Raw genomic sequence first — 57,358 nt, 5'->3', positions numbered from 1 at the left:
CACGCCCCCGAGGTCTACGCCGTCGGCGCCGAACCGGTCGTCATCGATCTCGAACGCGCGGCCATCGCCGATCTCACCGCGACCGTTCAGGGCTCCGACGCCGTGGTTTTCGCCGCGGGCGCCGGACCGGGCAGCACCGCCGCACGCAAGTACAGCGTGGACCGCGACGGTTCGGTCCTGCTGGCCGATGCCGCCGAAGCGGCGGGCGTGCGCCGGTTCCTGCAGATCTCCACCATGGGCGCCGGACTGCCGCCCGCCCCCGGCCGGGACGAGGTCTGGGCCGCCTATATCGACGCCAAGACCCAGGCCGAAGACGATCTGCGCGCCCGCGATCTCGACTGGACCATCCTGCGCCCGGGCGTGCTGACCGACACCGCCGCCACCGGCCGCGTCACCCTCGCCCCACCGCGCATCGAGCGCGGCGATATTGCCAGGGCCGACGTCGCCGCGGTGCTCGCGGCCCTGCTGCCCGCCGGCCAGACCGCGGGCATGACCCTGGAGCTGGTCGGCGGCCCTACGCCGGTCGCGGACGCGATCGCTGCCTTGCGACGCTGAGGATTTGCCCGCCAAAACCGAAGAGCGCGCGCACATTAGATCGTGCAGATGTGCTTGCATCTGAAAGGCACATGAACTTAGACTCTGCCCTACAACGCTTTACAGGGGACAACCAAGAAGGCCGCGTGAGCGCGCCGGCGGTTGAGATCACCATCGGTTCGCTGCCGCCTGACGTGAGGGGCGTTCATGCAACAACCATTACCCAGCGGCCGGTTCGCGATTGCCGATCCCGCACCGGCTGCCCGGTCGGCGAACGGTATTGATATGAGTACGATCTCGGCCCGCGGCGGCCAGCGAATCCAGGCTCCCACCAGGGAAAGCGCCGTCGAATTCGTCATCGACGCGATCGAATCCACCGGTGCGGCAACTCGTTACGATTTCGATATCGACCAGATCGTCACCCATGTGCACGCGCTGGCCGATGATTGGGATTTCACCTCGTTGCAGCGCGCGACCTTCTGGCGCGTCGCCTCCAGCTTCATAAAGGAGTAGCCGCACCCCGCGGCTCGACCCGCGATGCCACCTGTCCGTTCGCGGCCGGTGTCATCGCGGCCGGAGAATCATGACGGCCGTGACCGCTTGCCTGACAAGCATTCACGGCCGAAGTGTTTCCAGGGCCGGCCTCACAGGCCCTTCGCGTAATCGCTGATGATCTCGATCGAGCGTTCCGGGCGGGCGGCCTGCACGCTGAGCCGGTCCATCACCGACAGGTACAGCGCCAAGTCCTCGCGCCGGTCCAGGTACAGAGCGCTGGTCAGATGCTCGAGGTAGACGATGTCGGGCAACTCCGGTTCGGCGAAACGCAGGATGCTGAACGAACTGCCCGCCGCGGCGTGCTCACCCGCCGAGTACGGGACCACCTGAATGGTGACATTGGGTAGCTGCGCCAGCTCGATGAGATGGTGCATCTGCGCGCGGTGCACCTCGGCGCCGCCGACCGGACGGTGCAGCGCGGCCTCGTCGATCACCGCCCACACGAAGGGCGGATCGGCGCGGTGCAGGATTTCCTGCCTGCGCTGACGTACCTGGACGCGGCGATCGGTGTCGGCGTCCTCGTAGCCGAGGGTGACCACCGCACGCGTGTATTCCGGGGTTTGCAGCAGGCCGGGCACCAGATGCGCCTCATACGTGCGGATTTTCGTGGCGGCCTGTTCGAGCCCCAGATACGTGCCGAACCAGGACGGCAGCAGGTCGCTGTAGCGGTGCCACCATCCTGGTTCGTTCGCTTTGCGCGCGAGTTCCAGGAAGGACTCGCGCTCCTCGGGATCATGGACGCCGTAGAGGGTCAGCAGATCCCGGATATCCCGTTCCTTGAAGCCGGTGCGCCCGAGTTCGAGCCGGCTGATCTTGGCGTGTGAGCCGCGGATGGCGTCACCCGCGGCCTCGCGAGTGATGCCCTTGCCCTCCCGTAGCTTGCGTAGCTGGCCACCGAGGGCGATCCGTAGCACTGTCGGACCACGTTCCGCGACAACGGATTGCACACGACCATCGTCATCGGGCTCTGCGATCATGGAGTCGTCTCCGATACTCGGGATTTACCCACAGTGTGTCACAACTGAGACCGTGAACACACCGCACCGACGGCCCATGCTACCTCTCAGCTAGCGAGATCGTCGAACTCTCCGGCCTTCGCGCCGCGGATGAAGGCATCGATCTCGGGCCGGGTGTAGAACAGGATGCCGCTGTCTGGCTCGCGCGAATTGCGCACGGCCACCAGGTTGTTGGTCGCCTCCGCCATTTCCACGCAGTTCCCGCTCGGATTGCTGAACGTGCTCTTGCGCCATGCTCCGGCGACGCGGTTGGTGACTGACTCCGCCATTGGACCCACTCCTCGGTTACGACGTTTACCTAGACGCAGTGTTTGCAGATGCACACGCAAATGTTCTTGCATTTGCACACCCATCTGGACGATAGCACGACACGCGCCCACGCGCGCCCGCAGATTTCGCACCCTTCCGCGACCTCGGCGCAATCGGCCCGACCACCGGTTGCGGCGCCGACGAGGCCGCATCCGGTCAGTGTCTCGCGTTGGCACGTCTACGGGATCGAATTGCACACTGCCGCAATGAAATAGCGACCCGTCGGGGATTCGGGTGATGCCGGTCGGGAAAATCCTCACCGCCGGCTGCCGTGCCACAGCACCCGAGCGGCCACCAGTTGGCAGTAGCCAACTTGATCAGACGTCCAGGACGGGGCGCTGCGGGTGCTCACATCGGGCAACGGGCGCCGGATGTGCTAGAGCCTCACCGCCCCAGCGCGCCGACCAGGGCAAACAGGGCGGACTGATCGCCGCGCGGCCTCATCTCGGTCACGAAACGACGACGTGCGCGCAGATCGACGACGGCGGGCTATTCCCCGTGTATGACTTGGTCTCGCGCGGTGCAGGCGATCGGGAATCCGCCTGTGACACAGCATCGATCACCGGCCGCCCGGCTCGCCGGCGGCGAAGTGTTCTCTTCAATGTAAGCTACAAATGTACTTGCATTTGCAAGCGACAGACACTTAAACTCGATCATGAGAGTCGGGGAGGTACGCCGGAGTTCACGCCGGCGTCGCCATTCACACCTCCCCCCACGTTCTGATGCGAGGGGCGGTCGAAATGAGCCAGCCATTCCGAACTCCCCGCCGAGTCGCGATCTCCGGATCCTCCGGCGTCGAGACCCTGCGGCACCTTCCCGATGCCCTGCGCCACTACCCGGCACCGGAAGCAGCCACCGCCGACTGCGGTTCCGAACCACCAGGCCTCACCTATCGGCAGGCCCGCGAAATCCTGCGTGTCCACGAGGTACACGGGCCGCGCTGCAGGCAGTGGCTCGCCGCCGCCGCCTATCTGTCGGCCGGCCTCGACGACGAGTGATCGGCTACTCACCGGCGAAATCTACGGCCGCGCTAGCCGTTCGGCCGATCTGAGACGAACCCCTTTCACGTTGCCCGCCCGCTCGTATAGTGAGGCGAACGAACCGGATGTTGTCGGTTGGCATCCGAGGTGGCAACGGAGCAACTACATGAGCTTTTCCGCGCTCGACCTCTCGGTCGGCGACAACGGCACGGTCCTCGAAATCGGCGGACAGCCGGCCTCGGTGCCACTACAGAACACCGATCGTGTCGCGGCGCGGATGGTCGACTACTTCGCCACCTGCGTCGCGCCGTGCCGCGCGCTGCCCGGGGAACAGATGCGCGGCGATGTCACCGAGGTGACCCGCTACTGTCTGGCCCTCGCCGCCGAAATGTTCGACCGGCGCACCCTTCCCGAGGACGCGGCCTTCACCGAGATCCGCTCCGCCGCCGCGCAGTGGGCCAGGGAAGGAGTACCGCTCGGCACCATCCTGCGCGCGTATCACGAGGGCGTGCGCATCGCCTTCGGACTGGTCACCGCCCGCGCCGCGGCCACCGAGGTCGAGGAGGTCCTCGCCGCCAGCGATCTGATCCTCGAACTGCTCGAAGCCATCTCCGCCGCGGTCGCCGACGCCTACGTCCACGAACAGCAGCTGGTCGCCCGCGAACATCAGACCGCGAGCCAGACCCTTGCCTCGGCCCTGCTCAGCGGACGCTCCCACGCGGCGCTGGCGCTGCAGTCGGGGATACCGGTCGCCGAGCGCTATCAGGTGGTGGCGCTCTACATTCCGCCGCATCCGGACGAACGCAACCTGCGCGTCGACACCCGGGTGGCGGCCCGCCGCAAACTGCGCCGCGTGCAGTCGGAGCTGGCGGTGGTGTTCGAATCCACCGCGCTGGCGCTGCTGAGCCCGCAGGGCGGCACCCTGCTCATCCCCCTCGACGGCGACACCGAGCTGACCGACGACGTACTGGTGCGCCTGTCGGCCGCCGCCGAAGTACCGGTCACCGCCGCGATGGTCATCAGCGACACCGCCGAGGTGCCCGAGGCCGCCGATCAGGCCCATGAGCTGCTCGGGCTGGTGCGGGCCGGCGAACGCGCGCCCGGGCTGTATCAGATGACCGATCTCGCGGTCGAATACCAGCTCACCCGTGGCGGGCCTGCCACCAGGCGGATCGCGACCATCCTGGCACCGCTCGACGATCACCCCGAACTGTTCGCCACCATGCGGGCCTACCTGCGCAACGATATGAACCGCCAGCTCACCGCCAGGCAGCTGTATGTGCACCCGAATACCGTCGACTACCGGCTGCGCCGCATCGCCCAGCTCACCACCATCGACCTGGCCACCTCCGCGGGCATCTCGCAGGCCTCGATCGCGCTGCTGGCACGCGAGCTGGACCGCGGTCCGGCGGCCCGGCCCTAGGTGATGCCGATTCGTGCTGGTCACACGGTCGTCGAGGAGGGATCCTGAGAGGCGGAGTGTCACCCTCTGGATGGTGAAGCATGCGAATCGCGGAAATACTGCGCAGAAAAGGCAGTGAGGTAGCGACCGTCCGGCCCGACTCGACGGTTCGTGCCCTGCTCGCGACGCTCGCCGCGCACAATATCGGCGCGGTGGTCGTCTCCTCCGATGGTGTCGGCATCACCGGCATCGTCTCCGAACGCGATGTGGTGCGCAGTCTGCATCAGCACGGTGCCGAACTGCTCGACGCCCCGGTCTCGCAGATCATGACCACCGACGTGCGCACCTGCGACCCCGACGATCTGGTGGACGGGCTGCGGCGCACCATGACCGACCATCGCATCCGGCATCTGCCGGTGGTGCGCGACGGGCGGCTCATCGGCATCGTCAGCATCGGCGACGTGGTCAAGAGCGCGATCTCGGAGCTGGCGACCGAACGCGAACAACTGGTCGGCTACGTGCAGGGCACCTACTGAGCGCTACAGCTGTGAGGTGTCGCCCATATCCGCCGACAGCCAGTGTTCGGGGCGCATGAACACCACCACCTGCTCCCCGAACTGGCTCGACACGCGCAGATAGCCCTCCACATTCTCGGCGGGCAGGAACCGCGCGGCCATCTCACGGCTGTGCTGCTCGGTCATCGGTTCGATCCGGGTGACGGGGCCTTCCACGCTGACATAGCGCACGGTCGGTTCCAGCCGCTGCGCGACCAGGCTGAAGCGGCCCGCGGCCCGAATGTGTTTCAGCTTCTGCGACTCCGCGCCGGTGATGACCCACAGATCACCACCGGGACGGTACTGGTACCAGATGGGCACCGTCAGCGGTCCACGGCCGTCGAGGCCGGCGACGGCGAGCGAGGCCAGGTGCGGCTGGGCGAGAAACTCTTCGCGTTCCACGGAAGTCAGCGGCATGGTCGCCCACACTACGCCGACCCGCCGACACTTTTCGGTGCTCGCGGCCGTCCGCACGGACTGCGCTGCCATCGGCGGTGGTGAAAGCCGTTGGGTGCGAGAAAAGTTCGAAGCTTTTCCGGTTTGTGCGTATCGTTGAGCGATATTCAGCGCGTCCGGCGGAGGGAGCGGCACGGTGGGGTCACCTACGCGAACGTCGAACCCGGCTCCGGACCAGGACCGCGACCCTCGGCCCGCACCGGCCCGCCGGACGATCGACACCGCGCGCGCTCTGTTCCCGTCGCTGGACGACACCGGCGAGGTGTATCTCGACAGCGCGGCCACCACCCAGAAGCCGTGGCCGGTGATCGACGCGGTCACCGGCTATCACCGCGCGCACACCGCCAACGCCGGGCGCGGAAGCTATCGCTGGTCCACGGTGCTCACCGGACGGATCGCGCAGGTGCGCGAGCGGATGGCCGGTTTCATCGGGGCTGCGCACACCGACGAGGTGGTGTTCACCGCCGGCGCCACCGCCGCACTCAATGCCGTTGCGCTGTCGTGGGGCCTGGCAGCGCTCGACGACGGCGATCAGATCCTGTTCAATCCGCGCGATCACGCCGCCAACGTGCTGCCCTGGAAGCATCTGCGCGCGATCATGGCCCGGTTCGGCAGGCGGATCGAGCTGGTGCCGTACCGGATGACCGCACTCGGTGAGGCCGACGTCGCCGATATCGCGGCCAAGATCGGTCCGCGGACGCGGTTGATCACCACCAGCCACCTGCATCACGTCTACGGCGCGGTGACCACGCTCGAGGAATTGCGCGACCGGATTCCGGAGCGGGTGCTGCTGTGTTTCGACTGCAGCCAGAGCGGCGGGCATCTCCCGGTGGACGTCGCCGAGTTCGGCGCCGACTTCGCGGTGTTCGCCGCCCACAAGATGTTCGGCGCGCCCGGAGCCGGAGTCCTGTACTGCCACCGCCGGGTCCACGACCAGTTGATCCCATTCCTGCCGGGCGGTGGCTCCGGGCCCGGAGGCTCGGCGTCGGCGGGGATGCCCGGCCTGCTCGAGGGCGGAACTCCCGACATCGCGGCCCTGCTCGCACTGGGCGCCGCGCTCGAGGTCCTCGAGTCGTTCGGGATGACGGCGATCGCCGAGCATAATCGCGATCTCACCCTGCGGCTCGTCGACGGCCTGCGCACGGTGCCCGGCGTGCGCTTGCTGCCCGGCCCCGCGCACGCGCCCTGCGCGAAGGGCTACGGGATCGCCTCGTTCACCCTCGAAGGGATCTCCGCACGCGACCTCGGTTTCGTGCTGGCCGAATCCGGTTTCATGGTCCGCACCGGCGCCCACTGCGTGCCCGCCGACCCGTCCGACGGGGCGGCCGAGGCGGAATCGGTGCGGGTCAGCACCCAGATCTACAACACCGGCACCGAGATCGATCGTTTCACCGACTGCGTCCGCCAGATCGCCGAGGAGGTCCTATGACGGAAGCACCGACGGAGACCGGTGCCGTCCCCCCGCCCCGCTACGACCGCAGGGGCGCCTCCCGGGTCCTCGCCGAACTCGCCCAGCCGGGCCTGTTCGCCCCTGCTGCCCCGGCACGGCCGCGGCACATCGAGTACACAAGCACACCGCTGACACCCGAGCCGGGCCATCGCCTGACGGTCTCGCAGCGGATGTATCTGGAGCGGTTCATGCGGCCGTGCCGCCCGGATCAGGTCACGACGGCCACCCATCGGATCACCTGGACCGACAGCCACGGCATCCCCAATACCGGCCACTACCGCGACGACGGTCTCGGCCCGATCATGCCGATCGCCGCCCGCGAGGCCGTGCTGGAGCTGTGGGATCGGCTGGCGGCCAACCATGCGCTGGCCGAACGCATCTCGAGGTTGGATGCCGCGGCGCGGGCGCTGCTCGACGGGACCACGACCGACCACGAACCGATCGAGATCTTCCGGGTCGGCATCGAGGCCACCGGGCGGGCGCTGGCCCAGCACGCGCTGCTCGCCCGGCAGACCCCGTACCGTGACGGCGCCGAGTTCGCACACGGCCTGCTCGGATCCGGCATTTTCGCCGCCGTCGCGACCCGCTGGTACTGGGAGCTGCAAGCTTCCACCTACCGGCGCGGCATGATCCCGGTGATGTTGCGCGCCCAGCCGGATGCGACGGTGCGGTATTCGGCCGACACCGTCGCCGTGCTGCGCGCGATGAAGGACGCCACCATCGCCGACGCGCACACGGTGATGCGGCGCGCCACCGGGCAGGAAGGTCTCACCGTGACCGAGGCGATCGAGAAGTACCACGACGACCTCGATCTCATCTCCCGTCAGTACGCGCTGCTGCCCTCGGGTGCGCGGCCTGCGTGTCTGGCCGCCATGCCGCACAGGATCGGCGACGAGCACTACAGCATCCTGCCGGTGGTGGCCGAGCAGGTCGTGGCCGCTTTCGTCCGGATCCACGCCGACCTCACCATCGGGGCGGTGCCGCACGAGCTGGACCGGCTCGACGGTGACGGACCGATCGCGGCCGACGATCAGGTCTTCTATGTCCCGGATATGACCTGCAAACACTGCGTGCGCACCATCGGGGGCGTGCTGGAATCGATGGATATCCGGGTGTCTGAGATCGATCTGGTCAGCAAGCGGGTGGTGGCCGAGTTCCGCAGTCCCCGTAATCGGGTGCGCGCGTTCGAGGCGTTGCGCGACGGCGGATACAACCCGTCGGTGGTGCCCGCGCAGACCGAGGCCGGTGCGGGTGAACCGGCCGCGGCTGCGGATTCCGGTCGATGACCGCACCCGCCCTGCCCGGCCTGATCGATCCGATGGTGCGGGAGTTCCTCGCCGAACGCGCGAGCCTGGAGGCGGCGCTGGCGCGGTACGGCTCCCCGCTGAACGTCGTGTTTCCTCAGGTTTTCGAGCAGAACCTCGGCCGGCTCCAGGGTGTGCTGAACGACCGGCAGCTCCCCTACCGTATCTGCTACGCGCACAAGGTGAACCAGGCCCACGCCTTCGTCCGGGCCGCCGCCGACGCGGGCATCGGCATCGACGTGGCCTCGGCCGGAGAACTGGCCAGTGCGCGACGCGGCGGGTTCGCGCCGGGGCGAATCGAGGCCACCGGTCCCAAGGGCGCCGGATTTCTCCGGCAGCTGATCGAGGCGGGTGTCACGGTGAATGTGGACAACCAGTGGGAGCTGGAGATGATCACCGAACTCGCGGTGGGCGGCCCGCCGGTTCCGGTGCTGGTGCGGGTGTCCGGGTTCGATCCGGCGCGGGTGAGCCGCTTCGGCATTCCATTGGCGCGTATGGATCGGGCGCTACGGACGCTGGCCGCGCATCGCGACCGAATCGACCTGCGCGGCTTCGCGTTCCATCTCGATTCCGGCGATGTCGGCGAACGGGTGCGTGCCTTCGATGACTGCCTGACGCTGATCGAACGCGCCTACGAGCACGGACTGACACCCTCGGTGCTCGATATCGGTGGCGGACTGCGCCAGGTATTCACCGCTGACGCCACGGATTTCGACCGGTACGTGCGCGCGCTGCGCGACTCGCTCGCCGGTCTGGGCGCGCCGATGAGCTGGGGCAACACCACCTTCGGCTATCAGGTCGACGGCGGCGCGGTGCGCGGGGTGCCGGTGTTCCACAAGTACGCCAATACCATTGCCGCCGACCACATGCTGGCGGAGTTGCTGGATGCGCCCCTGGAGCGGCACGGTGGGCGGACGGTCGCGCAGGTGGCGGCCGACAATCTGCTCGAGCTGTGGCTGGAACCGGGGAAAGCGCTCGTCGACCACGCCGGGATCACGGTGGCGGCGGTCGAGGTGGTGAAGGAAGCCGCGGACGGCTCGGTGCTGGTGGATCTCGACATCAGCCGGGACGCGGTGACCCCGGCCGATCAGGAGGTCATGGTCGATCCGCTGGTGCTGCCCGGTGACGCGCGCGAGGTGCGGGATCCGGTCGCGGTACAGGTGTTTTTCGCGGGGCGGCTGTGTTTGGAGCGAGATCTGATCACCAACCGCCTCGTCTCCCTCCCCTGGCTGCCGCGCCCGGGAGATCGGGTGGTGTTCCCGAATACCGCCGCCTACCACATGGATCTGTCGGCGGCGACGGCGTCGATGCGCCCGCCCGCCGCGAAGGTCGCGGTCACCCGCGACGGCAGCGGGTTCCAGGTGTGCGCCGATGCGGCGTTCCGCGCCGAATCCGCGGCTGGACTCTCGGAGGTGCGGTGATGCCCTACGACCACATCGCCGAACTCATCGGCAACACTCCCCTGCTGCGCCTGGACCCGGCAGTGCACGGGCTCGACGGTGTGCAGCTGTACGCGAAGCTGGAGTCCCACAACCCGTTCGGTTCGGTCAAAGACCGGGTGGCGTGGGCGATGATCCGGGACGAGCTCCCCGGCCTCGCCGAGGAGGGGCGCACGCTCATCGAGGCCTCGAGCGGCAATACCGCCAAGGCCTTGCGGCTACTGGGCGCGGTGCACGGTGTCGGGTTGCGGGCGGTGACGAACCGGATCAAGGTCGAGGAGGTGCGGGATCTGCTTCGCCTGCTCGGCACCGAGATCGTGGAACTGCCCGGCCTGTCCGAATGTCCCGATCCGACCACGCCCAACGACGTGTATTCGGTGATCGAAGCGACGATGGCGGAGCGGCCGGGCGCGTTCCATCATCCGTCCCAGTACACCAACGACAAGAACGTGCAGGCCCACCACGACGGCACCGGCCGCGAGATCCACGAGGACCTCGCCACCGCGGGCATCGACCGCGTCGACTACCTCGTCGGCGGCCTCGGCACCACCGGATCGACCCGCGGCACCGCCACCTACCTGCGCAAACATCATCCGGAGCTGCGCACCATCGCCGTGGTGTCGGAGCGGTCGGACTTCATCCCAGGGATCCGTTCCGAACACGAGATGTGGGATGTGGGGCTGTTCCAGCCCGATTTCTACGACCGCATCGTCACCGTGGATTCCGCCCGCGCGATCGAGGCGACGCTGACCCTGGCCCACGGATACGGAGTGCTCGCGGGCCCGACGAGCGGGGCGGCGTACGCGGCGGCCGTGGACAGCCTCGCCGCCTTGGATCGTTCCGGCGCCGAGCCGATCGTGGCGGTGATCGTCGTCTGCGATCGGATCGAACCGTATCTGTCCTATATCAAGAAACGCAGGCCCGACCTGTTCGGCGGTACGAACCGGCGCTACACCCCGACACCCCAGGAGCTGGCCGCCGTGCCGGTTCTCACGCCCGCCGAACTCGCCGAACTGAATAGCACCGAGCACCCGGTGCTGGTGGACACCAGGGGCGCGATGGCCTACCGGATCGGCCACGTTCCCGGATCGCTGAATATCCCCGACGATCACCTGGCCGACCTGCTCACCCACGCCACCCCGTTCTCCGTGTCCCGGCCGGTGGTGTTCATCTGTCCCACGGGCGACCTGTCCCGCCACTTCGCCGCCACCATCCAGCGCACCGGGCATCGGGCATACAGCCTCGACGGTGGGGTGATCGCCTGGCGGGACGCGGGGTTGCCGCTGGAACGCGGGAGCTGAGGTTCGGGCTGGTCGGGGACACCGCTAGGTATCGGCGCTACGCTCCGCGCTCGCCTTCCACTCGGCAGGGGCGGCGGCCGCCGGGGCCTGTTCAGCCTCCGGGACCGGCGGCAATGTGCGCCGGTAGCGGGCGTAGCCGGTGAGCATGATGGTCAGCCAGAGCAGGCCGATGGTCCAGCCGGCGAGGACGTCAGTGGGCCAGTGCACGCCGAGGTAGACGCGGGACAGGCCGACCAGCACCACGAAGGTCGCGGCGGCCGCGGCCACGGCCGAGCGTGGGCCGGGCCGGTGCAGGGTGGCGATGACGACGGCGGCGATGACGCCGACGACGACCGCCGAACCGAGGGCGTGCCCGGACGGGTACGAGTGGCTGGTGACGGTGACCAGCCGGTCCGCCACCGGTGGGCGTTCGCGGTCGATCACCGATTTGAGCAGCGGAATCAGCAACGCCGACCCTGCCCCGGTGACCGCGACCAGCGTGACCTCGGGCCACTGGCGGCGCTTGGCCAGCACCGCGCACGCGAGGATCGCCGCCGACCACATCGCGATGGTGCCGCCGGAGTGGGTGATCACCTTCGCGGCCGGGGTCAGCGCGTCGACGCGGTGGGCGACGACCCAGTCCATGATCGGCACGTCCACCACTGCCTCGGCATCGCCATGCAGCACGAACCAGGTCAGCGCCACCGCCAGCACCGCAAGCACGACCGCCACCCACACCATCCGCCCACCTTATGCGCAGCCGGCTGCACGGCGCCGGACCCGCCGGTGAGCAGGCATGCCATGGCCCCGCGATGACGCGGCAGTACCCGCCCCGGTTGGTGTCAGCTCGGCAGCGGCACGTTCTGCAACCGCACCTGCCCACGCGCGAGGGTTTTGCCGGTCGCGTCATCGGTGATGACAACTTGCCACAACTGCTGGGTGCGGCCCTGATGGAGGGGTTCGGCCGTCACCGATGCCCGGCATTCGGTCGCCGGTCGCAGGAAATCGGTGGCATTGTGCACACCGACCGCGAATTCGCCGCGGTCGGCCACCGCAGTGCTGGCGCCGACGCTGGCCGCGGTCTCCACGATCGTCGCGTACACCCCGCCGTGCACCACGCCCCACGGGGTGTGGTGATCGACGCCGAGTTCGACGTGGCCGGAGACTCTCGAACCCGACAGATCCTCGATCACGAGTCCGCTCGCTGCGACGAACCGACTGGCGTTGGTGAGGTCCACACCCGCCACTTCCTGCGGCACGGTTGCGGGATCCGGCATGCGATGCTCCTGACGTCGGTCATCTGACTTTCAATATGAAAGCTAGCCATGCTCACCGGCTGACTGTCAAGTCCGAAGGCAGATACGCTGGTCCGATGGAGTGGCTCGAGTACAGCACCGCCAACTGCTCGGTGCAGCGCACGCTGGATGTCATCGGGGATCGGTGGACGATGATCGTGCTGCGCGAGCTGTTCAACGGCGTGCGCCGCTTCGAACAGATCCGGCAGCATTCGGGCATCTCGGAGTCGGTGCTGTCCAACCGGCTGGCCAGACTTCGTGATGCGGGCGTCATCGATGCGGTGCCCTATCGGGAATCGGGCAGCCGAACCCGCCGTGAGTACCGGCTCACCGCCAAGGGCGCAGACCTGTACCCGATCCTGCTCGCGCTACTGCAATGGGGCGACCGATACTGCGCCGACCCCGAAGGACCCGCACTCGTGGTCGGCCATCGCGACTGCGACGAACCGGTCGAGGTGGTGGTCCGGTGCCGGGCCGGACACGATGTCGAAGGGCCGCACCGAGCACGCACCCATGCCGGGCCCGCGGCCAGGCCGGTGTAGGTCAGCGCCGCCCGTTGCCGTCGATCACGCCGGTCTCCGAGGGCCGGAAGACACCGAGCGCACCCGCTTCGCTGGTGATGGTCAGATCCTTCACCCTGTGGTTGACCTCGCCGTCGGTGGCCAGCGAGACATCCGAGCCGACCACCTGCACCCGCATCCGCGCCACCCGCCGGTGCACGTAGGTGTGTGAATGTTCCAGGCTGCCGGTGATGGTCGACCAGATCAGCCGGGTCCGCGACAGCGGCAGATCCGCGCGCAGGTACCGGACGTCGAGGGTGCCGCCGTGCAGTCGCGGGCGTGCGGCCGGGATCTGGTGGCCGGGCACGTAGGTGCCGTTGCCGACGAACAGCATCCAGATCTCGACCCGCTCCCCGTCGATGATCGCGTGCAACGGCTGCGCGCGCGACAGCACACGCAGCAGCGCGACGGCCGCGGCGGGCCATTTCCCGAGCCGCGATTCCAGCTTTTCGCGCAGTCGCACGAAATCCGGGTAGCCGCCGAGGCTCGCGGTGTTGACGAATGTGCGTTCACCGTCTCCGCCGAAGCGAACCCGGGCGATATCGGTCCGCATCACCTCACCCGATTCCAGCGCCGCCACCGTCGCGGCCGGATCGTCGACGCCGAGATCGCGCGCGAAATGGTTGAGGGTTCCCCCGGCGAACACCGCCAGCGGCAGATCGTGGCGAACGGCGGCTTCGGCGACACCGGAGACGGTGCCGTCGCCGCCGAGCGCGCCGAGTGCGACCACTCCACCCGCGCGGACCTGCTCGGCGATCTGCGTGCCGAGGTCGGCGCTCGGGTCGAGTTCGAGGATCTGAGCTCCGGGGAGTTTGTCGCGGAGGGGGTCGAGCTGGTCGCCGTTGCCCGGGCCGGAGGAGCGGTTGACCACCAGCAGCAACCCCTTGCCGTCGGGCAGCGGTGTGGTGGACTCGGTGGGCCCCATGGTGGCCGGTTCCCCGGCGCGCACCGCCCACCAGCGCCGGGTGGCCAGCGCCAGCGCCGAGCCGAGCATCGCGCCAGCGACCACATCGGAGGGCCAGTGCACCCCGATGTGCACGCGGGAGTAGCCGACGGCCACCGCGACCGGCGCCACCGCGACGGCGGCGCGGCGGTCTTCGAGCGCGACGCCGGTGACGAACGCGGCCGCCGACGCCGAATGCCCGGACGGGAACGACGACGAGTAGGGCGGTTTCACGGGCCTGCGCACGAACGGCACGGACGCGTCCGGCGGCCTGCGCCGCGGGAACATCGGCTTGGCGATGCCGTTGGCGATGCCGCTGGCCAGCCCGACCGAGAGCACCCCGCGCACCGCCGCCCGGCGTTGTGCACGGTCACCCACCAGGTACATCGCGGCCGCGGTGGCCACCCACAGCAGGTTGCGGTCGGCCATCCGGCTCAGTTTGCGCAACGCCCGGTCCGCCGGTGTGGGTCGCAAGTCGGCACTACGCGCTATCAGCCACCGATCCACCGCACTCACCGCTTACCTCACTTCTCGCCGGGCCACCGGGCACCGGCCACGGCACTGTCGGAGTCTAGCCATCCGGCGCGCACCCCGCCCGGATCCGGGCGCGGCACTGGACGGTACGCACCTCGAATTGCGCTGCGCAACAGCATGATCGGTACCTTGTTGCGCGCCGACATCGAATCCAGCGAATCAGAGCGCCGAGGCGCTGTGATCAGCAGGCGGCGCGGGTGCGGGCCGCACGCCCGGGTATGGCGGTCGAGTAGTCCGTTGACCAGTCCTTCGATCGCCGTCCGCATCCCGGCCACCCGCCGGGCTGATGGACGCACCGGATACCAGGTGGTGCTGGCGACTGGCAATCGACTGGCAGGTGGCGTGCCGTCAGCCACGAGCAGACACGCTCCACGTTCAGAGAGCCGCGACGGTGCCACCAGGCACGGGGCACGGGGCACGGATAATCGGGGCGCGAACGGTAGCGCGTGACTAACGGGCGCGGCGCCCCGAATCGCCCGCACCCGGAGCTGGGCGAGGCGCTCAGCCTTTACCGATAGGAGTCGGTTGCGGTGGTTCGTCGGCGAGCAGCGGCTCGCCCAACCCGATGCGCCGTTGCAGTCGTTTCATCCATTCCGGGGCCCACCAGCACCGGTCGCCGAGCAGGGTCATCGTGGCGGGCACCAGCATCATCCGCAGCACGGTGGCGTCGATGATCAGGGCGGCGATCATGCCGAAGGCGATGTACTGCATCATCACCAGATCGGAGAAGGCGAAGGCACCGGTCACCACCAGCAGGATCAGCGCGGCCGCGGTGATGATGCGGCCGGTGTGCGCGGTGCCGGTGCGCACCGCCTCCTCGGTGGAGGCGCCCTTCGCGCGGGCTTCCACCATGCGCGAGAGCAGGAACACCTCGTAGTCGGTGGACAGGCCGTAGATGATGGCGATGATCAGCACCAGGACGTTGGCCTGGATGGGTTGCGGGGTGAAGTTCAGCAGGTCCGCACCGTGCCCGTCGAGGAAGATCCAGGTGAGGATGCCGAGGGTGGAGCCGAGCCCGAGCGCGCTCATCAACGCCGCCTTGATCGGAAGCACCAGCGAGCCGAAGGTCAAGAACATCAGCATCGTCGTCAGCAGCAGCACCAGCACGATCATGAACGGAATCCGCACCAGCAACGCGTCGATGCTGTCCTTCTGAATCGCGGGCACGCCGCCGACCAGCATGGTCACCCCGTCGGGCCGTTCGAGGGCTCGCAGATACTCGATGGTCTCGCCCGCTGCGGCGGAGTCGACGAGGGTGGCCTTGGTGCGGTACACATCGCCCTGCACCGTCGAGCGCGATGGGATCTCGAAATCGCCGGCGAGGCCGGGCGCGGTGTTCGCCTGATGCCACAGATCGCCCACCGCGGTGCTGTTGCCGGAGACGAAGATCAATTCCAGCGGGTCCGATTTCCGGACCGGGAACAGCGCGTCGATCCGCTCCTGCGCGACGCGGGTCGGATCGTCCGGCGGCAGATAGCGTTCGCTGAACCCGCCGAAGACGAGGTTGCGCATGGGCAGGATCAACAGCAGCAACCCGACGCACAAGGCGACGCTGATCTTCAGCGGATGCCGCATCACCCACGCGGTGCTGCGCGCCCAGAATCCATGCTCGACCTCCTCGGCGGACCTGGTGCGGCGAAACCGTTCGAAACCGAGCAGATCCACTCGTGGTCCCAGCACCGCGAGCATGGCCGGGAGCAGGGTGATCGAGGCCAGCGCCGCCAGCGACACCGTCGCGATGGCGCCGTAGGCCATCGATTTCAGAAAACCCTGCGGAAACAGCAGCATGCCACCGAGGCTGGCGATGATCATCGTCGCCGAGAACACCACGGTGCGCCCGGCCGTCACCACCGAGCGGCGCACCGCCGTCGGCGTGTCATAGCCCGCCGCCAGTTCCTCCCGGAACCGGCTCACCACGAACAGCCCGTAGTCGATCGCCAGCCCGATGCCGATCATCGAGACCACCGGGGAGACGAAGGAATTCACGTCGGTGACCATGGTCAGCAACCGCAGGATGCCATAGGCGCCGAAGACGGTGAGCCCGCCGACGATCAACGGCAGCGCCGCCGCCACCACCCCGCCGAAGATGAAGAACAACAGCACCGCCACAGCGGGAATGGCCAGCATTTCCAGTCGCCGGGTGTCGTGGGCGACGGTGTCGTTCAACGTCCCCGCGACCGCTTGCAGGCCACCGACCTGCACCTCGATCCCGGCAATCGCGAAGGCGTCCTTGACCTTCCGGTAGTTGTTCACCATCTCGGTGTCGGTGTCACCGCGAATGGCGATCGCGGCCACGGCGTGTTTGCGGTCGTCGGTGGCGGCTTGCGGACCGCTCAGCTTGCCGGTCTCGGTGGGCCAGTAGGCGGCGTTGATGCCGAGGATCTCGTCGGGGTACTCACGCGGCAGCCGGTTGAGGTTGTCCACCACGCGGTCGCGGACGTGCGGATCGTCGACGGTGCTGCCGTCGGGTGCGGTGTAGAGCACCACCACGTCGACGTCGTGGTTGCGGCCGAAGGCCCTATCGGACAAGCGGGCGGCCACCGCGGATTCCGAGGTGGGATCGTCCAATCCGCCCGAGGTCAGATGCTCGTCGAGTCCGGTGCCGGCGGCTCCGAGGCCGAGCATCGCCGCGCCGACCACGACGATGACGGCGAACCGCAGCCGGTACACCAGCTCCCCCCAGCGGGTGAACATCATCCGGCTCCGGGTAGGCCGGCGCGCACTCGGGCGCGTTCGAAACGCTGTCGTCGATCCGGTCGGACCAGAACGCCGATTGCCAAGGGGCCGGGACCTTTCCGCTTGTACCCGCAGTGTTGGACGTCATCCAACGTACCGGCCGGAAGCGACAGGTCGTCACGATTGTGAAATCTCCCAATTTCAAATAGGGGCCGCCCCAGCAGATCACACAGGGTCGACGACGGCACGGATCGGGCCGCGATAGCCGGCCGCCAGAGCGCGCACCACCGCGTCGAACCTGGCGACGAACGATTCGGCCGTCGCTGGATCGAACAATGCGGTCGGATAAAGGAACACACCGTCCACGCCTGCCGGAGCACCCGCGGCGTCGTAGCGTTCGACCAGCCCGAATTCCAGATCGTGTTTGGCCCGCGGCGCGCCGACCGGCACCTCGGTCACCGTGGGCGTCCGCGCGCCCGCCCCCGGTGCAGGCGCGACGGCTCCGCGTTCCAGGATGAGCGTGGCCTGGAACAGCGGGGTCCGCGCGTCCTCGGGCAGGCATCGCTTCAGCCGCGGGTTCGGGGTGTCCGGATGCGCGAACGCGGCCAGCGCCACCCGGCGGACCTGATCGATGAGCTCGTCCATATCGCCGGCCCGGTCCAGGCGGATCCGCAGCAGCACGTCGTCGGCGAAGTTGCCGACCAGATCGTCGAGCAGCCGGTGATCGCGCCCGCTCACCGCCGTCGCCACGGTGACGTCGTCGCTGCGCCCGAACCAGCCCACACACACCGCGAACGCCGCCTGCAACACCATCAGCAGGCTCACCCGCCCCCGCTGGGCGCGGTCGAGCAGGGCCGCGTGCACCGCCGGTGCGAACGCCACCGCGATGGTCGCGCCGTCGGCGGACGGCACCGCCGGACGTGGCCGGTCGAGGGGAAACCGCAGCATAGCCGGGCGACCGGCCAGGGTATTGGCCCAATAGCGCAGCTGCTGGGTGGCCCGGCTCCACTCATCGGCGAAATCACCGAGCTGGGCGTGCTTCCACAGCGTGTAATCGGCGTAGTCGACCGGCAGCGGCGGCAACACCGGAGCCCGGCCACGGGCACGGGCGGTATAGGCGGCGCCGAGGTCGCGCAGCAGCGGCGCCACCGAGCGGCCGTCGATGCTGATGTGATGGGCGACCAGTAGCAGCACCACATCGTCGTCGTCGAGCAGGTACACCCGCGCCCGCAACGGCAGTTGCGCGGCGAGGTCGAATTCCCGCCCGGCGAGTTCGGCCAGCCGGGCCGGCAGATCGGCCTCCGGTACCGGGCACACCCGGATATCCGGCTCGGCCTCGGTCACCGGGACGACGACCTGCGCGGGTCCGTGCTCGGTGGCCGGGTATCGGGTGCGCAGCGGCTCGTGCCGGGCGATCACGTCGGCGAGCGCAGCGACCAGGGCGCCGACATCGATCGACGCGCCACGAATGCGCACCGCGCGCGCCACGTTCCAGTCCGCCGAGCGGCCCGCGCGCGCCGCATGCCACATCCGCTCCTGCGCGGGAGCCAGCGGCAGATGCGCCGGACGCGGGCGACGCATCAACACCGGTGGGCGCGTCGCCAGTGGCGGTCCCGGTCGCAGTACCGGTATCGGACCCGTACCGAGCCTGTCGCCCGAGCTCCTCGACCCGGCCCTCGTAGCGGACTCCACCACCTGCACCTCACCAACACGCTCGATCTCGCAGGAAAGGTATCCGGGACGAGTTAACCGACAGTTACCGATGCATGAAGCCGCCGAGTCGGTGACCGGGCGGGGGCCCAGCGGCGCGGCGGTCGGCATTAGGGTGGAACGGGTGCAGACAGGCCAGGAATCAGACCACCCGCACGCGGATCCACTCGCCGGACCCCGGATCTGGGGCGGGACCACCCTCACCGAGCGCAAGCAGGTGCGGCGGGCGGCGCTACTGGAGGCGGCCCTGGACCTGATCGGCGAATCCGGAGCAGCCGGGGTCACCATGCGGGCGGTGTGCCGCCGGGCCAATCTCACCGACCGCTACTTCTACGAGAGCTTCGCCAGCCGCGACGAACTGCTCGATGTGCTCTACCGCCAGGTGGCCGAGGAATTCCTGGAACCGATGACGGCGTTCGCCGTGGCCGACGATCCGTCCAGGGACCGCGCCCTGTCGCAGGTGCTGGTCGACAAGGTGCTCGAGGATCCGCGCAAGTCCCGCCTGTTCCTGGTGGAGCCGTATTCCAGTACCGGCCTCGGCCAGACCACCATCGCGGTGATGCCCGCGTTCACCCGGCTCATCCAGGACCATCTGTTCTCCCATATCGATGATCCGGTGCGGCGGCGCCTGGCCGCGGTCACCATGGCCAGCGGTAACGCGGGCATGTTCTCGGCGTGGCTCAACGGGTCGCTGCGCGCCGATCGCGAGGAGATCGTCGACCATCTCGTCGCGATGATCACCGCCTACCGCGGGCTGTATCGGCACTGACCGCCGCGCTCGCCGCCGTCACCGGGTGCGGCGAATCGTAAGGTGGCCGCAGGAGGTTCGAACGTTGACCGATGCGGTAGTGGGTTCTACGGGTACGCTGATGTCGCCGATCCGGGGGGCCGGGATGCTGGGTGAGGTCCTGGTCGCCGTCCGAGGGGGAACCGAGCTCTACATCGCGCGCGCCACCGAGCCGATCGCAGCCGGGGCGACCGTGCTGATCATCGCTGTCGACTCCGGCCGCATCGCCGAGGTGGTGCCGTGGGTTCCGCTCGTGCCGGATCCGCTGGAGTGATGTCGAAACAGCAAGGGAGACAGACGTGCTCGGCTACCATGTGCCGGATCCGGACGAGGCGATGCTGGTCAGCGGCGCCAAGAGCAAGGACAACACGCCGTTCAAGGTGATCATCGGGCGCGGCGCGTGGGTGGTGCCCTTCTTCCGTAAGGTCCGGTATCTGTCGCTGGCGATGTTCGAGGCCGAGATCAAGGAGCGCTGCGAGACCAAGCAGGCGATCCAGCTCGATGTGCGGGCCGTCATCGCGTTCAAGGTCGCCAACGACACGCCATCGATCGTCAATGCCGCACAACGCTTCCTGTCCGAACAGGAACGCGAGATGTCGATGCTGACCGGGCGCATCTTCTCCGGGCACCTGCGCTCCATCGTCGGCTCCATGACCGTGGAGGAGATCATCCGCGAGCGTCAGCGCCTCGCCGACGAAGTGCTGGTGGCGTCGAAGGTCGAGATGAGCAATATCGGCCTGTGGGTGGACTCGTTCCAGATCATGTCCATCGATGACGGCGACCTCGGCTACATCTCCGCGCTGGCCGCACCGCACAACGCCGCCGTGCAGCGCGACGCCCACATCGCGCAATCGCAAGCCGCCCAGCGTTCGGCCGAGGCCGAGCAGGAGTCGCTGCGCCGCCAGGCCGAATACGAGCGGGAAACCGCTCTGCTCAAGGCCCAGTACCAGCGCGATATCGACAAGGCGCAGGCCGAGGCCGCCGCGGCCGGCCCGCTGGCGCAGGCACTGGCCCAGCAAGAGGTGCTCATCGCCAAGGCCGAACAGGCGCGCAAGGAAGCCGAACTGCGCGAACAGCAGTTGCAGGCCGAGGTGGTGAAACCGGCGGCCGCCGAGGCCGAGCGGGTGCGCATCCTCGCCGAGGCCGAGGCGGACCGGACCAGGATCCAGGCCGAGGCCGCGGCCTCCAACAACCGGATCGCACTGGACCAGTTGCTCATCGAGCAGTTGCCGGAGATCGTTCGCCAGGCCGCGCACGGGTTGTCCAACGCCAACCTCACCGTGCTCAACGGGCCCGACGGGGTCAGCGAATTGGTCAACGGGATGGTCGGTCAGGGGCTCACGGTGTTCTCTTCGCTGCAAAAGGCGCTTTCCTCCAACGATGGAGAAAATGCGGGTTAAAGTGGCCCGGTAGCGTCGGCGACGAGGAGCGGGTGTGGTGGCCATCGGGAAATTGGTGTCGTTCGACAGCTCGCGCGGATTCGGTTTCATTCGTCCCGAAGACGGTGGTCCGGATGTTTTCGTGCATGTCAACGACATCGGTCTCGACGAGGACGAACTGCGCCAGGGGCGGGTGTTCGAATTCGAGATCACCGAGGGCGACCGCGGGCCCAAGGCGGTCAATCTCGCCGCCGCGGGCGGCGGCGCCGGCCCCGCTCCTCGTGGCCGCACCAAAGACCGGGCGGGGGTGGTGGTGTTGACACCGGCCGAGCACACCCGGCTGGTCACCGAACTGCTGCTGGATGCCAGCCCCGCCCTCACCGCCGGTGAGATCGTCACCATCCGCGAACGACTCACCGCCTTCGCCGCCGAACACGGCTGGCTCGACGACTGACCTCGCGTCCGGCACGCCCGTCGCGCTGTCCGCCGGATCCCGCACCCTGTCGGTACCGCCGCATACGATCGCCCCACCGATGAATCATCGTCGGTCGCGACGTCGACATCGGTGAGGACCGACTCCGAGGAGGATCGCGTGGACCTACCGGTGATGCCACCCGTGCGGCCGATGCTCGCCAAATCCGCCCCGGCGGTGCCGCGGGAACCCGGGCTCAGCTACGAGCCCAAATGGGATGGATTCCGGTGCATCGTGTTCCGCGACGGAGCCGAGATCGAGCTCGGCTCCCGCAATGACCGCCCGCTGACCAGGTATTTCCCCGAGGTCGCCGAGCTGCTGAAGGACGCGCTGCCGCCGCGCTGCGTGGTCGACGGCGAGATCGTGATCGTCACCGAGGCCGGCCTCGATTTCGACACCCTGCAACTGCGGCTGCATCCCGCGGCTTCGCGGGTGGCCAAACTCGCCGCGGAAACCCCGGCGAGTTTCGTCGCCTTCGATCTGCTCGCGCTGGGCGACGACGACTTGACCGGCGAGCCGTTCCGGGAACGCCGGCGTCTGCTCGAGACCATCCTCGACACCGAACTCGCACGAGTGCACCTGACACCCATCACCTCCGATCCCGATATCGCCGAGGACTGGTTCACCCGCTTCGAGGGCGCCGGCTTCGACGGGGTGATGGTCAAGGCCGACGACCAGCGGTATCAGCAGGACAAGCGGGTGATGCTCAAGGTCAAACACGAACGCACCGCCGATTGCGTCGTCGCCGGATTCCGCTGGCACAAAGACGGCGAGGGCGTCGGTTCGCTGCTGCTCGGGCTCTACGACGACGAGGGCAACCTGCATCACGTCGGCGTCGCGAGCAGCTTCACCGCCGCCAGGCGCAAACAGCTCGTCGGCGAACTCGAGCCGTGGCGGGAGAACGCGCTGGACAATCATCCGTGGCGCAACTGGGCCGACGCAGCGGCACAGGCCTCCGCCGAGGGCAAGATGCCGGGCGGGATGAGCCGCTGGAGCGCGGGCAAGGATCTGTCCTGGGTGGCGTTGCGGCCCGAGCTCGTGGCCGAGGTGCGCTATGAGCATGTGCAGTCGGGCCGGTTCCGGCACGGCGGCAGGCTGGTGCGGTTCCGCACCGACCGCACGCCCGAATCGTGCACGTACGCCCAGCTCGACGAGGTGGCGCCGGCCGAGCTGGCCGCCATCTTCGGTTCCGAGGTGGCGCGATGAGCAGCGCCGTCGAGATCGAGGTCGACGGCCGCAACCTCACGATCTCCAACCCCGACAAGGTGTATTTCAGCAAGCGCGGGGAAACGAAACTCGATCTGGTGCACTACTACCAGGCCGTGGCCGAACCACTGCTCGGCGTCATCGGCAACCGGCCGCTGTTGCTGGAGCGCTATCCCGACGGCGCCTCGGGCAAGTCCTGGTTCCAGAAGCGGGTGCCGAAATCCGCGCCCGACTGGTTGCACACCGTGGAAGTCACCACCCCCAACGGCACCACCAGCGACGCGCTCGTCGCCCACGATCTGGCCCACATCCTGTGGGCGGTGAACCAGGGCTGCCTGGGATTTCACGTGTGGCCCAATCACGTCGACGACCTGAACATCGCCGACGAACTGCGCGTGGACCTGGACCCCTCCCCCGGCATCGGCTTCGACGATCTGCGCGCCGCGGCCGTGCGCACCCGTGAACTGTGCGCCGAACTCGGTATCGACGCCCGGGTCAAGACCTCCGGGTCGCGCGGGCTGCACCTGTATGTGGCGCTGGAACCGCGCTGGGATGGCTATCAGGTGCGCGCGGCGGCGGTGGCGCTGGCCCGTGAGCTGGAGCGCCGCCATCCCGATCAGATCACCGCGCATTGGTGGAAGGAAGAGCGCGGCAGCCGCGTGTTCGTCGACTACAACCAGAACGCCCCGCACAAAACGGTTTTCGGCGCCTGGTGCGTGCGGCCCAAGGTGGGCGCGCAGGTGTCGACACCGATCTCCTGGGACGATCTGGCGACGGTGGTGCCGGAGGAGCTGACCATCGCCACCGTCCCGGCCCGGCTGGCCGAACGCGGCGATCCGTGGGCCGAGCGGCCGCCGCAGTCGATCGCACCGCTGCTGGAGATGTCGGAGCGGGATATGGCCTCGGGGCTGATGGACGCGCCGTGGCCGCCGCAGTATCCGAAGATGCCCAACGAGCCACCGCGCGTTCAGCCCAGCCGCGCCAAGAAGGGCGACTGAGGACGGACCCGGCGGGCGGGTGCCCGCCGGACACCGGCTTCGCTCAGTCCGGGAGAGCGTCCACGGTCGGGACGACGATGCCGAACAGATCCGTGACGGTAGTGAGTGCCGCGGTGTGCAGTGCGGCAGCGGGCACGACCGTACCGTCGGGACCGGTCAATGCACGAGTGGCGCTGGCTTCGGCGACAACGGTCGGCCGGTAACCGAGGTTGAACGCGCCTTCGGCGGTGTGGCCGACGCACATATGCGTCATGAACCCGGCCAGCACGAGATCGCCGCCCGGCGCGACCCCCGCATCGCGCAGCGTCTGTTCCAGTGCGGTGGCGTGGAAGGCATTGGGGAACTGTTTCACCACGACCGCCTCACCGTCGATGGGTGCGACGTCGTCGCTGATGGCGCCGATCTCGGCGCGGATGTCGTACGGGCTGCCTTCGCCGCCGTCGTTGATGATGTGCACGACGGGAATCCCCGCACCGCGTGCACGTTCGAGCAGCCTGGCACCGGCGGCCAGCGCGGGTTCGGCGCCTTCCAAGGCCATCACGCCGGTGCGGTAGGTGTTCTGGAAATCGATCATGATCAGGGCGGAATCGCGCAATCGTGGCGCCGCATCGTCCAATCCGACGACGGTGCGCAGGGATTCCGAGGGCCGAGTGGAGGTGGTCATGAAACAGCCTTTCGAGAGGATGTGGGCATGGCGAAGTTCCTCCCGGCGCATAGGCCGAGGGAGGTCTGAGGGGATCGGACGGTCAGGCCGTCCGGGTGCGGAAGCGGCGGCGATAGGCCGCCGGCGTGGTACCGAGTTGACGTTTGAAGGCCCGGTGCAAGGTCTCCACCGAGCCGAGGCCGGAACTCGACGCGATCTGGTCGAGGCTGCGATCGGTGGTTTCGAGCAGTCGACGCGCGACCTCGACCCTGGTGGCCTCGACATACGCGCTCGGCCCGATGCCCATCTCACCGGTGAAGACCCGGACGAAATGGCGTTCACTCAACCGCATCCGCGTGGCGAGGACCTCGGTCGACAGGTCCTCGTCGAAATGTTCGGCGATCCACAGCCGGAGCTCGTCGATATCGCGGCGGGCCGGAGCGGGACGGCTCAGCGGCACCGAGAACTGACTCTGCCCGCCCTGCCGTTTCAGGTACATCACCAGCTGACGCGCCACCGCCAGGGCCGCCTGCTCACCGAGATCCTCGGCGACCAGGGCAAGCGCCAGGTCCAGGCAGGCGCTGATGCCGGCGCCGGTCCACAGCCTGCCGCGGTCGGTGCGCACGAAGATCGGATCCGGATCGACGGTGACCTCGGGATGACGGGCGGCGAGCTGGGCGGCGGTCGACCAGTGCGTCGTGGCCGTCTTGCCGTCGAGCAATCCGGCAGCGGCCAGCAGATGCGCGCCGACGCAGACCGAGGCCACCCGCCCGGCCCGCGGCGCGACGTCTTGCAACCACGCCACCACATCGGTGTCGATACGGGCCAGCGGTCCGGCGTCGGTCATCTCGACCGCGCCGGGCACCAGCAGGGTGTCGACGCGGCCGTCGACCTCGTCGAAGGTCAGGTCCGGCAGTACCCGCACTCCCGCCGACGTGGTGACCGGGCCGGGAGCCGGAGCCGCGAGCCGGACCCGATAACCCGCGCGCCCGGCCGTCTCCCGGTTGGCCAGCGCGAACACTTCGGCGGGACCGGTGACGTCGAGCAGGTCGACTTCGGGGAAGACCGCGATGACGACGTGATGGGAATCGGGCACGAACCCATCCTCACCCCGCGGCCGGGATGACGGCAATGACGAGTGTCTGTCACATTCGGACATCGCCGCGGCGGTGCCGCCGACGGCTTCAGGCGGTCCAGAGCACCCAGGTGCCGCTTCGGCCCTGGCCTTCGCAGACCAGCGCGCGCCCGTCGGCGGTGCGCGCGGTCGCCGCGCCGCCCGGGTTGCAGCTGGTGCCGCCCTCGCCGACGACCTCGGAGATCGTGTAGGGGCCCTTCCACTGGAATCCGGTGGTGGAGGTGGCGGCGGTCAGGCACAGCAGCGTCGATCCGTCGGCGGCGGTGCCGATGAGCCCGGCCTCCGGGCAGGCGGTGCGCAGGGTGGCCGTCGGCGCCGCGGGACCCGTGGGTTCGGCGCCGGATGCCGGTGCGCCGGTGGTCGCTTCCGGCGCACCCGCGTGCTCGGCTGGTGCACTGCCTGCCGGTCCGGTCGCCGAAGCCTGTGTCGCCCAGACGGTCTGCGAGGTCTGGGTGGACGCGAGATCCTCCGCACGCGAGACCACATCCGAGAGCAGATCGCCGGGCAGCACCAGCAGGGCCGCGATCACCGCCGCCTCGGCCAGCCCGAGCAGCAGCGCGAACAATGCCATCACCCGGCCGCGAGGATGGCTGAAGGCGATGAGCCCGAACACGATCGCCACCGGGATCAACAGCAGCAGGGCCGCGACCAGCGCGATCACCGCGTAAGGGTTGACGATTCGGCGGGCGGCGTGGTCGTCGTAGCCGCGGGACCAGTCCTGGTCGTAGTCGTCGTCGGACTCCTCGACGACAACTCCTCCTCGGCCACGGCGAACGACCGCGGTGGTATCGTCGCGAACTTCCGGCCAGCGCTCATCTGCCCAGCGCTGCGAATCTGCCATCCGAGGTACCTCTCACACTCACCGTCGCGCGAAACCTCAGACCCGGACCCGCCCCGACACGAGAAGGATAGAGGCCTGCCGCCGAACCGTCCTGCGAATGCGGCAGATCGCATTACCCGAAAGCACGCCGGCATGCCCGGCGTATCAATAACGAACACAGCACAATTGCCGTGGCGGGAGCTCAGTGGCCGCGTTCGACCTTCGGCAGGGATTCGGTGACCAGTGTCAGCAGCATGTCCACCAGCAGGCCGTGCACCTGCTCACGGGACAGGGTGCCGCGGGTGATCCATTCGCGTCCGGCCACTTTCACCAACCCGCCGTAGGCGCGCACCATCGCGCGCATGGACGCACTGTGTGCCGAATCGGCGAGCCCGATCATCAGCAGCAGCCGTTCCGCGGCGGCGTCATCGGCCTGATCGAGGATCTGCTGCACGTCCGGATCGTCGCCGACGCCCTCGTGGCTGGTGACCTTCACCCAGGTGCTGCCGTGTTCGGAGATGGTGTCGAGCAGCCAGCGCACGCTGGCCTCGACCCGTTCGCGTTCGGTGCCGGTGGGCACGATCATGTCGTCGATGCGTGGCAGGGTCACCATCCGGCGCACCACCGCGAGATACAGATCGCGCTTGTTGCCGAAGTAGTGGTTGATCAGCCCGCGCGCGACTCCGGCGCGCTGAGCCAACTCCGCCGTCGACACCGCGGCATAGGGCCGCTCGCCGAACATCTCGATCGCCTGGGCCAGGATCTGGGCCCGGCGTTCGTCGGGCTCGAGCCGCCGGCGGCGCGGTTGCCCGTCGGTGGCCGGGACTGGGATATCAGAGAGATCGCGCAATGAGATCCTTCATCACCTCGTTGCTGCCCGCGAGGATGCGCAGCACACGGGCGCCGGTGTAGAGCTGGGAAATCGGGTACTCCGTCATGTAGCCGTAGCCGCCGAACAGTTGCAGGCAGCGGTCAACCACGATACCCAGTTGGTCGGTCAACCAGTACTTCGACATCGCAGCGGTGGGAATGTCGAGTTCGCCGCGCAGGTGTTTGGCGATGCAGTCGTCGAGGAAGGTGCGGCTGACAGTGGCCAGCGTCGCGCATTCGGCGAGTTCGAATTTGGTGTTCTGCATGGCGAACAGCGGTTTGCCGAACGCCTCGCGGCCCTTGGTGTATTCGACGGTCAGCTCGACCGCTTGCTCCATCATCGCGACCGCCATGATCGCGGTGACCAGGCGTTCCTGGGCCAGCATCTGCATCATCTGATAGAAGCCCTGGCCCTCGACGCCACCGAGCAGGTTGGCCGCGGGGACCCGAAGGCCGTCGAAGAACAGCTCAGCGGTGTCCTGGCCCTTGCCGCCGATCTTGGACAGGATGCGGCCCCTGGTGAAACCCGGTGTGTCGTCGCCCACCTCGGCGAACAGCAGCGACACACCCGCGGCGCCCTGCTCGGGATCGGTTTTGGCGGCGATGATGATGCCGTCGCACAGCCAGCCGTTGGTGATGAAGATCTTCGATCCGGTGATGACGTAGTCGTCGCCGTCGCGCACCGCGCGGGTCTTGATGTTCTGCAGATCCGAGCCGGTGCCGGGCTCGGTCATGCCGATCGAGAGCACCATATCGCCGCTCGCGGCGCGCGGCAGTACCCGCTGTTTGAGTTCGTCGGAGCCGAATTCGGCGAGGTAGGGGGCGATGATCGCGCTGTGCACCGGCATGCCCATGGCGCCGTCGCCCGCACGGACCTGTTCTTCGATGATCGCGGCCTCATGGGCGAAGGTGCCGCCACCGCCACCGTACTGTTCGGGCAGCGCCGCGCAGAGCAGACCGAGTTTGCCGGCGGTGCGGTAGAGCTCGCGGTCGGGATGGCCCTGCTCGACGAACTTCTCCTCGTGCGGAACGACCTCGCGTTCGAAGTAACTGCGGGCGAGATCCCGTACCGCTTCGACCTCGTCGTCACTCCAGATCGGGCGTGCCATCGTCGCATCCTCTGCTCGTTCCCACCCGGTCGCACCGGGGCTTGCGCCCTCAGGTTCGCGCACTATTGGCGTTCTGTCAACAAGCCGCGCGTGAGTAGGCCCGGCGTGTGCGATGCGGGATTCAGCGGTCGGTGTCGACGGCGGCGAGCGTGGTGAAGATGGGCGTGGCCGGATCGGCCTCGATACCGCGGCGACGCAGGAAGCTGTCGATGAGCCCCCACACGTATTCGGTGGTCTGGTCGATGAATTCGCTCGCGTCCTGGGCCGGGTCGTCGCCACCGAGCCACAGGTCGGTGATCGAGACGACCACCCCGGTGATGGCCCGGGCCAGATAGTCGACGCCGCTGTCGTCGATGGGCACCGCTTCGGCCACCGCCCTGGCCTGCCTGGCCAGGCGGCCTGCCACCTGACGCCCGAGGTCGACCTGCACCACCGAGCCGTCGCGGTCGTGTCCGGTCTGGGCCTGGCCGAGGAAGCGGAAGACGTTCGGGTGCTCGAGAATGCTGTCGGCGTACGCGCACAGGACCGTCCGCAGCGCCTGCCGCGGTGGTCGCAGGACGAGAGTCAGGTCGCTCCCGGCGGCGGCGAAGGCCGATTTCGCCATCCGGTGGCCGATCTCGGTGAACAGGTCGGCCTTATCGGCGAAACGCCGGTACAGGCGGGGTTTGGTGATACCGGCCTCGCGCGCGATGTCGTCCATGCTGGGGCGCGGGCCGTCGCGGTCGATCACCCGGATGGCCGCGTCGACGATCTCGTCGCGGCCGATGGACCGCGGGGCGGCGCGCACGGTGGAGCGGTTCACGCTATTCATCTCCGGGTGCCGGCGACGGTCGATGTTGGCGAGTGCGGCGGCATTCACCCCTCGAGCAACACCACCGACCCTGGTGCCAGAGCATACACGTACTCCTGGTACGAGCCAGCCGAGGCAGGTCGATACGCGATAAACGCACGATTCACGTGATCCATCACACATCTGCATCTACCTGCGGTATCTGGCTTCACCGGCAGACGTACTGGCAGTATCGTCGACCGTACCGCCAGTACGCTCGAACGAGGTGACGTGATGACCGAACCGCGCGACCCCGGCCGCCACCCGGAAGGTGGGCCCGACCCGGATCGCCGCTGGCGGATCCCGGTCGACGGAGTCGAACTCGCCGGCGCCTACCGCCTCGACCGCCTGGCCGAAGACCTCTACGCCGTCATCGACACCGTGTCCCCCGACCAGCCGGTCCATCTGGCCGGCCACGGCTGGGGCGCGGTGCAGGGTTGGGAGGCCGTCCTCGATCCGCGCGCGAGCACCCGCATCGCCTCGTTCACGGCGTTGTCGGCGCCGCATCTGGACCATCTGGGGCTCTGGTTGCGTCAAATGCGGCAGCGCACTCGGCGCACCGTGCATCTCCTGCAAGCAGGCAGGGTGCGCCGGCCGGCGACCGTGCCGCAATTCGAGCGACGCGCGACGGGCGGGAAGAACACCGCAAGCACGGGAACCGCTGTGCGGCCCGCCGTGGAAAACAGCTCGTCGAGGGTTCATGACGCGGCGACAGCGCATCGGGACTCGCCGGCGCAGGGTTGCCCGACGGTGCACGAACCTGCGGCAACGCACGGGTCGCCGGCAGCACAGGGCTCCTCGCGGAAACGCGCCCGCAGGAGTGCGCCCATCGCGTCCGCTCTCGACGAAGCGCGACTGACGCTGCACAGCTCACCGTCGCTGCTGCGCCGGGCGATCTACCAGCCGCGGGTCCGCGCGGGCCTGGGCCGGCTCACGCACCGCTCTGCCAGCGCGCAGGCGCCGATCGCACCGACCTGGCGCACCGATCTGCTCGCCGGCGCGCGCATCGTCCGCGCCAATCTCGGCCACCACCTGCGTCATCCCCGCGACCGGCACACCGCGGTGCCGGTGCAGCTGCTCCTCGACGCCGCCGATCCGGCCGCGCGGCCCGGCCTGCGGGCCGCCGTGCAGGAACGGGTGGACCGGCTGTGGTGCTACACACTGCCGGCCAATCATTGGCTGCCGGTGACCGAACCGCTGCTGGTCGGTGAAGCCATCGCCAATTTCGTCAGCGATCTGCGCGCCGACAGCGACCCCGCGCACCGGACCACTCCGTGATCGCGCGGGCAATGTCCCCGTCCCCCACCCCTTCGGGCCGAAAGGCATCATGACCACCGCAGCCGAGACCCTGTCCCGCACCCTTGGCGCTGCCCTGCCACCGGAGTTCGCCGCTCTCGGCGACGAGCAGCTCGCCGAGCTCGACCGGATGCTGCACGCGGCCTCCGACCGTCGCTCCCAGCAGATGCGCGAGGCCTTCGACTCCGGGTTGCGGCTGATCCCGCGGCTGATGCGCCCGGCGGTGAAGAAGGCACTGGGCCTGTGAGCAACCATCTGCTCGCGCTCGCCGAGACGACGAAGCTGGCCCGGCTGCTCGGCGTGCCGACCGAACAGCTCGGCTTTCTCCTCGACCTGCCGCCGGAGGCGATCCGCGAATTCCGCGACCGCAGCACCGACATGCTGTTCGACCGCGACCGGTCCAAACTCGCGAAGGTCGCCGCGGCGGCCAATCTGGTGCCGGTGGCGATCAGCGCGAAGGTCGCCGCGCGCGCCTTCGGACCGGTGCTGTGCGCGGCGGTCGCCGCCTCGGTCGAGCCGCGGCGCGCGGTGGAGATCGCGGCGGCCCTGCCCGCGCCGTTCCTGGCCGAGGCGGCGATAGCGCTGGATCCGCGGCGCACCGCCGCGGTGATCGCGCAGGTCCCGCCGCGGCAGGTGGCGGCGGTCGCGACCGAGCTGCTGGCTCGCGACGAGCACGTCACCATGGGCCGTTTCGTCGGCGTGGTGCCCGAGCCGTCGTTGCGCGCGGCCGCCGCCGTCACCGGCGACGCCGACCTGCTGCGGATCGGTTTCCTCATGGAGGACAAGCGATCGATCGACACCTTGATGGAGATCGTGGCCGACCGGCTGCCCGGCATCATCCGCGCCGCGCATACCGAGCAGCTGTGGGCGCAGGGCCTGGACCTGCTCGCCACCGTGAACGACGCGAACAAGGCCCGGCTCGGCGATATCTGCGCCGAGCTCGGCGACGAGGTCCTCGACGGCCTCGTCCGCGCCGCCTACGAACTCGATGCGCTGGCCACTCTCCTTCCGGTCACCCGCGCCATGAACGCCACCACCCTCGCGGCGCTCGCGTCCAGGCCCGCCGTGCACGACGAGCGGTTCCTCGCCGCCTGCGTCGACATCGCTCTGCGCGACGGCCTGTGGCTGGATCTGCTGCCGCTCACCGAATATCTGCCCCCGCAACCGTTGGCTTTCGTCGCCACCCGGATCGCCGCCGAACCCGACGACCGGCTCGACGATCTGCTGCGCCGCGCCGGGGCCGCCGACCAGTGGGAGGCCGTGATTCCGCTGGCCACCGCGCTGCCCGACGAGCAACGCCGGCGGTTGTCCGCCCTGCCGGTCATGGCCGAATCGGCAGACAGCACAGCAGGAAGCGGGAATCGCCCCGGTTCCGACGCCGGCGATGGGCACGCCTCCGGCCGCGCGCGCCTGGCCGAAGCATTACGGGCCGGGTAAGAGCGGCCGGCCCGGTTTCCAGCCGCAAACCCGAATCGATCCGCGGCGGCGTGCACCCTGCGTGGTCGATCGGCCGCGGCATAGCAACCGCGACGTCGACAGCGGCAGCGCCATCACCCATTGCCCCGCAGCGGCAGTGGTCCCGCCCGGCTGATCGACGACGGCAGGAGACCCCGCCCGGTCGAGCCGCAGCGGCCGTGGGCCCGCCGGGCTCACCGACCGGTAAGTGTCGCCCGCTATCCCCGCGCCGCAGCGGCTGCGCGCCGATGTCGCGGGCAGTCCACCATCGCGGGTGACCGGTGCGGCTGTCCTGTGCACCAACGGCACGGTGCACGCGACGATCGCCGCCGCCAGGGTCGGCCGTGCCGCTCATCTGGCTGGAAGGCCGTCGCGGCGTCTGGCACGCGGTTCGAATGGCCGGTCAGGGAGCCGCAATGGTACGTTCCCCGCCATGACGACATCGGGGGACTCTTCGAATCAGCCGGGCGCGCAAGGTGATCAGCCCCAGTCCACGGGCGATGCCGCACAGCCCGTGGCGCCCTCGGATCCGACGATTCTGCGGCAGCCGAATTCGCCGGATCCGCAGCAGGATCCGACACTGCTGCGGTCCTTCGATCAGCCGCAGGGCGGGTTGGCGGCCGCACCGCCGCCCGGGCAGGGCTACGCGCAGCCCGGCTTCGCGCCGCAGCAGCAATCCGGGCCGGGATACGCCCAGCCCGGCGCTGGGCAGGGCGCTGGACCCCAGGATCAAGGCTTCGCAGGCAACCACGGTTTCGCCCCGGGCCAAGGGTTCGCCGCCCCGGCTCAGGGGTTCCCACCGCAGGATCAGAACTTCGGACAGCAGGGCTTCGCGGCACCGGGTCAGGGATTTCCCGGCCACGGCCAGGGGTTCGCACCGCAGAGCCAGGGCTTCCCTCAGGGCCAGAACTTCGCAGCCGAAGGCCAGTCCGCACCGCAGGGCCAGCAGTTCGCAGCACAAGACCAGAGCTTCGCCCAAGGCCAGGGATTCGGGGCGCAGGGTCAGGGATTCGCCGCACAGGGCCAGAACTTCCCGTCCGCATTCGGTCAGGGCGGGCCGGGCGGTCCCGGTGTCGCCCAGCCCCACGCCGCGTTCGGCCCCAGCGGCCCGTCATCGCCGGGGCTCGCGGGCAAAGGCTGGTTGTGGGGGCTCGGCGGCGTCGTCCTCGCCTCGGCAGTGTGGGGCGCCGCGGTGCTCGCGTTCGGCGGCTTCGGCGGCGGCAGCGCTTCCTCCGGTGTCGCGCCGGGCGAGCCTGACCTGCGCGGCTATGCCTACTCCGACGATTTCTGCGATGTCGTCGACACTGCACCGTTCACGGAGGCCGGCTACACGGTCTCCACCAAGGACTCGAGCGGCAAGCGGTCGTACCCGGATTTCGAGGGCACCGAGCACCCCGCCCGCGACACCATGTTCTGTGCGCAGCGTTTCCTCCCGCAGGGTGTCGACGAGGACGATTACCAGGACGCGAGCATGTACTCCAGCGTCACCATCCACAAGAAAAGCGACCCGAGCCCAGAATTCACTGCGGGCTTCGACACCTGGAGGATGACGAATCCGGAAACCAGCGGCGAAGGCCGGAAAGAGGAGATCTCGGGCATTGGCGACGAGGCGTGGGTGGCCATCGAGCCGAGCACGCCCGGCGATACATCCCCCACGGTCACCCTCCGGGTCCGCGACGGCTGGGTGATCGGGTACTTCACCTGGTCGCAGTATGTGTCCACCTCGTCCTCGTCCTCGTCCAGGACTACGGCGAAGGTGCTGCCGGAATCGGAGGTCATCGACAAGCTGACCGAGTCCGCCAAGTCCACGATGGCCGCGCTGCGCGACTGAACCGGGGCGCGCGGGGCGGTCGCGGGCGGAGGTGAGGGGCCGGTCACCGGAGGCGGTTTGCGACAATGGGCGCGACACTCGCCACGCTCATGAAGGATGATCCCAGCTCCGATGGCCGAAACCACGATCGATCCGGACGCGCTCGCCACCTGTTTGCGGGTCCTGGAGCAGGCCGGACAGCTCGACAAGGATCATCCGGATTCGGTGGCCGTGCAGCGCGCTGTCGGGCATATGTTCAAAAAGCTCAAGCAGCGCCGTCGCGCCGAGGCCAGGCAGGCGGTCTCCTCCGCCGACCGTGCGGTGGTCGCGGCCACGGCGACCGGTTCGCCGCAGCGCATCGACGACGAGACCGCGGGCATCCCGATCAGCTCCAGCGCCACCGGCGCCACCGCGGGCACTCTGATCCGGCCGCGTCCCTGCTACATCTGCAAGGAGCGCTACACCCGGGTCGACGCGTTCTACCACCAGCTGTGCCCGGACTGCGCCGCCGACAGCCACGCCCGCCGCGACGCCCGCACCGATCTCACCGGCCGTCGGGCGCTGCTCACCGGTGGCCGCGCCAAGATCGGCATGTACATCGCGCTGCGGCTGCTGCGCGACGGCGCGCACACCACCATCACCACCCGCTTCCCCAATGACGCGATCCGCCGTTTCGCCGCCCAGCCCGACAGCGCCGACTGGCTGCACCGGGTCCGCATCGTCGGCATCGATCTGCGGGATCCGGCGCAGGTGGTGGCCCTGGCCGACGACGTCGCCGCGCAGGGCCCGCTCGACATCCTGATCAACAATGCCGCGCAGACCGTGCGGCGCTCGGCCGGGGCCTACAGCGCGCTGGTCGAGGCCGAATCCATGCCGCTGCCCGCCGGTGAGCTGCCCGATGTGGTGACCTTCGGCAAGACCATGCAGGCCCACCCCAGCGCGCTCACCGCCTCGCTGACTCCGACGCTGTCCGCCGAGGATGTGGCCGAGCTGGCGTTGGTGGCGGGTTCGGCCACCCCCGAACGCATCTCACGCGGTATCGCCATCGATGCCGGTGGACTGGTGCCCGATCTCGCGCACACCAACAGCTGGGTGCAGACCGTCGGCGAGGTCGATCCGACCGAGCTGCTCGAGGTGCAGCTGTGCAATTCGGTCGCGCCGTTCATCCTGGTGTCGCGGTTGCGTCCGGCGATGGCCGCGGCGCAGGCCAGGCGCAAGTACATCGTCAATGTCTCGGCGATGGAGGGCCAGTTCAGCCGCGCCTACAAGGGTGCGGGGCATCCGCACACGAATATGGCCAAGGCGGCGTTGAACATGTTGACCCGCACCAGTGCCCGCGAGATGTTCGAGACCGACTCGATTCTGATGACCGCCGTCGACACCGGCTGGATCACCGACGAACGCCCGCACTACACCAAGATGCGGCTGGCCGATGAGGGCTTCCGCGCGCCGCTGGATCTGGTCGACGGCGCCGCCCGCGTCTACGACCCGATCGTGCAGGGCGAGCAGGGCAACGACCTGTTCGGCTGCTTCCTCAAGGACTACCGGCCGTCCCCCTGGTGATCCCGGGGTGGGCGGGTCGAATGGTTCTGCTCACGTCGGAATCCGGGTGCGCCGCGGACTATTACGCTGGATGCGGTGAGCGTGCACGAGCGGCTGGTCCGTGATTACCAGGATGGCATCGGGATCGATGATCGGTACGTGCCGCCCGCACCGGAATTCGGTGCGACGCTGGCCGCGGCGCTGCCGGTAGCGGGACTCGCCTCGGGTTCGATCGGCGCTGTCATCGCGGCGGCGAACCGGTTGCGGCGCGTGCACGGCCTCGATCCGGTGCACCACCGCATCGATCCGCGGCGGATCGCGGCCGCCTTCGCCAGTGAGCGGCTGCTGCGCGTCGACGGTGCGGCGGTCGCGATGTTCGCCGACCTGTCCGGCTTCTTCCCGACCTTCGACGGCTGGGTCCGCACCCACGCCAACTATCCGCATCACCGCGCGCGGTTGCTGGCCGCGTTGCACCTGCCCGCCGATGCACCGGTCGACCTCGCCGTCGCGCAGATCGCGATGAGCCGCGCCGCCGATATCGAGGACGCGGCCGCCGCCACCGGTGCCATCGCGGTGCGGGTGCGCACCGAACGCGAATGGGCGGCCACCCCGCAGGCCAGGGCCGCGGCGGCCGGCCCGCTGGTCGCCACGACCGCCCGCGCCGACGCGCGCGGCCTCGGCCTCCCCGACGGTGCGACGCCGTTCCAGCCGCTGCGCGGTATCCGGGTGCTCGATATGACCAGGGTGATCGCCGGTCCGGTCGCCACCCGCACCCTGGCCCTGCTCGGCGCCGACGTGCTGCGGATCGACCCGCCCGGTCTGCCGGAGATCCCGTGGCAGTTCCGCGATACCTGCCAGGGCAAACGCACCACCGTGCTGGATCTGGGCCGCGATCGCGCGCGAATCGACGCCCTGCTCGACACCGCCGATGTGCTGGTGACCGGTTATCGGCCCGGTGCGCTCGAACACGCCGGGCTGACGATCCGGCCGGGCCTGGTGCACGGCAGGGTCAGCGCCTGGGGCGAGTTCGGTCCGTGGGGCGGGCGTCGTGGCTTCGACAGCATCGTGCAGGCCGCGACTGGCATCGCCATCATCGAAGGTGCACCGTCGGTGCCCAGCGCGCTACCTGCCCAGGCCCTCGACCACGCCTCGGGATATCTGCTCGCCGCCGGCGTGATCGACGCGCTCGTCGCCCGCGCCGCCGACGGTCTCGGCCGCGATGTGCGGGTGTCGTTGGCGCGCACCGCCTCCTGGCTGCTCGCCGCCCCCGAACGCACCCTCCGGCATCCGGCGGCCACCGAACCGGATCCGCACTGCGCCGTCACCCACGGCAACATCACCACCGCCACCCCCGCCCTCGCCGAATACCCCGACTACCCGGCACCCGCGCGCCGCTACGGATGCGACCGGGCGGCCTGGTCGCATCCGGCGCCGCTGCGGCGGGTGTGATCGTGTCCGCGACCGATCGCGCTGGGCAGCGCACCTGCGCCCTCGGGCCGCGACCCGTGGCGGACCGATGCTGCCCGCTCCAGCAGCGGGCACGCTCGAGCCCGGGCCGCCACCGGCACGTCCGCGCTCGATAGGCTCGGACCGTGCGGCAGAAGATCATCGTTGACGTCGATACCGGGGTGGACGACTCGCTGGCGCTGCTGTACCTGCTGGCCAGTCCCGAGGCGCAGATCCTCGGCATCGTGTCGACCGCGGGCAATGTCGGCGCCGACCAGGTCGCGGTCAACAATCTCGCCTGGCTCGAGCTGTGCCGCGCACCCGAGATCGAGGTGGCGCTCGGATCCGCCGAACCGCTGGTCATCGCCTTGCGCACCACCGAGGACACGCACGGCCCGCAGGGCGTCGGCTACGCGGAGCTTCCGGCGCCGACACGGCAGGTGTCCGGCCGCCATGCCCCCGATCTGTGGGTGGATCTGGCCCGCGAACATCCCGGGGAGATCGTCGGGCTGTGCACCGGACCGCTCACCAATCTGGCCCTGGCGCTGCGCCGCGAACCCGCGCTGCCGCGGCTGCTGCGCCGGCTGGTCGTGATGGGCGGCGCGTTCAACCATCCGGGCAACACCACCCCGACCACCGAGTGGAATGTGCATGTCGATCCCGAGGCCGCCAAAGAGGTCTTCGACGCCTTCTCCGCCGCACCGCCGGACCGGCGCCCCCTGATCTGCGCGCTCGACATCACCGAAACCATCGAGATGCGGCCCGAGCACCTGACGCGGCTGGCCGAACGGGCGGGAAGTATGCCGGCCGAGCGGGTTTCACCGGCCGATCCGCCGGACGCGAGGTCGGCCACCAGCAACCCGATCATCCGCCACCTGACCGATGCGGTGCGCTTCTACTTCGACTTCCACCACTCCTACAACCTCGGGTACCTGGCGCATATGCACGATCCGTTCGCCGCCGCCGTCGCCCTCGACCCGGCGCTGGCCCGCACCAGGCCCGCGACGGTCGACGTCGAACTGACCGGCACCCTCACCCGGGCCACCACGGTGGCCGACTGGGCGGGCATGTGGGGGCGAGAACCCAACGCCGACATCGTCGTCGGGACCGATCCCGAGCTGTTCTTCGACCGGCTGATCAGCCGCGTCGGTGATTTCGCGGCCGCGGTGTACCCGCCGGGGGCCGGTCTGATTCCCGTGAACGCGCAGGAGGCGCCATGACCGACGACACCGTCGGCTATCTCACCGAGTTCCGCGCCAGGCTAGGCCTGCCCGCGCTCGTCGACGTGCACACCCATTTCATGCCGGATCAGGTGATGCGCAAGGTGTGGGCGTATTTCGATTCCGCGGGCCCGCTCACCGGACGCGAGTGGCCCATCGCCTACCGCGACGATCAGGCGGTGCGGTTGAAGACGTTGCGCGGCTTCGGTGTTCGCGCGTTCACGGCGCTGGTGTATCCGCACAAGCCGCAGATGGCGGCCTGGCTCAACTCCTGGACCGCCGAGTTCGCCGCCGAGACCCCCGACTGCCTGCACACGGCCACCTTCTACCCGGAACCCGGCGCCGCCGAATACGTCAGCACCGCGATCGAGCAGGGTGCGCAGGTATTCAAGGCGCACATCCAGGTCGGTGCGTATTCGCCGCTCGATCCGCTGCTCGACCCGGTGTGGGGCGTGCTCGCCGAGTCCCGCACCCCGATCGTCATCCATTGCGGATCCGGCCCCGCGCCCGGCGAATTCACCGGCCCGGGCCCCATCGCGGAGTTGCTGCACCGCCACCCCGGCCTACGGCTGATCGTCGCGCACATGGGCATGCCCGAGTACGCCGAGTTCATGGACCTGGCCGACCGCTACCCCGGCATGTGCCTGGACACCACCATGGCCTTCACCGACTTCACCGAGGAAGAGATTCCCTTCCCCGCCGCCGACCGCCCGCGCCTGCGCGACCTCGGCGACCGCATCCTGTTCGGCAGCGACTTCCCGAACATCCCCTACCCGTACCACCACGCGATCACCGCCCTGGAACGGCTCGACCTGGGCGATGACTGGCTGCGCGCCGTCTGCCACGACAACGCGGCGCGGCTGTTCGACCTGCCGCTGGGCTGACCGCGATCAGCCCTCGTCGAAGGCGCGCAGCAGTTCCTCGGCGGCCAGCGCCGCGGTGAGCGCGCCCTCGCGGACCTGCTTTTCCACGTCGTCGCGGATCGCCTTCACCCGCGGGTTGTCGGCGAGGCGGCGCAGCAGCTGGTCGTGCACCATGGTCCAGGTCCAGTCCACTTGCTGGCGGCGGCGCTTCTCGTCGAATTCACCGGCGTCGGTGAGGACACGGCGGTGTTCGAGGACCGTGGACCAGAACTTCTCCAGGCCGATGCCCTCGAGACCGCTCATGGTAAGCACGGGCGGACGCCACAGGGCGTCGTGCGGATGGATCAACCGCATCGCCCCGGTCAGTTCCCTGGCGGCCTTCTTCGCCTCGATCTCGTGTTTGCCGTCGGCCTTGTTCACCGCCACCAGATCGGCCAGCTCCAGCACGCCCTTCTTGATGCCCTGCAACTGATCTCCGGTGCGGGCCAGGGTCAGGAAGCAGAACACGTCGACCATGTTGGCGACCGTCACCTCGGATTGGCCGACGCCGACGGTCTCCACCAGGATCACGTCGTAGCCGGCGGCCTCGAGTAGCACGATCGTCTCGCGGGTGGCCTTGGCGACACCGCCGAGCGTGCCCGCCGTCGGCGAGGGCCGGATGAACGCCTCGTCGCGCACCGACAGCCGCGCCATCCTGGTCTTGTCACCGAGGATGGAGCCGCCGGTCCTGGTCGAGGACGGGTCGACGGCCAGCACCGCGACCCGATGGCCCTGCTCGATCAGGTATATGCCGAGCGCGTCGATGAAGGTCGACTTGCCGACGCCCGGTACACCGGTGATGCCGACCCGGTTCGAGGTCACCGCACCGGTGGACGGGGTCAACCGCAGCAGCAGCTGCTGCGCCAGTTCCCGATGATCGGCGCGGGTCGATTCGACCAGGGTGATCGCCCGCGCCACAGCGGCCCGCTCGTTACGGCGGACCGCCTGGGCGAGCGCGTCGACATCGATGACGCGCTTGGTCATTCGGCGCTGTCTGCCTCGGCCGAGGCGCCGATCTCGTGCCCGAGTTCGGCGGCCAGCTTCTTCAGCAGGTCGATGGCGGCGTCGGCGATCACGGTGCCGGGCGGGAAGATCGCGGCCGCGCCTGCGGCGTACAGCTCCTCGAAGTCACCGGGCGGGATGACGCCGCCGACGATGACCATGATGTCGGGACGACCGACATCGGCCAGTGCCTGCCGCAGGGCGGGCACCAGCGTGAGGTGGCCGGCCGCCAGCGAGGACACACCCACAACGTGCACGTCGTTGTCGGCGGCCTGGCGCGCCACCTCTTCGGGGGTCTGGAACAGCGGGCCCACATCGACGTCGAAGCCGAGGTCGGCGAAGGCCGTGGCGATCACCTTCTGGCCGCGGTCGTGGCCGTCCTGGCCCATCTTGGCAACCAGGATGCGCGGGCGCCTGCCCTCGGCCTCGGCGAACTCCTCCACCAGCGCACCGGCGGTGGTGATATTGGTGACCTTGCCTGCCTCGTCGCGGTACACACCCGACAGGGTACGGATCTCGGCCTGATGGCGGCCGTAGACCTTCTCCAGCGCATCGGAGATCTCGCCGACGGTGGCCTTGGCGCGCGCGGCGTTGATGGCCAGCGCCAGCAGGTTGTTCTCCATCCCGCCCTCGGATGAGGCGGCGGCGCGGGTCAATTCGTTCAGCGCCCGCTCGACTTCGGCGGAATCGCGTTCGGCGCGCAGCTGCCGCAGCTTCTCGATCTGTTCGGCCCGCACCCGCGAGTTCTCGACCTTGAGGACCTCGACCTCGTGGTCTTCTTCCACCTGGTATTTGTTCACGCCGATCACCGGCTGCTGACCGGTGTCGATGCGGGCCTGGGTGCGGGCGGCGGCCTCCTCGATGCGCAGCTTCGGAATACCTTCCGAAATCGCCTGCGCCATACCGCCGTGCGCCTCCACCTCGGCGATGTGGGCGCGGGCCCGGTCGGCCAGCTGATGGGTCAGCCACTCCACGTAGTACGAACCACCCCACGGGTCGATCGGACGGGTGGTGTTGGACTCCTGCTGGATCAGCAGCTGGGTATTGCGGGCGATGCGGGCGGAGAAGTCGGTGGGCAGCGCCAGCGCCTCGTCGAGGGCGTTGGTGTGCAGCGACTGGGTGTGGCCCTGGGTGGCGGCCATCGCCTCGATGCAGGTGCGCGCGACATTGTTGTAGGCGTCCTGCGCGGTCAGCGACCAGCCCGAGGTCTGCGAATGGGTGCGCAGCGACAGCGATTTCGCGCTCTTCGGGTTGAACTTCGCCACCAGCTCGCTCCACAGCAGCCGGCCCGCGCGCAGCTTGGCGACCTCCATGAAGAAGTTCATGCCGATCGCCCAGAAGAACGACAACCGCGGGGCGAACTTGTCGACCTCCATGCCCGCGTCGATACCGGCGCGGATGTATTCCACACCGTCGGCGAGGGTGTAGGCCAGCTCCAGATCGGCGGTCGCACCGGCTTCCTGGATGTGGTAGCCGGAGATGGAGATCGAGTTGAACTTCGGCATCTTCGCGCTGGTGTAGGCGAAGATGTCGGAGATGATCCGCATCGACGGCTTCGGCGGATAGATGTAGGTGTTGCGGACCATGAACTCCTTCAGAATGTCGTTCTGAATGGTTCCGGCCAGCTGTTCGGGCGTGACGCCCTGCTCCTCGGCGGCGACCACGTACAGCGCCAGGATCGGCAGCACCGCGCCGTTCATCGTCATCGAGACGCTGACCTGGTCCAGCGGGATGTGATCGAAGAGCTGCCGCATATCGAGGATGGAGTCGATGGCCACACCGGCCATACCGACATCGCCCTGCACGCGCGGATGATCGGAGTCGTAGCCCCGGTGGGTGGCCAGGTCGAAGGCCACCGACAGGCCCTTCTGACCGGCCTGGAGATTGCGACGGTAGAAGGCATTGGAATCAGCGGCGGTGGAGAAGCCCGCGTACTGGCGGATGGTCCACGGCTGATTGACATACATCGTCGGGTACGGCCCGCGCACGAACGGCGCGATCCCTGGCACGCTGTCGAGCGGGAAACCCGCGGCGGCAACGGCATCCCGGTCGGCCTTGGTGAACACCGGCGGTACGTCGATGCCCTCGGGCGTCGACCACACGAGCTGTTCGGGGCTGTAGTTGTTGGCCGCGGCGGCCGTGCGGACGAATTGCTCGACCTGCGCGGCGTCGACGGCGGCGGGCTCGGGCGCCCGCTCGGTGAGCGGCACGTCGGCGAAACTACCGATCAGATGCTCGATACGCGATGTCATCAGGCTCCCACCTTCTCCAGCAGACCCGACAGCGCGGCGACGGCATCGATGCGCGCGGTCAGGAATCCGTCCGGGCGCTGCGCGCCGTCCAGTTCGGCGACGGCCTTGTCCGGGCCCGCCAGCAGCACCGTCTCGATACCGGCCGCCCGCAGGCGCTCGGTCGCCGCGCCCGCGTCGGTGCCGTACCGGGCATCCGAACCACACAGCACCGCGATCGGCGCGCCGGATTCGGTTGCCGCGGACTCGATTCCGTCGATATCGAGCGGGCCGGGGTTGATCGACTCGATCCCGCCGGAGGCCAGCAGGTTCGCGATGAAGGTGACCCGCACATTGTGCTCGGCCACCGTTCCCAGCGGCACCAGCAGCGCCGTCGGGCGCTTGCCGTGCGCGGCCAGGTAGGCGTCGGAGCGGTCGCGCAACGCCTCGAACGCCGCGCCGTAGCTCGTCACCCCGGTGTGGGTGCGGGCGGCCTCCGACAGCGGCTTCTCGGCCAGGTTCGGGAACTCGTTGACGCCGGTGACCGCCGTCTTGCGGTGGGCCACATCGGCGTCGCGGGCGGCCTTGGTCGCGGCGATGCGCTCGGCCAGCAGACCCGACTCCAGGGCAGCGAGGTATCCGCCCGCGGCCTCGATCTCCTGCATGAACTCCCAGGCCTTGGCGGCGAGTTCGGCGGTGAGATCCTCCACGTACCAGGACCCGGCGCCCGGATCCTGGACATGGCCCAGATGCGATTCCTCGAGCAGCAGCAGCTGGGTGTTGCGGGCCATCCGGTCGGCGAACGACCGCGAGACGCCCAGCTCGCCCGGCGGCAGTGCGACGTCGAACGGCAGCACGGTCACCGTGTCGGCGCCACCCACACCGGCGCCGAACGCGGCGAGGGTGGTGCGCAGCATGTTCACCCACGGGTCGCGGCGGCTCATCATGGCCGCCGAGGTCACCGCGTGCTGCGGTGCGCCACCGGCATCGGGCGCGCCGCACACGTGCGCGACCCGGGCCCAGAGTTGGCGGGCGGCACGGAATTTCGCGATGGTGGCGAACTGGTCGTCGGTGGCGGCGAACCGGAACTCGAGCTGGCCGAGCGCGGCCACCACATCGAGTTCGCCGGTCAGCGCGCGCAGGTATTCCAGGCCCGCGGCGACGGCGGCGCCGAGCTCCTGGGCGTCGGCGGCGCCGGCATCGTGGAAGACGCGCCCGTCGACGGTGATGGCGCGTACGGTTTCGGCCCGGCCGTTCGCCTGCCCGGCGAGCGTCACCGCGTCGGCCAGGTCGAGATCACCGGTTCCGGCGAAACGGCTGGTCAACGGGGCGGCACCGAGGCCGACACGGATATCGGCGCGGGCCGGAGTGGAGTATCCATCAAGCACCTCGAACACCTGCTGCGCGGCCTGCGCCGTCGCGGCCCCGGCGTCCAGCGTCAACGGGGCCAGCTCGAACAGCAGCCCCGACAGCGCCGCGGGCAGCTCGGCCACCGGCACACCGCCCTCGCCGACGCTCAGCCAGACGGCGCTGATGCCGTTCTCCAGGCGGGCCAGGATTTCCTGGTTGACGCTCGCGCCATCGGTTCCGGTGAACCGGTCGCCGACGAACCAGCCGCGGTGGACATCGCGGGTGGCGTCGCGGCCGCGCACGAACGGGAACTGCCCCGGCAACGGCTGCTCGGGCAGCTCGTCGCGACGGGTATAGAGCGGGGCGATGGTGAGGCCGTCATAGGTGGTGACCTCGAGCAGCTTCTCGGGTTCGTCCGGAAGCTCCGTGGCATCGACCCGACGGGTCTTGGCCAGCACACCCGCTACGCCCTTACGCCAGGCGGCGTACTCGGGCACCGGCTCTGAAGCTATCGGCATACGCTGCTTTCCCTCTTCCATTCGAGTACGGGCGCACCACTCCTGCACGCCCGCACCTGTGCATCCGCCCAGCTCAGCGGACACTTTGGTTAACGAGTATTCGACTCGTTTCCTCCGATGCTAGCCCGACGCCAATACGCGCTCGAGCGAGGCCACCACTACCAACCGGTAACCTTGCCCGGGTGACTCGACTGATTCGTGATCGACGCGTCGTCGCGCTGATCCTCGGGGTCGGCGCACTTTTCGCGGTCGCGCTGCTGATCGAGCTGCCGAGTCCGGAGCAGATCCAGGACTGGGCCGGGGGTGTGGGCCCGGTGTTCCCGCTGCTCTTCTTCGCCGGTTACGCCCTGGTCGCGGTCGCGCCGGTGCCGCGGACAGTACTCACCGTGAGCAGCGGGGTGCTCTTCGGCGCCGGCCTCGGCAGCACGGTGGCGCTCTCCGCCACGACGATCGCCGCCGCGCTGGCCCTGCTGCTGGTGCGCGCCCTCGACCGGGATCGGGTCGCCTCCCGGCTCGACCATCCGGCGGTGCGGGCCATCGACGAACGGCTCGAGCGCCGCGGCTGGCTGGCGGTCGGCTCGCTGCGGTTGATCGCCATCGCACCGTTCTCGGTCGTCAACTACTGCTGCGGGCTGTCGTCGGTGCGGTTCTGGCCGTATCTCATCGCGACCGTCATCGGGTCGCTGCCCGGCACTGTGGCCACGGTGGTGCTCGCGGATGCGCTGACCGGAGGCAGTCACCCGGCCATGGTCGTGATCTCGGGAATCTGCTTGGCGATCGGAGTGGTGGGGTTGGTCGTCGATGCCCGGTGGAAGCCGGTGCCTCGCGAGGAGGTCACCGAGCCCGTGCCCGTCGCCGACTGACGGTGTGCCGCGGTGATGGGCCGTAGCCGACAGCCTCATCGGCGGGGGCATTGTCATTCACCGATCAGTCGACGGTCAGTTCGCTCGGCACCGCGATCACATCGACCATGGCGCCGTTGCGTAGCACGGTGACCGGCAGATGCGCACCGATCGCCTCGGCGAACAGCTGCCGCTGAATCCCCTGCGCGTCCCTGACCTCGGTGCGAGCGACGCTGAGCACCAGATCGCCGCGGCGCAGCCCCGCACGGTCGGCGGGGCCGCCGCCGATGACCTCCACGATGCGGACGCCGCCGTCCTGCCCGGTGCGCTCGGCGACGTCGTCCGGGAGCGGCGCGGGAACCCCCACCAGTCCGAGGTACGCGCGGCGGACCCGGCCCTCGGCGCGCAGGGTGTGCACGATCATGCGGGTGGTCGCGTTGATGGGGATCGCCAGGCCGAGACCGATGCCGGCGACGGCGGTATTGATCCCGACCACCCGTCCGGCCGAATCGGCCAGCGCGCCACCGGAATTGCCCGGATTCAGCGCCGCGTCGGTCTGGATGACGTCTTCGATGACCCGTCCGGCGCGGCGCGAGGACACCGGCACGGCCCGGCCCAGCGCGCTCACCACCCCCGCTGTCACCGACCCCGCCAGCCCCAGCGGGCTGCCGACGGCGACCACCAGCTGACCGACGACGAGCGCATCGGCGTCGCCGAGGGTGACGGCGCCGGGAGCCTCGCCCCGCGCGCGTAGTACCGCGAGATCGGAGAGCGGGTCGGTGCCGACCACCTCGTACCGGGATTCGGCGCCATCGGCGAACACGAGCTCACCCCGGCGGGATGATCCGACGACGTGCGCGTTGGTCAACAAATATCCGTCCCCCGATACCACCACCGCCGATCCGCTCCCCCGCCGCGCCCGCACGCTGGCGACATGCGGTGTCACCGAAGCCGCCACCGCGATCACCGTGCGCGAGTACGCATCCATCGCCGCATCGTCCACGCTGATCACCACCTGCTTCGGACCTCGATATCTCCAGGATGCCGAGCAGCACGGCCGAACGCAGCGTGTTCACCAGGAGCGCAATCACCTCGGCCGGCGCGGTTCGGCCCCCACGCACCCGCTGGGCGGGCTGCGAGCCGGATCCGCTTCGGTGCACCGGCGCGGCTGCTGCTGAACAGCAGTCCTGGGTCGAAAGGTCCGTACGGAATCAGTGATCCGCCGCAGGACGCCGCGCTGTGCCGCGAGTCGGTCCGCTGAGCCCCCGCAGCGATGCGGCTGCCACCGATCGGCTGCCGTGAAGGCCGCAAGGGATATACGAAACCAGCAATCTGCCGCGCGACACCTCGCCGCTGCGCGCAACCCAGTCCCGCTGCGGCCCGAGTACCGATGCGCTCGCTACTCCTGACCGGCCCCGTCCGAGACCGCGCAGCTGTGCGGATTCAGCGATCGACAAGACGCCCGCCCGCGCGGCTGCGCAGGTGGGCGCCGGAGGCTCGTCAGAGCTGGGCCAGGTCGATGGCCTGCGCCATCGTGGCGTACCCGGCGGGGCTGGGGTGCAGGTGGTCGCCGCTGTCGAACGCCGGGGCCATCGCGTCCGGATCGTCAGGGGCGACTACCGCGCGTTCGAAGTCGATCACGGCGTCGAACTCGCCCGATGAGCGAATCCAGGCGTTCACCACGTCACGCACGGCTTCACCGCGTTCGCTGTAGTACGGCGCACCCTTGTACGGGATCAGCGTCGCACCCACCACCCGCAGGCCGTCCGCGCGGGCCAACGCGATCAGTTCGCGATAGCCCGCGATGAGCTGGTCGGCGCTGACCTCCGGGTTGGGCCGCACCCACGGCTCGTCGAGTTCGCTGGCGCCGATGTCGTTGATGCCTTCCAGCAGGATGACGGTGCTCGCGCCGTCGCGGTCGAGCACGTCACGGCGGAACCGGGTCTTCGCGCTCTCACCGGTGTAATCGGAGTCGGTGAGCACCCGGTTGCCACTGATGCCGGTGTTGAGCACCGGGCGGCCGGATCCGTCGGCGGCCAGCCTGGTGGCCAGCACGTCCGGGTAGCGGTTGTCGGCGTCGGCGGTGGCTTCGGCGCCGTCGGTGATCGAGTCACCGAAGGTCACCACCGCACCCTCGGCGACGGTGGAGTTCACCTCGAGATCGGCGAGGTAGTACCAGGATCGGGTGGTTTCGGTGAACGGCGCCGCGTCCGGGTCGGCGACGTGATCACCACTGGCCCGGTAGCTGGTGGCATTGGCGGTCTGATGGAAGGTGGCGGGCCCGGTGGGCTCAGCCAGATAGATCGTCACCGCCACCGGCCGCAGCGCGGTGACCGCGAAATCGACTGCGTCGGTGGTGGTTTCCGCGCCCGCGGGAATCTCGGTGGACGCAGCACCACCGAACAGCAGCGGGCGCACGGTATCGGCCCGTACCTCGGCGCCTTCTCCTGGCTCGGCGATGGTGGCCGCGGTGATCCGCAGGGGACGTTCACCGAAGAGATTCGAGAACTTTATCCGCACCTGGTCGCCGCCGAGCGTCGGCCGGACCACCTGACGGACGGTGTGATTGTCGAAACCTTGTGTGGACCAATTGGGTTCCCACAGGTCGACGGCCGCTTGTTGCGCTGTCACCCAACTGTCGGACCAGGCGCCGCTGCCGGCGTCCGCGTCATCGGAGCAGCCGGCGAGTACCAGCGCTACCGCGGCCAGCAGTGCCGCCACCACGGTGGTGCGTCGCCTGTCGGTGCTGTTCGCCTGCGCGGCTGTGCGCCGTTTTCTCCACGCGATCATCTGCGTTCCCTCACTCGAGCGATTCGCTGTCCGGCGAACCTGTCGCAGCAGACCAACCTCGCGCGGGCGGGGCGCAATTCCGGCTCGGCTGTGCACAATCCGACACCGGCACCGGGAATAACGCTCGGCTCTACCGCCGAGCGTTCTCCCGAGGGGTGATCTACTGCGACGCCCCCGGCGGCTGCCACGGCCGGCCGTGGATGTCGCCGGCACGGGGTTGTGGCGGTTCGGCAGCTGCGGGCGGTTGCGGCGGTGTGGGTGCGGTCTTGTTCAGGTTCGCCGGCGAGGGATCGACCCCTGGCACCAAACCTTCGACCGGTGTGCGGGCCGTCGCCTCGGCCGCGCGCACGGCGCGTTCGATGGCCGGATCCGGTGCGGTGTCGAACCAGTCGGCGACATCCTCGGAATCGTCTTCCGGTTTGGTGTCGCTGCCGTCGGATTCCGGTGGCTCATAACGGAATACGCCGTCCTCGCCCTTGGTGGCGAAGTTCTTGGCGAAGCCTTCCAGCGCCTTGCCGAAATCACTCGGCACCAGCCACACCTTGTTGGCGTCGCCCCGCGCGACCAGCGGCAGGGTCTGCATGTACTGGTAGGCCAGCAGTTCCGGTGTCGGCTTACCGGATTTGATGGCGGCGAAGACCTTTTCGATCGCCTTGGCCTGGCCCTGGGCTTGCAGATACGAGGCGGCGCGTTCACCCTGCGCGCGCAGGATGCGGCTCTGGCGTTCACCCTCGGCCGACAGGATGGCCGACTGCTTGGCGCCCTCGGCGGACAGGATCTGGGCCTGCTTGGCGCCCTCGGCGGTCTTGATCTGCGATTCGCGCTGCCCCTCGGCGGTGAGGATCATGGCGCGCTTCTCGCGGTCGGCCTTCATCTGCTTTTCCATCGACTCCTGGATGGACGGCGGCGGGTCGATGGCCTTGAGCTCGACTCGCGCCACCCGCAGGCCCCAGCGTCCGGTGGCCTCGTCGAGCACACCGCGCAGCTGGCTGTTGATCTGATCGCGGGAGGTCAGGGTGTCTTCCAGGGTCATGCCGCCGACCACATTGCGCAGCGTGGTGACGGTGAGCTGCTCGACCGCGGCGATGTAGTTGCTGATCTCGTACACCGCCGCCTGCGGGCTGGTGACCTGGAAATACACCACCGAGTCGATCTGCAGGGTGAGGTTGTCCTGGGTGATCACCGGCTGCGGCGGGAACGAGACCACCCGCTCCCGCAGGTCCACCTTGGCCCGGATGCGGTCGGCGAAGGGCACCAGGAACGTCAGCTGACCCGACACCGTGCGCGAGTACCGGCCGAGTCGTTCGATCACCGCCGCCTCGGCCTGCGGCACCAGCGCGATCGATTTGAACACCACCACCACGACCAGCAGCACGAGGACGGCGGCCACGATCAATACAGCCATTACGGCCCTTTCCAGACAACGGCGGTCGCGCCGTCGATCTTCATCACGTACACCGTGGTTCCCTTCGGATACTCCTCGGCCGGATCGAACGGCCGCGCCGTCCACTCCTCACCACCGAGTTTCACCCGGCCGCTGTGCGCCCCCACATCGTCGATCACCAGCGCCGACTTACCGGGCAGCGCATCGACATTGGTGAGCGTGGGCGGTGGAGTCGCGAAGCGCCGCAACAACATCGGGCGCACACCGAGCATCAGCGCGACGGACACGATCGCGAAGATGATCGCGTCGGCCACGACACTGGTGTCGGCGGCGAAACTGATTCCGGCGGTGATGAGTGCCCCACCACCGAGCATCAGTAAGGTCAACTCACCGACGAACATCTCGGCCGCCACGAGCAGGATGCCCACGACCAGCCAGATAACTGCGGCCACGTCTCCACTGTAGTGGCAGGAGCCGATTCTGGCGCCCTACAGCGCAAGATCATCAGGTGTTCGCAGGCAGGTAGCCCGGGCCGCGAGTGTGCGACCCCACGGCAACGCGCCCGGTGTGCCGCGCCCCCGAAGCGTTTCCGGTGCAGTAGCTTCGGGCGGGTGAGTTCGCGTGACATGTACGGCGGTGACATCTTTTCCGGCCACACCCGCGCCACCAAGCGCACGGTCCCGCGGGTGGACGCCGAACGTGACCTCGTGGTGGAGGACGCGGCCAGCGGATTCTGCGGCGCCGTCGTCGGATTCGATCGCAGCTACGACGGCGAGTTCGTCAAACTCGAGGACGCTCGCGGCGCGGTGCGCTTGTTCGCGATGCGCGAGGCCGCGTTCCTGATCGACGGGCAGCCGGTAACGCTGGTACGCCCCGCCCCCACCGCGCCCAAGCGCGAGACCCGCTCCGCATCGGGCTCCACCCGGGTCGAAGGCCTGCGTGCCCGGGTGGCCGCGGCGAGCCGGATCTGGGTCGAGGGCGTGCACGACGCCGCCCTGGTCGAACGCGTGTGGGGCCACGATCTGCGAGTGGAGGGCGTGGTGGTCGAGCACCTCGAGGGCCTGGACAATCTGGCGGCGCGGCTGGCCGAATTCGGTCCCGGCCCTGGCCGTCGGGTCGGGGTGCTGGTCGACCATCTGGTCACCGGCTCGAAGGAAACCCAGCTCACCACCGGTCTCGGCCCGCATGTGCTGGTCACCGGTCATCCGTTCATCGACGTCTGGCAGGCGGTGCGCCCGGCCGCGGTCGGGATCCGGGAGTGGCCGCAGGTGCCGCGCGGGGAGGACTGGAAGACGGGAGTCTGCCGCCGCCTCGGCTGGGGCACACCGCAGGAGGGCTGGCGCCGGGTCTACAACGCCGTCGATTCGTTCCGGGATCTCGAGGCGCCGCTGATCGGCGCGGTCGAACGGCTCATCGACTTCGTCACCGAACCGGAGTAGCGTCCGGCCTTCGAGCAGTTCGCCGGCCGCCGGTGCGGTGGCGGGCCGCGCTGGCCGGAACGCCCGGCCGCTGTGATTCGGAGGTGAACATGTCCGCCAAGCCGTTGTCGGCGCTGCTGGTAGCCGCCGCCCTGACCCTGCCCGCATGGGCCGCTCCGGCCGCGAGCGCCGCGCCCGCCGCCGAGTACCGCCATCCCGTCGCCACCGGTTCGGCCGATCTGGCGCCCGCGCTGCTCGATCTGATCATCTGCCTGATCCAGCTGCCCCCGTCGGCATCCGGCGATCCGTCACAGGGCTGCAACACCTGATCCGCGCCTAGCGGGCGCACCGATGTCCACACCTCGCGGTGAACCTTTATGCTCGAAGATTATGTGCTCCCCGAGTGCCACGCTGACGGTGTGGGCCGGCTCCTGGCTGGCCGGTTCCAGTGCGCCCGACGACGTACTGGAGGCGCTACACGCGTGGGCTCCGCGGCACACCATCGCCGCCGGTGATCCGTTCAGCGGTGCGCGCACCGACCTGCCGTGGTCCTCGCGCGGCACCACCGGCACCGGAGTCATGCCGCTGCTCAAGGTGATTCGGGAAGCCCTTGCCGAGCCGGGCGCGCATTTGCGGCTGGTGTTGCCGGTGCCGGGCGATGTGCGCGGCCTGCCGGTCGGTACCGCGTTCGCCGCCGACGCCATCGAGGCAGGCGAGGGGATCCTCATCGGTGTTCCCGGCGCGGAAGGCACCGGATTGATCCCGCGGTGGGAGGGCGAGGACACCCTGCAATGGACCGTGTACAGCGCGCCGATCCCGGCCACCACCGGCATCGACATGTCCCTGGGCGAAGCCGAATTCGCCATGCGCGAGGCGGTCCGCGACGCCGCCGACGCACTCATGCGCCTGCACACCACCGGCCTCGGCTCCGGTGACGCCGACCCGCGCGAACTGATCGAAGCCGAACTGGCCGACTACTCCCGCCACGACTACCCGGAATCGATTCCGCTGCGCGCGCGCCGCATCCTCGACAGCGCCGACCACGTCGCCGCCATCCTCACCGTGGCCCAGCGCGAACCGGCCTCCTCCCCCACCTCCGCCAGCGCCGTCATCGAGCACGAATCGCTGCTGCGGCCGCTGTGGGACGCCATCCGGGCCGCGCGGCTGGTCGCCGTGCACGCCTCGGCGCGCGGAAGCTGATCAGGGATTCGTGCCGACCGGCGCGGTCGGGGCACATCTGCGGCGCTGCCTGCGCTCCCTGCCAACCAGCAAGCTCGGGACGCACCCGCCGGCGCTCCACGCGCTCCCTGCCGACCGGCGCGGTCGGGATGCACCCGCTGTAGCTGTGCCCGCTGCCTGCCCACCCACCTGCGCCGGGACGCCTCGTCGGCTCTGACCGCGTCCGCGCAGGCCGAGACAGGCAGCGGCCGGCCGAGCACGCCGGGTGCCTGATGGTGGAATCGCCAAGCGCGGGAATACGTCGTCAGCGGGCCGGGCGAGCGGGCGGTTTGCAGCAGTCCACTGCGCACGGCGCGCCATTGACGGTGCACCCGTATCCGGGCACCGACCCGAGGCGCCGCGGCGGCGCATCGTCGAGGTGTTCGCCGATCAGCTCGACGACCAGCTTCGCGAACCGCGGATCGGCGCCTGGTGTGCCCGCCCGGGCGAATGCCATGCCGAGTTCGGCGGCCTTCTGCGCGGCCTCGTTGTCCAGGTCCCAGATCACCTCGAGATGGTCGGAGACGAAACCGACCGGGCACACCACCACGGCGTCCACGCCCTTGCCGGACAGGTTCTCCAGGTGGTCGACGATGTCGGGTTCGAGCCACGGCACCTGCGGCGGCCCCGAACGCGACTGCCACACCACGTCGTAGTCGGCGAATCCCGTTGCCGCCGCACACAATCGGGCAGCCTCGGCGACCTGACGGCTGTAGAGGGAGCCGCCGTCGGCCGGTGGGCCCGCGGTGCGGTCGGCTGAGACCGGGATCGAATGCGCGGTGAACACCAGCCGGATACGACTGCGGCGATCGGCCGGGATCTGTTGTGCGGCAGCGCGAATCGCGTCGGCGAAGGATTCGATCAGCAGCGGGTGGTCGAAATACTGGCGCAGCTTGATCAATTCGGGTGCATCCGCACCGACCGCGGCGCGCGAGCGGACGATGTCTTCCTGGTATTGCAAGCAGCCCGAGTACCCACCCCAGGCCGAAGTGGGGAAGACCAGCGCCGAACGCACACCATCGGCGGTCATCCTGGCGAGGGTGTCCTCGGCCATCGGATGCCAGTTGCGGTTGCCGAAGTAGACCGGCAGATCCCTACCGGCCGAACGCAATTCGGCCTCCACGTCGGCGATGATGCGGCGGTTGAGCTCGTTGATCGGCGACACCCCGCCGAAATGCAGATAGTGCTCGGCCACTTCGGCGAGGCGTTCGGGCGGCACCCCCCGGCCCCGAGTGACGTTCTCCAGGAACGGCATCACGTCCTCGGGGCGTTCGGGGCCACCGAACGACAGCAGTAGCAACGCATCGGCCGAGCGGCCCACTGTGTCTCCTCTGTCGTAGGTGAACAGATCAGTTGACCGGCATGTTCTCCGGGAACCAGGTGTTGTGGCTGGCGCCGCCGTCGACGTAGATGATCGAGCCGGTGGTGCCGGGCAGCCAATCCGAGAGCAGCGCGACCACGGACTTGCCGACCACGGTCGGGTCGTCGACATCCCAGCCGATCGGCGAGGCACCGTCCCAGTAGGTGTTGAGCTGGTTCAGCTTGGCGGCGTCGTCGGTGGCGGTGCCCGCGATGGCCTTGGCGGCCAGGGTCTTGATCGGGCCGGCGGCGATGAGGTTGGAGCGGATCTTCTTGGCCTCGCCGACCTCACGCGCGACGTAGCGGTTCACCGACTCCAGCGCGGCCTTCGCCACGCCCATCCAGTTGTAGTACGGCATCGCGGTGCGCGGATCGAAGTCCATACCGACGATGGAGCCGCCCTCGTTCATGACCGGCAGCACCGCCCGCGCCAGCGAGGCGTAGCTCCACGCCGAGATCTCGAAGGCCTTGGCCGCGTCCGGGCCGGGGCCTTCGAGGAACGGCTTGGCTTCCGGGCCCATCAGCGTGCGCGGGGCGAACGCGATGGAGTGCAGCACACCGTCGAGACCCTCCGGCGCCAGCTCGCGGATCTTGTCGGCGAGCCCGGCCAGGTCCTCTTCGTTCGTGACGTCGAGGCCGATCGCCGGCGGCACCTCCTTGGGCAGGCGCTTGGCGATCCGGTCGATCAGGCGCAGGCGCTCCGGGATACCGGTGATGATCACCTTCGCGCCCTGTTCCTGGGCGATGGCCGCCGCGTGGAACGCGATGGAGGCGTCGGTGATGATGCCGGTGACCAGGATGGTCTTACCGTCGAGCAGTCCGCTCATGAGTTCTGGGTTCTCCCTGCAGTGTGGATGTGTGCCGCGGTCCGCGAGGACTGTCGGCTGGGCGCCGTATTTCGTTAGCGCGGCTTTCGATTTCTCGGTGGGGCGAGCGGTGGGTCAGTGCCCCATGCCCATGCCGCCGTCGACCGGGATCACGGCGCCGGAGACGTAGGCCGAGTCCTCGGAGGCGAGGAAGCTGACCACCGCGGCGACATCCTCGGCTTTGCCGAGACGCTGCAATGGGATGAACTTCTTGGCCATGTCGCGCAGATCCTCGGGCAGATCCTTCGTCATGTCCGTCTCGATGAAGCCGGGGGCGACGACGTTGGCGGTGATCGAGCGCGAGCCGAGCTCACGGGTAACCGAGCGGGCCAGGCCGATGACGCCGGCCTTCGAGGACGCGTAATTGATCTGACCGGCCTGACCGGCCATGCCGACGACCGAGCCGAGGAAGATCATCCGGCCCCAGCGCGCGCGCAGCATGGCGCGGTTGGCGCGTTTGGCGCAACGGAACGCGCCGGTGAGGTTGGCGTCGATGACGCGGGTGAACTGCTCCTCGGTCATTCGCATCAGCAGCGTGTCGTCGGTGATACCGGCATTGGCCACCAGCACCTCGACCGGACCCTGATGGGCCTCCACCTCGGAGAACGCCCGATCGACCGACTCGCTGTCGGTCACATCGCATTTCACCCCGAACAACCCGTCCGGCACACCCGAACCGCGGTGGGTGACGGCGACCTTGTGTCCATCGGCGAGGAGCCGCTGCGCGACCGCGAGACCGATGCCACGGTTACCACCGGTCACCAGTACCGACCGGGAGGCCCGCTCCGCATTCTGCGATTCCGACTTACGACTGTCATCGACAGAGTTCGACATGCGGACAATCTAGCCGATGGTTCCCGCCACCGAAAAACACGTCCGGATCGGCGCGGGCGCTGACAATTGTGCTCATGAACGGGCCGGGGCGGGTGTCATAGTTCGATCGCACAGGCCACTGTCGCTTTTCACAGAATGAGCGACGGCGGGCAGTAGAAACCCACCAATCGCGTTATCCGGAATGGGCGCAATAGCGCCGGCGCAGCCGGTTTCGGCCGCACCCCGATCGAAGAAATCACCCGCGAAGGCAAGAATGCGCGGCGGTGTGCCGGGGACGGACACGCCCCGGCACACCCTGCGACTACGGCAGCCGCTGCCGCGTCACCAACCCGGTGACCACACCCGCGGAGATGAATACCAGACCGAACAGCAGCCATGGTCTGCTGGCATCGCCCATCGTCATCTCGTAGCCGATCTGCTCTTCGAGCGTGTCGTAGACGGCCGTGAGTTCGGCCAGGCTGGACGCGGTATAGAAATCGCCGCCGGACAATTTGGCGATTTCGCGCAGCGAATCGTCGTCCACCGGAACCGGAACCCGCTGCGGCCGTCCGCCGTCCTCGTCCGGAATCTCGACCACACCCCATTCGGTGCCGAAGGAAATGGTCGACACCGGGATGTTCTTGGTCTTGGCCAGCCGGGCGGCGGTGAACGCGTGCCGCGGGTTGTCGACGTCCTGATCGTCGGGCACGGTCTGTTTACCGTCCGACATCAGCACGATGCGCGCCGGCGGCGGTGTTTCGGCGCCACCGAGCACCGAGGCCAGCGTCTCGATCGACTGCAACGCCGCGAAGATGCCCTCACCGGTGGCGGTGCGCTCACTGAGTTTGATGTTGTCGATCGCGGCCTTGACGGCCTCGCGGTTGGTCGTCGGCGACACCAGCACCGAGGCGGTACCGGAGAAGGCCACCAGACCCAGGTTGATGCCAGGGGTCAGGCCCTCGGCGAACTTCTTGGCCGCCTTCTGCGCCACCTCGAGCCGGTTCGGTTCGACGTCGGTCGCCTCCATCGACAGCGACACGTCCATGACCAGCACGACCGTGGCACGGTTACGCGGTTCCTTCTGCGCCTTGGTGGGCCCGGCCGCGGCGATGGTCAAGAAGACCAGGCCGACCAGGATCAAGGCCACCGGCACATGCCGCAGCGGGCTCGGCCGCGAGGGCGCGACCTTCTCCAGCTGCTCCATATTGCTGAACCGCAGCATGTGGCGATGCTTGCGCCGCTGCACCAGCACATAGCCGAGGGCGATGAGCGCGACTACGGCGAGGAAACCCAGCCAGATCTGCGCGGTGAAGTTGGAAATACTCACTGACGTGGCACCCGCCCGGTCGGGGCGCCGAGGCTGTGGCGCCGGGTGGATACGAACCGGACCACGTCGGCGATCCAGTCCCGGTCGGTCTGCAAGGTGAGCACCGGCGCGCCGCAGCTGCGCAGCGCCTGCTCCACCTGCTGACGGTGTCGCAGGGCGGCAGCCGCGTAGTCGGCACGCAGGGCGGGGGTGACGCTGAACTCGCGGGTGCGGCCGGTCTCCGGATCGTGCAGCACCACATCGCCCATATCCGGCAGCGACATATCGCGCGGATCGAGCACCTGCACGGCGAGCAGGTCGTGGCGGGCGGAGATGGCCCGCAGCGAACGCTGCCAGTCGATGTCGCCGAGGAAATCGCTGATGATCACCGCCAGGCCGCGTTTGCGCTGCGGGCGGCGCAGCGATTCGATGGCGCCGCGCAGATCACCGCGCACACCGTCGCGGGCGTGCGGGGTGGTCGCGATACCGCGCAGCAGCGATTGCGCGTGCACCCGGCCGCTGCGCGCGGGAATCCGGGTGAGGTGCTCACCGGTGGCGACGACGGCGCCGATCCGGTTACCGCCGCCGCTGGTCAGATGGGTGATCGCGGCGGCAGCAGCGATGGCGAGATCGCGTTTCTGGCAGGCCGCGGTGCCGAAATCGAGGCTGGCCGACAGGTCGACGACCATCCAGGTCTCCAGCTCGCGGTCGGCGATCATCTGCCGCACATGCGGATGGGTGGTGCGCGCGGTGACCGACCAATCCATCTGGCGCACATCGTCACCCGGCTGGTAGGCGCGGGCCTCCCCCGGCTCGGAGCCGGGGCCGGGGATCAGGCCGAGGTGATCACCGTGCAGGACGCCGTCGAGGCGGCGGCGCACGGTGAGCTCCAGGGTTTTGAGGGCTGCCGACAGTTTCGGGTCGGTCAGCTCGCCCGATCGGAACGACGGTGGTGCGTGCGATGACATCGGTACTCGGTCGACCGGCTCCGGCGTCGAGGTCACTTCGACTGGCTGTTGCCGGCGGCCTGCGGCACCTGGCCCGCCTGCTGCGGCACCGGCGGCTGCTGAGCGGACTGCGGCTGAGGCTGCTGCGGCGCGGGACTACCGGGGTGGGCGCCGTTGGCCGGCACCGGCGCGGGCGCGGCGGGGCCGCCCTGGCCGACGGCCTGCGGGGCGACCTGCGGCAGCCCGACGGTCTGCAGCACCCGCTTGATGACGTCCTCGGGGCTGATCTCATCGGCGAGGGCGTCGTAGGACAGCACCAGCCGGTGCCGCAGCACATCCGGGATCACCTCGACCACATCCTGCGGCACCACATAGTCGCGGCCGCGGATCAGCGCGACCGC

54 protein-coding genes and 1 pseudogene (2 of these 55 cut by a window edge) are annotated in these 57,358 nt (G+C 69.1%); 28 read left to right on the top strand and 27 right to left on the bottom strand.

The window, feature by feature from the left end; all coding sequences use genetic code 11:
• Together FEK34_RS14475 and FEK34_RS14470 are read left to right on the top strand one after the other, a co-directional pair.
• On the top strand, positions 1-555 hold the 3' portion of the coding sequence (locus FEK34_RS14475) for an SDR family oxidoreductase (RefSeq protein WP_138448385.1). It extends 105 nt beyond the left edge of the window; 555 of the gene's 660 nt are visible here — the last part of the coding sequence; its start codon lies beyond the left edge, outside the window; its stop codon occupies positions 553-555.
• A 264-nt stretch (positions 556-819) separates the two neighbouring features.
• Entirely contained in the window at positions 820-1,047 is a 228-nt protein-coding gene (locus FEK34_RS14470) for a hypothetical protein (RefSeq protein WP_138448384.1), read from the top strand.
• Positions 1,048-1,178: 131 nt separating this feature from the next.
• On the opposite strand, the gene FEK34_RS14465 is transcribed toward FEK34_RS14470, so the two are convergent.
• Both FEK34_RS14465 and FEK34_RS14460 read right to left on the bottom strand, forming a co-directional pair.
• Positions 1,179-2,066, bottom strand: coding sequence for a helix-turn-helix domain-containing protein (locus FEK34_RS14465; protein ID WP_138448383.1), 888 nt, complete (start codon positions 2,064-2,066; stop codon positions 1,179-1,181).
• Positions 2,067-2,152: 86 nt separating this feature from the next.
• The gene (locus FEK34_RS14460) at positions 2,153-2,374 is read right to left on the bottom strand and encodes a DUF397 domain-containing protein (RefSeq protein WP_036536711.1); all 222 of its coding nucleotides are present in this window, start codon (positions 2,372-2,374) and stop codon (positions 2,153-2,155) included.
• 780 nt (positions 2,375-3,154) lie between these two features.
• On the opposite strand from FEK34_RS14460, the gene FEK34_RS14455 reads away from it, so the two are divergent.
• The 3 genes from FEK34_RS14455 (at position 3,155) to FEK34_RS14445 (ending at position 5,332) form a co-directional block, all read left to right on the top strand.
• Positions 3,155-3,412, top strand: a complete 258-nt coding sequence (locus FEK34_RS14455; RefSeq protein ID WP_249357883.1) for a hypothetical protein — start codon at positions 3,155-3,157, stop codon at positions 3,410-3,412.
• A gap of 148 nt (positions 3,413-3,560) precedes the next feature.
• Positions 3,561-4,817, top strand: a complete 1,257-nt coding sequence (locus FEK34_RS14450) for a PucR family transcriptional regulator (protein ID WP_138448381.1) — start codon at positions 3,561-3,563, stop codon at positions 4,815-4,817.
• Positions 4,818-4,897: 80 nt separating this feature from the next.
• Positions 4,898-5,332: a CBS domain-containing protein gene (locus tag FEK34_RS14445; protein WP_138448380.1), complete on the top strand. Its 435-nt coding sequence runs from the start codon at positions 4,898-4,900 to the stop codon at positions 5,330-5,332.
• 3 nt (positions 5,333-5,335) lie between these two features.
• Here FEK34_RS14445 and FEK34_RS14440 read toward each other — a convergent pair whose 3' ends face one another.
• Positions 5,336-5,767, bottom strand: coding sequence for a pyridoxamine 5'-phosphate oxidase family protein (locus tag FEK34_RS14440; protein ID WP_138448379.1), 432 nt, complete (start codon positions 5,765-5,767; stop codon positions 5,336-5,338).
• 175 nt (positions 5,768-5,942) lie between these two features.
• Here FEK34_RS14440 and FEK34_RS14435 point away from each other — a divergent pair, with 175 nt between their 5' ends.
• From FEK34_RS14435 to FEK34_RS14420, 4 genes are read left to right on the top strand one after another with little or no spacing between them, the layout of a single operon-like run.
• On the top strand, positions 5,943-7,235 hold the full coding sequence (locus FEK34_RS14435; protein ID WP_249359158.1) for an aminotransferase class V-fold PLP-dependent enzyme: 1,293 nt from the start codon (positions 5,943-5,945) through the stop codon (positions 7,233-7,235).
• Positions 7,232-8,542, top strand: a complete 1,311-nt coding sequence (locus tag FEK34_RS14430) for a heavy-metal-associated domain-containing protein (protein ID WP_138448378.1) — start codon at positions 7,232-7,234, stop codon at positions 8,540-8,542. Before FEK34_RS14435 ends, FEK34_RS14430 begins: the two co-directional genes overlap by 4 nt.
• Complete coding sequence (locus FEK34_RS14425; RefSeq protein WP_138448377.1) at positions 8,539-9,981, top strand: alanine racemase; 1,443 nt, start codon at positions 8,539-8,541, stop codon at positions 9,979-9,981. Before FEK34_RS14430 ends, FEK34_RS14425 begins: the two co-directional genes overlap by 4 nt.
• Positions 9,981-11,300: a pyridoxal-phosphate dependent enzyme gene (locus FEK34_RS14420; RefSeq protein ID WP_138448376.1), complete on the top strand. Its 1,320-nt coding sequence runs from the start codon at positions 9,981-9,983 to the stop codon at positions 11,298-11,300. Before FEK34_RS14425 ends, FEK34_RS14420 begins: the two co-directional genes overlap by 1 nt.
• Before the next feature lie 24 nt (positions 11,301-11,324).
• Here FEK34_RS14420 and FEK34_RS14415 read toward each other — a convergent pair whose 3' ends face one another.
• Positions 11,325-12,020 carry a phosphatase PAP2 family protein gene (locus tag FEK34_RS14415; protein WP_138448375.1) on the bottom strand — a complete coding sequence of 232 codons (696 nt, stop codon included), beginning with the start codon at positions 12,018-12,020 and terminating at the stop codon, positions 11,325-11,327.
• Between the two features lie 101 nt (positions 12,021-12,121).
• The gene (locus FEK34_RS14410) at positions 12,122-12,556 is read right to left on the bottom strand and encodes a PaaI family thioesterase (protein WP_138448374.1); all 435 of its coding nucleotides are present in this window, start codon (positions 12,554-12,556) and stop codon (positions 12,122-12,124) included.
• A 95-nt stretch (positions 12,557-12,651) separates the two neighbouring features.
• On the opposite strand from FEK34_RS14410, the gene FEK34_RS14405 reads away from it, so the two are divergent.
• A complete protein-coding gene (locus tag FEK34_RS14405) occupies positions 12,652-13,116 on the top strand; it encodes a winged helix-turn-helix transcriptional regulator (RefSeq protein WP_138448373.1) in 465 nt (154 codons plus the stop codon).
• Position 13,117: 1 nt separating this feature from the next.
• On the opposite strand, the gene FEK34_RS14400 is transcribed toward FEK34_RS14405, so the two are convergent.
• The 3 genes and pseudogenes from FEK34_RS14400 to FEK34_RS14390 all read right to left on the bottom strand — a co-directional run bounded on the left by FEK34_RS14400 (position 13,118) and on the right by FEK34_RS14390 (position 18,868).
• Entirely contained in the window at positions 13,118-14,506 is a 1,389-nt protein-coding gene (locus FEK34_RS14400) for a bifunctional phosphatase PAP2/diacylglycerol kinase family protein (protein ID WP_138448372.1), read from the bottom strand.
• A 615-nt stretch (positions 14,507-15,121) separates the two neighbouring features.
• Positions 15,122-17,305, bottom strand: a pseudogene (locus FEK34_RS14395) (MMPL family transporter); the annotation flags it as partial.
• Between the two features lie 207 nt (positions 17,306-17,512).
• Positions 17,513-18,868 (bottom strand): condensation domain-containing protein, encoded by a 1,356-nt coding sequence (locus tag FEK34_RS14390; RefSeq protein ID WP_138448371.1) that lies wholly within the window; start codon positions 18,866-18,868, stop codon positions 17,513-17,515.
• Positions 18,869-19,121: 253 nt separating this feature from the next.
• Here FEK34_RS14390 and FEK34_RS14385 point away from each other — a divergent pair, with 253 nt between their 5' ends.
• From FEK34_RS14385 to ligD, 6 genes are all read left to right on the top strand, one after another.
• Positions 19,122-19,766: a TetR/AcrR family transcriptional regulator gene (locus FEK34_RS14385; protein ID WP_138448370.1), complete on the top strand. Its 645-nt coding sequence runs from the start codon at positions 19,122-19,124 to the stop codon at positions 19,764-19,766.
• Positions 19,767-19,830: 64 nt separating this feature from the next.
• Positions 19,831-20,058, top strand: coding sequence for a hypothetical protein (locus FEK34_RS14380; protein WP_232052081.1), 228 nt, complete (start codon positions 19,831-19,833; stop codon positions 20,056-20,058).
• A gap of 25 nt (positions 20,059-20,083) precedes the next feature.
• Positions 20,084-21,184 carry an SPFH domain-containing protein gene (locus FEK34_RS14375; protein WP_138448369.1) on the top strand — a complete coding sequence of 367 codons (1,101 nt, stop codon included), beginning with the start codon at positions 20,084-20,086 and terminating at the stop codon, positions 21,182-21,184.
• A 34-nt stretch (positions 21,185-21,218) separates the two neighbouring features.
• Positions 21,219-21,617: a cold shock domain-containing protein gene (locus FEK34_RS14370; RefSeq protein WP_138448368.1), complete on the top strand. Its 399-nt coding sequence runs from the start codon at positions 21,219-21,221 to the stop codon at positions 21,615-21,617.
• A gap of 138 nt (positions 21,618-21,755) precedes the next feature.
• The gene (locus FEK34_RS14365) at positions 21,756-22,841 is read left to right on the top strand and encodes an ATP-dependent DNA ligase (RefSeq protein ID WP_212748757.1); all 1,086 of its coding nucleotides are present in this window, start codon (positions 21,756-21,758) and stop codon (positions 22,839-22,841) included.
• On the top strand, positions 22,838-23,839 hold the full coding sequence (gene ligD / locus FEK34_RS14360; RefSeq protein WP_138448367.1) for a non-homologous end-joining DNA ligase: 1,002 nt from the start codon (positions 22,838-22,840) through the stop codon (positions 23,837-23,839). The genes FEK34_RS14365 and ligD overlap by 4 nt, the downstream gene beginning before the upstream one ends.
• A gap of 43 nt (positions 23,840-23,882) precedes the next feature.
• Here ligD and FEK34_RS14355 read toward each other — a convergent pair whose 3' ends face one another.
• From FEK34_RS14355 to FEK34_RS14330, 6 genes are all read right to left on the bottom strand, one after another.
• Complete coding sequence (locus FEK34_RS14355; protein ID WP_138448366.1) at positions 23,883-24,503, bottom strand: cysteine hydrolase family protein; 621 nt, start codon at positions 24,501-24,503, stop codon at positions 23,883-23,885.
• 82 nt (positions 24,504-24,585) lie between these two features.
• Positions 24,586-25,578 (bottom strand): GlxA family transcriptional regulator, encoded by a 993-nt coding sequence (locus FEK34_RS14350; RefSeq protein ID WP_138448365.1) that lies wholly within the window; start codon positions 25,576-25,578, stop codon positions 24,586-24,588.
• Between the two features lie 88 nt (positions 25,579-25,666).
• Positions 25,667-26,458 (bottom strand): hypothetical protein, encoded by a 792-nt coding sequence (locus FEK34_RS14345; protein WP_138448364.1) that lies wholly within the window; start codon positions 26,456-26,458, stop codon positions 25,667-25,669.
• A 181-nt stretch (positions 26,459-26,639) separates the two neighbouring features.
• Positions 26,640-27,287 (bottom strand): TetR/AcrR family transcriptional regulator, encoded by a 648-nt coding sequence (locus tag FEK34_RS14340; RefSeq protein WP_138448363.1) that lies wholly within the window; start codon positions 27,285-27,287, stop codon positions 26,640-26,642.
• A complete protein-coding gene (locus FEK34_RS14335) occupies positions 27,271-28,416 on the bottom strand; it encodes an acyl-CoA dehydrogenase family protein (RefSeq protein WP_138448362.1) in 1,146 nt (381 codons plus the stop codon). The genes FEK34_RS14340 and FEK34_RS14335 overlap by 17 nt, the downstream gene beginning before the upstream one ends.
• A 121-nt stretch (positions 28,417-28,537) precedes the next feature.
• Complete coding sequence (locus FEK34_RS14330) at positions 28,538-29,227, bottom strand: TetR/AcrR family transcriptional regulator (RefSeq protein WP_138448361.1); 690 nt, start codon at positions 29,225-29,227, stop codon at positions 28,538-28,540.
• Positions 29,228-29,479: 252 nt separating this feature from the next.
• Here FEK34_RS14330 and FEK34_RS14325 point away from each other — a divergent pair, with 252 nt between their 5' ends.
• The 8 genes from FEK34_RS14325 (at position 29,480) to FEK34_RS14290 (ending at position 38,898) form a co-directional block, all read left to right on the top strand.
• Positions 29,480-30,523, top strand: coding sequence for a hydrolase (locus FEK34_RS14325; protein ID WP_138448360.1), 1,044 nt, complete (start codon positions 29,480-29,482; stop codon positions 30,521-30,523).
• Positions 30,524-30,572: 49 nt separating this feature from the next.
• The gene (locus FEK34_RS14320) at positions 30,573-30,788 is read left to right on the top strand and encodes a hypothetical protein (protein WP_138448359.1); all 216 of its coding nucleotides are present in this window, start codon (positions 30,573-30,575) and stop codon (positions 30,786-30,788) included.
• The gene (locus tag FEK34_RS14315; protein ID WP_138448358.1) at positions 30,785-31,978 is read left to right on the top strand and encodes a hypothetical protein; all 1,194 of its coding nucleotides are present in this window, start codon (positions 30,785-30,787) and stop codon (positions 31,976-31,978) included. Before FEK34_RS14320 ends, FEK34_RS14315 begins: the two co-directional genes overlap by 4 nt.
• A 451-nt stretch (positions 31,979-32,429) precedes the next feature.
• Positions 32,430-33,827, top strand: a complete 1,398-nt coding sequence (locus tag FEK34_RS14310; protein ID WP_138448357.1) for a hypothetical protein — start codon at positions 32,430-32,432, stop codon at positions 33,825-33,827.
• 111 nt (positions 33,828-33,938) lie between these two features.
• Entirely contained in the window at positions 33,939-35,369 is a 1,431-nt protein-coding gene (locus FEK34_RS14305; RefSeq protein ID WP_138448356.1) for an SDR family oxidoreductase, read from the top strand.
• 75 nt (positions 35,370-35,444) lie between these two features.
• Complete coding sequence (locus FEK34_RS14300; protein WP_138448355.1) at positions 35,445-36,797, top strand: CoA transferase; 1,353 nt, start codon at positions 35,445-35,447, stop codon at positions 36,795-36,797.
• A gap of 143 nt (positions 36,798-36,940) precedes the next feature.
• Entirely contained in the window at positions 36,941-38,014 is a 1,074-nt protein-coding gene (locus tag FEK34_RS14295; protein ID WP_138448354.1) for a nucleoside hydrolase, read from the top strand.
• Positions 38,011-38,898, top strand: coding sequence for an amidohydrolase family protein (locus tag FEK34_RS14290; protein WP_138448353.1), 888 nt, complete (start codon positions 38,011-38,013; stop codon positions 38,896-38,898). Before FEK34_RS14295 ends, FEK34_RS14290 begins: the two co-directional genes overlap by 4 nt.
• Positions 38,899-38,904: 6 nt before the next feature.
• Here the strand turns inward: FEK34_RS14290 and meaB are convergent, their stop codons facing one another.
• Genes meaB through FEK34_RS14275 form a run of 3 tightly spaced genes read right to left on the bottom strand, consistent with a single transcriptional unit; the run spans position 38,905 to position 44,014 of the window.
• On the bottom strand, positions 38,905-39,900 hold the full coding sequence (meaB, locus tag FEK34_RS14285) for a methylmalonyl Co-A mutase-associated GTPase MeaB (RefSeq protein WP_138448352.1): 996 nt from the start codon (positions 39,898-39,900) through the stop codon (positions 38,905-38,907).
• Positions 39,897-42,170, bottom strand: a complete 2,274-nt coding sequence (gene scpA, locus FEK34_RS14280) for a methylmalonyl-CoA mutase (RefSeq protein WP_138448351.1) — start codon at positions 42,168-42,170, stop codon at positions 39,897-39,899. Before scpA ends, meaB begins: the two co-directional genes overlap by 4 nt.
• Entirely contained in the window at positions 42,170-44,014 is a 1,845-nt protein-coding gene (locus tag FEK34_RS14275; protein ID WP_138448350.1) for a methylmalonyl-CoA mutase family protein, read from the bottom strand. The genes scpA and FEK34_RS14275 overlap by 1 nt, the downstream gene beginning before the upstream one ends.
• Before the next feature lie 182 nt (positions 44,015-44,196).
• Between FEK34_RS14275 and FEK34_RS14270 the strand changes: the two genes are divergently transcribed.
• Entirely contained in the window at positions 44,197-44,877 is a 681-nt protein-coding gene (locus tag FEK34_RS14270) for a TVP38/TMEM64 family protein (RefSeq protein ID WP_138448349.1), read from the top strand.
• A 64-nt stretch (positions 44,878-44,941) separates the two neighbouring features.
• On the opposite strand, the gene FEK34_RS14265 is transcribed toward FEK34_RS14270, so the two are convergent.
• From FEK34_RS14265 to FEK34_RS14250, 4 genes are all read right to left on the bottom strand, one after another.
• On the bottom strand, positions 44,942-45,844 hold the full coding sequence (locus FEK34_RS14265) for a S1C family serine protease (protein WP_171048219.1): 903 nt from the start codon (positions 45,842-45,844) through the stop codon (positions 44,942-44,944).
• 512 nt (positions 45,845-46,356) lie between these two features.
• On the bottom strand, positions 46,357-47,646 hold the full coding sequence (locus FEK34_RS14260; protein WP_138448348.1) for an SGNH/GDSL hydrolase family protein: 1,290 nt from the start codon (positions 47,644-47,646) through the stop codon (positions 46,357-46,359).
• Positions 47,647-47,806: 160 nt separating this feature from the next.
• Positions 47,807-49,051: an SPFH domain-containing protein gene (locus FEK34_RS14255; RefSeq protein ID WP_138448347.1), complete on the bottom strand. Its 1,245-nt coding sequence runs from the start codon at positions 49,049-49,051 to the stop codon at positions 47,807-47,809.
• Entirely contained in the window at positions 49,051-49,482 is a 432-nt protein-coding gene (locus FEK34_RS14250; protein ID WP_138448346.1) for an NfeD family protein, read from the bottom strand. Before FEK34_RS14250 ends, FEK34_RS14255 begins: the two co-directional genes overlap by 1 nt.
• Positions 49,483-49,656: 174 nt before the next feature.
• Between FEK34_RS14250 and FEK34_RS14245 the strand changes: the two genes are divergently transcribed.
• The 3 genes from FEK34_RS14245 (at position 49,657) to FEK34_RS14235 (ending at position 51,648) form a co-directional block, all read left to right on the top strand.
• Complete coding sequence (locus FEK34_RS14245; RefSeq protein ID WP_138448588.1) at positions 49,657-50,469, top strand: DUF3097 domain-containing protein; 813 nt, start codon at positions 49,657-49,659, stop codon at positions 50,467-50,469.
• An 89-nt stretch (positions 50,470-50,558) separates the two neighbouring features.
• Complete coding sequence (locus FEK34_RS14240; protein WP_138448345.1) at positions 50,559-50,777, top strand: hypothetical protein; 219 nt, start codon at positions 50,559-50,561, stop codon at positions 50,775-50,777.
• A gap of 61 nt (positions 50,778-50,838) precedes the next feature.
• The gene (locus FEK34_RS14235; RefSeq protein ID WP_138448344.1) at positions 50,839-51,648 is read left to right on the top strand and encodes a hypothetical protein; all 810 of its coding nucleotides are present in this window, start codon (positions 50,839-50,841) and stop codon (positions 51,646-51,648) included.
• A 283-nt stretch (positions 51,649-51,931) separates the two neighbouring features.
• Here FEK34_RS14235 and FEK34_RS14230 read toward each other — a convergent pair whose 3' ends face one another.
• The 6 genes from FEK34_RS14230 to FEK34_RS14205 all read right to left on the bottom strand — a co-directional run.
• Entirely contained in the window at positions 51,932-52,987 is a 1,056-nt protein-coding gene (locus FEK34_RS14230) for a ferrochelatase (protein WP_138448343.1), read from the bottom strand.
• Positions 52,988-53,015: 28 nt separating this feature from the next.
• Positions 53,016-53,852, bottom strand: coding sequence for an NADH-dependent enoyl-ACP reductase InhA (inhA, locus tag FEK34_RS14225; protein ID WP_138448342.1), 837 nt, complete (start codon positions 53,850-53,852; stop codon positions 53,016-53,018).
• 114 nt (positions 53,853-53,966) lie between these two features.
• The gene (fabG1, locus tag FEK34_RS14220) at positions 53,967-54,725 is read right to left on the bottom strand and encodes a 3-oxoacyl-ACP reductase FabG1 (protein ID WP_138448341.1); all 759 of its coding nucleotides are present in this window, start codon (positions 54,723-54,725) and stop codon (positions 53,967-53,969) included.
• A gap of 301 nt (positions 54,726-55,026) precedes the next feature.
• On the bottom strand, positions 55,027-56,031 hold the full coding sequence (locus FEK34_RS14215; RefSeq protein ID WP_138448340.1) for a VWA domain-containing protein: 1,005 nt from the start codon (positions 56,029-56,031) through the stop codon (positions 55,027-55,029).
• Complete coding sequence (locus tag FEK34_RS14210; RefSeq protein WP_138448339.1) at positions 56,028-56,978, bottom strand: DUF58 domain-containing protein; 951 nt, start codon at positions 56,976-56,978, stop codon at positions 56,028-56,030. The genes FEK34_RS14215 and FEK34_RS14210 overlap by 4 nt, the downstream gene beginning before the upstream one ends.
• A gap of 32 nt (positions 56,979-57,010) precedes the next feature.
• On the bottom strand, positions 57,011-57,358 hold the 3' portion of the coding sequence (locus FEK34_RS14205) for an AAA family ATPase (RefSeq protein WP_138448338.1). The gene runs 861 nt beyond the window's last position; the window shows 348 of its 1,209 coding nt (coding positions 862-1,209); the start codon falls outside the window, past its right edge — the gene reads right to left on this strand; the stop codon is at positions 57,011-57,013.

It is taken from the genome of Nocardia cyriacigeorgica (assembly GCF_005863245.1).
GTDB classification, from domain to species: Bacteria; Actinomycetota; Actinomycetes; order Mycobacteriales; family Mycobacteriaceae; genus Nocardia; species Nocardia cyriacigeorgica_C.
Note: the sequence above shows the minus strand (reverse complement) of the source record. Positions and strands in the feature narration are given on the sequence as shown.

Coding starts and splice junctions, on each gene's coding strand:
- FEK34_RS14470 (WP_138448384.1), top strand. CDS start 820: ATGAGTACGATCTCGGCCCGCGGCGGCCAGCGAATCCAGGCTCCCACC.
- FEK34_RS14465 (WP_138448383.1), bottom strand. CDS start 2,066: ATGATCGCAGAGCCCGATGACGATGGTCGTGTGCAATCCGTTGTCGCG.
- FEK34_RS14460 (WP_036536711.1), bottom strand. CDS start 2,374: ATGGCGGAGTCAGTCACCAACCGCGTCGCCGGAGCATGGCGCAAGAGC.
- FEK34_RS14455 (WP_249357883.1), top strand. CDS start 3,155: ATGAGCCAGCCATTCCGAACTCCCCGCCGAGTCGCGATCTCCGGATCC.
- FEK34_RS14450 (WP_138448381.1), top strand. CDS start 3,561: ATGAGCTTTTCCGCGCTCGACCTCTCGGTCGGCGACAACGGCACGGTC.
- FEK34_RS14445 (WP_138448380.1), top strand. CDS start 4,898: ATGCGAATCGCGGAAATACTGCGCAGAAAAGGCAGTGAGGTAGCGACC.
- FEK34_RS14440 (WP_138448379.1), bottom strand. CDS start 5,767: ATGCCGCTGACTTCCGTGGAACGCGAAGAGTTTCTCGCCCAGCCGCAC.
- FEK34_RS14430 (WP_138448378.1), top strand. CDS start 7,232: ATGACGGAAGCACCGACGGAGACCGGTGCCGTCCCCCCGCCCCGCTAC.
- FEK34_RS14425 (WP_138448377.1), top strand. CDS start 8,539: ATGACCGCACCCGCCCTGCCCGGCCTGATCGATCCGATGGTGCGGGAG.
- FEK34_RS14420 (WP_138448376.1), top strand. CDS start 9,981: ATGCCCTACGACCACATCGCCGAACTCATCGGCAACACTCCCCTGCTG.
- FEK34_RS14415 (WP_138448375.1), bottom strand. CDS start 12,020: ATGGTGTGGGTGGCGGTCGTGCTTGCGGTGCTGGCGGTGGCGCTGACC.
- FEK34_RS14410 (WP_138448374.1), bottom strand. CDS start 12,556: ATGCCGGATCCCGCAACCGTGCCGCAGGAAGTGGCGGGTGTGGACCTC.
- FEK34_RS14405 (WP_138448373.1), top strand. CDS start 12,652: ATGGAGTGGCTCGAGTACAGCACCGCCAACTGCTCGGTGCAGCGCACG.
- FEK34_RS14400 (WP_138448372.1), bottom strand. CDS start 14,506: ATGGCCGACCGCAACCTGCTGTGGGTGGCCACCGCGGCCGCGATGTAC.
- FEK34_RS14390 (WP_138448371.1), bottom strand. CDS start 18,868: ATGCGTCGCCCGCGTCCGGCGCATCTGCCGCTGGCTCCCGCGCAGGAG.
- ligD (WP_138448367.1), top strand. CDS start 22,838: ATGAGCAGCGCCGTCGAGATCGAGGTCGACGGCCGCAACCTCACGATC.
- FEK34_RS14355 (WP_138448366.1), bottom strand. CDS start 24,503: ATGACCACCTCCACTCGGCCCTCGGAATCCCTGCGCACCGTCGTCGGA.
- FEK34_RS14345 (WP_138448364.1), bottom strand. CDS start 26,458: ATGGCAGATTCGCAGCGCTGGGCAGATGAGCGCTGGCCGGAAGTTCGC.
- FEK34_RS14335 (WP_138448362.1), bottom strand. CDS start 28,416: ATGGCACGCCCGATCTGGAGTGACGACGAGGTCGAAGCGGTACGGGAT.
- FEK34_RS14330 (WP_138448361.1), bottom strand. CDS start 29,227: ATGAATAGCGTGAACCGCTCCACCGTGCGCGCCGCCCCGCGGTCCATC.
- FEK34_RS14325 (WP_138448360.1), top strand. CDS start 29,480: ATGACCGAACCGCGCGACCCCGGCCGCCACCCGGAAGGTGGGCCCGAC.
- FEK34_RS14320 (WP_138448359.1), top strand. CDS start 30,573: ATGACCACCGCAGCCGAGACCCTGTCCCGCACCCTTGGCGCTGCCCTG.
- FEK34_RS14310 (WP_138448357.1), top strand. CDS start 32,430: ATGACGACATCGGGGGACTCTTCGAATCAGCCGGGCGCGCAAGGTGAT.
- FEK34_RS14305 (WP_138448356.1), top strand. CDS start 33,939: ATGGCCGAAACCACGATCGATCCGGACGCGCTCGCCACCTGTTTGCGG.
- FEK34_RS14290 (WP_138448353.1), top strand. CDS start 38,011: ATGACCGACGACACCGTCGGCTATCTCACCGAGTTCCGCGCCAGGCTA.
- meaB (WP_138448352.1), bottom strand. CDS start 39,900: ATGACCAAGCGCGTCATCGATGTCGACGCGCTCGCCCAGGCGGTCCGC.
- scpA (WP_138448351.1), bottom strand. CDS start 42,170: ATGACATCGCGTATCGAGCATCTGATCGGTAGTTTCGCCGACGTGCCG.
- FEK34_RS14275 (WP_138448350.1), bottom strand. CDS start 44,014: ATGCCGATAGCTTCAGAGCCGGTGCCCGAGTACGCCGCCTGGCGTAAG.
- FEK34_RS14265 (WP_171048219.1), bottom strand. CDS start 45,844: ATGGATGCGTACTCGCGCACGGTGATCGCGGTGGCGGCTTCGGTGACA.
- FEK34_RS14260 (WP_138448348.1), bottom strand. CDS start 47,646: ATGATCGCGTGGAGAAAACGGCGCACAGCCGCGCAGGCGAACAGCACC.
- FEK34_RS14255 (WP_138448347.1), bottom strand. CDS start 49,051: ATGGCTGTATTGATCGTGGCCGCCGTCCTCGTGCTGCTGGTCGTGGTG.
- FEK34_RS14245 (WP_138448588.1), top strand. CDS start 49,657: ATGTACGGCGGTGACATCTTTTCCGGCCACACCCGCGCCACCAAGCGC.
- FEK34_RS14240 (WP_138448345.1), top strand. CDS start 50,559: ATGTCCGCCAAGCCGTTGTCGGCGCTGCTGGTAGCCGCCGCCCTGACC.
- FEK34_RS14235 (WP_138448344.1), top strand. CDS start 50,839: ATGTGCTCCCCGAGTGCCACGCTGACGGTGTGGGCCGGCTCCTGGCTG.
- inhA (WP_138448342.1), bottom strand. CDS start 53,852: ATGAGCGGACTGCTCGACGGTAAGACCATCCTGGTCACCGGCATCATC.
- fabG1 (WP_138448341.1), bottom strand. CDS start 54,725: ATGTCGAACTCTGTCGATGACAGTCGTAAGTCGGAATCGCAGAATGCG.
- FEK34_RS14210 (WP_138448339.1), bottom strand. CDS start 56,978: ATGTCATCGCACGCACCACCGTCGTTCCGATCGGGCGAGCTGACCGAC.